This is a genomic window from Mastigocoleus testarum BC008 (genome assembly GCF_001456025.1).
In the GTDB taxonomy this organism is placed as follows: domain Bacteria; phylum Cyanobacteriota; class Cyanobacteriia; order Cyanobacteriales; family Nostocaceae; genus Mastigocoleus; species Mastigocoleus testarum.
The window spans coordinates 115,344-173,014 of sequence record NZ_LMTZ01000001.1; the positions used below are offsets into that span (position 1 = coordinate 115,344).

Here is a 57,671-nt window from a genome sequence, read left to right on the forward strand (position 1 = left end):
ACAAGATCAATTATTCAATCATTTTCGTGCGATCGTTAATGGGATTAAGGAATTAAAGTTGAACAGCACTCGGCGGCAGACTTTTTTTTATGACGACCTAGTCGCAACAGGAGTTAAATATCGGGAGCATATGATATCTGGTGCAACGTATTTTGCGATGGCTTCAAGTTTTGGGCTGCTAACGTTGTTTACAACCATAGGTATACTATTATTCGTTATTCCGAGATTAGTAGAAATAACTCCATCAATCTTATCTGGTTATGCACTAGTTCTTATTTATATAGTTATACCCCTTAATTCAGTCTTAAACTTTTCCCCAGTTTTGAGTAAAGCTAAAATAGCTTTGGATAAAGTAGAATCTCTTGGTCTTGCTTTGGTTCCCCAAGCCAATGAAATGAGTTTTTCAGATTTACGAAATAAACAATTTTCCTCAAATTCAATCAGACTATCTGAAGTTACTCATGATTATGGCTGGGAAAAAGATGGAAGTGGTTTTATGCTCGGACCACTTAGTTTATTTGTCAAGCCAGGAGAATTAATTTTTATTATTGGAGGAAACGGAAGTGGAAAGTCTACACTTGCTAAACTTTTGACTGGTTTATATGAACCTAAATCCGGACAAATTTATTTTGGAACAGAATGTATAAATACTGAGAATAGAGACTCTTATCGTCAATTCTTTTCTACTGTATTCTCAGATTTCTACTTATTTGAGCGTCTGATTGGTTTAGAAGATCCAAATTGCGAGCAGCAAGTTAACGAATATCTAATTCGGCTGCAACTCGATCACAAAGTCAAAATTTGTGATGGTAAACTTTCAACTACCGCATTATCTCAAGGGCAACGTAAAAGGTTAGCATTATTAAATGCTTATCTGGAAGATCGTTCAGTTTACTTATTTGATGAATGGGCTGCCGACCAAGATCCAATTTTTAAAGATGTTTTCTATACCCAGCTTTTGCCAGAACTTCAAGGTAAAGGAAAAACTGTACTTGTTATTAGTCACGACGATCGATATTTTCATATAGCTGATAGAGTAATTAGGTTAGAGGAAGGAAGATTAAAAGAGAATATCAAAGTTTAGATTATTAAGTTTTACACGTTCGTATTCGAACTCTTGGGAAATAACTCCAGAGGATGTTTTAAAAGTTTCACTAGGTACAGTTTTACTATTTTGAATTGGCTTTAATTTAATTAATTAAAAATAAATATTTCAAGCTTGTACTTAAATATCTAACAGTCTTAACAAGACAATTAAAAGACTTTGTTAAAACATCCTCTAAAATTATACGTACGCGTATTATGCTTAAAATTATGTAAGTACAAAGTTTTATAGACTATGATTTTTAACAGAAAAAGCCTACAAAAGTATATACCTCAACATTTAATAAAGGTAATTGCTTTCAAAAAAGAATCGGCAGTTAATATAGTTGCGCCTTTAGCTTTGATACTCTTCTCTTTGCCGTTATATATAATTTTTACAAATATAATTTTTACAGATTCTCAAAAAGCTGTTAAAAATGTTGAAAAAGTTGAAAATAACAAAACTATTTCTCAAACTCCAAGTATTAGTAAATCAAATATTATTAAGACCAAGGTTTCAGCTCTTGGGCGCATACAACCAAAGAATAAGATTATTACAATATCTGGTTCCTCTAATTTTCAATATGCAAGAGTAGGTAAGATCTTTATAAAAGAAGGAGATAAGGTTCGCGTCGGTCAAGCAGTTGCAGTTTTAGATAATTTGAATCAGCTACAAACAACGCTGGAAGGAGCAAGAAAAGATTTGATGGTTTCTCAAGCAGAACTTAGCCAAGTTAAAGCTGGAGAATCAAAAAAAGCAGAAATCAGTGCTCAAAAAGCAGCTATTTCAGATCTCAAAGCTGAATTTCAAGGAGAAACTGCAATTCAAGAAGCAAAAATTGCTCGTTTACGAGCAAATTTAAAAATTAACAGAGCCGAAAGATTACGTTTCCAGCAACTATACCAAAGTGGAGCGATATCAGTTTCCGAACTCGATAGCAAAATTCTTGCAGAAAAAACTGTTCAAGAAGAACTGAATGAGGCTCAAGAAACTCGCAAGAAATTGTTGTCAACTTATCCTAAACGAATTACTCAAGCTCAAGCGAATCTAAATAAGCTTAATGAAGTTCGTCCAGTAGACGTTAAAGTTGCTCAAGCCAAAGTTGAAAAAGCAATGACTCAAGTCAAGATAGCGAAAGCAGATCTTGACTTAGCCTATGTTCGAGCACCTGTAGACGGTAAGATTCTCAAAATTCATACTTTTGCAGGTGAAAATATCACTGATAAAGGAATTATTGATATAGGTGAAACTGGAAATATGTATGTCATTGCAGAAGTTTACCAAACTGATATTAGTAAACTTAAAATCGGTCAGAAAGCTATTATTTCTGGTGACGCTTTAAATCACAAGTTTCAAGGAGTTGTAGAGCATATTAGCTCTGCAATCGGCAAAAAAGAAGTTTTTAATGATGATCCAATATTAGATATAGATTCTCGAGTTTTTGAAGTCAAAATAAAAATCGATCCAAAATATAACCAGGAAGCAGCACAGCTCATAAATCTACAAGTAGATGTCAAAATTTATTGAATTTTATAAAACCTAAACAAACTTATTATGATTTATAAAATTCCTACTCACTGGCTCCAATTAACTTATCGTAAGGCTCGCCTACTGGTTAGTATTTTAGGTGTAGCTTCTGCTGCAATCCTTATGTTTGTGCAACTTGGTTTTCGAGATGGACTTTTTGAAACTTCCATATCGATACATAAGCATTTAAAAGCAGATTTAGTTTTACTACATTCTAAAACTGAGTATTTTGAGGGGATGAAGGAATTTCCTCTTCGTTTCCTATACCTAGTTTCATCAATAGATGGAGTGGAATCTGTTAGTCCATTTTATTATTCTGAAGGAAATTTTAAAAATCCCGAGAATGCTAAAACAAAACCAATCACTGTTTATGCGTTTACACCAGAGAAACCTGTTTTCAATTTACCTGAAGTAAATCAACAATTAAATGTACTTACAAAAGCTAAAACCGTATTGTTTGATCGGCTTTCACGTTCTGAATATGGTCCAATATCCTTAGAGTTTTTAGGTCGGGAATTTTTAACTACTGAATTATCTAATAGAAGAATCAGAATTGGTGGTTTGTTCTCTTTAGGAAGTGGTGTATTAGCTTCTGATGGCACCCTGATTATGAGTGATTTGAACTATTCCAAAATATTAGATAAGCCGTTGGAAAAAGTTCATATGGGTTTACTACAGCTAGAGCCTGGCATAGAGCCAGAAAGTGTCGTTCAAAAACTGTCATTGCAAATACCAGAAAATTTAAAGTTAATGACTTTAGAAAAATTCATGGAGGAAGAAAAAAAATATTGGATAAGGTCAACACCTATTGGATTTATTTTTAATGCTGGAACAGTAATTGGTTGTTTTTTTGGAGGAATAATCGTATATCAAATACTTTATACACAAATATCAGATAATTTATACGTCTATGCAATATTTAAGGCTGTTGGGTATTCAAACCATTATTTAGTAACAACTGTTATGAAACAGTCTTTTCTGATGTGCGTGATGGGTTATATCCCTGGATTTCTTACCTGTTTGTATTTATATAATTTCATTGGAGGTGCAACTCGTATGCCCATAACAATGACTTTGAGTCGTGCCGGATTAGTGTTTTTCCTTACTGCTGCTATGTGTTCTTTTGCTGGCATAATATCTATTAATAAACTTCGTTCCGCAAATCCAGCAGATCTTTTCCGATAAAGATAAAGAATATGCTTATTGACATTTAATTATTTGTATAAATGTTTGTTTATTAATCATAAGTTGTTTTGACTTATAATAGATATGCATAATAAAATTGAGTTAGATATCAAACATTTCCTGTAGATCAAAAATATATTTACTGGTAAGATTTTTTGATTTTAATTAGCACAAGTAGATATATTTAATTATTCAAAAGGTACGAGTATTTTGCTCAACACAGATAAATATATCAAATCAATAAAAGATAATTAAGGATTTATCATAAATACAGCTCAGTATTTAATATAAAAGTAATAGTTTCAGTGCTATTTAGTTTTTTCAGTTTAACAAATCACCACTTTACTCAATAAAATATTGGTTTTTATTGTGAAATGGCAAAATTTTTTAAATTAATACAAATAAATCATTCATGAGATATTTAATAATGAATTATCCGAACGAGTAAATGACACATTTCGTTGAAAGTAAAATCAATAAAGTAATTTTTCTGCATATATTATCGATTTATTTCTAAATAGTTTATTTATTGTTACTTCTTAAATGCAAAGAAGTGTGTTAACTAATTTATATTTGACATTCATGGAGGTCTAATGGTAGCTACAACATCTGTAAATACTCTCTATAATTTTGTTGAACTTGATATCACCGATCTTGGTCTTTATCCAGATGGCATTAAAGATATCTGCGAGCGCAAAATAGATGGCTTGATAATACATAATTTCTTCACTCAAAACGAAGTATCCAGTGTTGTTGACAAACTAACAAGGAAAGGTGCTTTTCCTGATTCACCATTTGGTGACATCCTGATTTATGGTCCAGCATTGTATGTGTCAGATAAAGATATTGCTCAATATTGCGAACAAGCAGCACAATTTCGTGATTTCTGCAGCAAACTCTTCAGTGAAGGAAGAGAATTCGAGACTAATTTACAAGAAACATTAAAAGTGATTTCTGGTGGACGTCCAGTTGAAGTTCCTCATGCTCCCAACGGTTTACCATATACTCCAACAACAATTCGGGTATTAGAAGAAGAACAATTCATGGGCTGGCACTTTGAAAATCAGTTTCTGCATTGCACTCCTGGATACCAGCATCTTTTGACCCAGATTGAGCATGAAGATCATTTAAGCTACTTCGCGATGCTCAGCGCTTCAGAAGTAGGGGGAGATCTTATTCTCTATGATATAGAATGGTCAGACACTGAGTGGCCAGATACTGGAAATAGTGGACGAGAAAGAACAGGCACCGTAGGAGGTAAACCAATCCCATCCGTGATGGAAAACTATGACAAAATGTATCTTAATCCATCTCCTGGGGACTTAGTGATTTTTGATGGTGCTCGAATTTTACACCGTGTTTCTGCTGTAGAAAAAGGTTCCCAGCGCAGAATATCCATAGGCGGATTCTTAGCTTTTTCGAATAATCGTGAAAAACTTTACTACTGGAGTTAATAGCACAATACTTATCTAATCCAAAAAAGCTTAGAGGCGTTCTATTAGAACGTCTCTAACAGAGAAATACATTACCTTTATTTAGCTAGGTCAAGCTATGTTGGAAGAAACTTCTAATTTAGTAGAAATTTTAACTAAACGAGCACTCTATCAACCAGAGCAGAGAGCTTACACCTTTATCCAAAATGGAGAGTTGGAGTCGGGTTCTTTAACTTATCAACAATTGGACAGACAAGCACGGGCAATTGCAGCAAAACTACAAAGCTATGGAGCGGTAGGAAAAAGAGCTCTACTTTTGTATCCACCGGGCTTAGAATTTATATCAGCCTTTTTCGGATGTTTATATGCTGGAGTTGTTGCTATACCAGCTTATCCCCCTCGCCCGAACCAGTCAATCAACAGACTGAAGGCTATAGTTACAGATGCACAATCTAGTTTTGCTTTAACTACTACCAATTCTTTGGCCAATATAGAAGATAAATGCGCCCAATATCCAGAGCTAGCTTTACTAAATTGGGTCAACACCGATAAAATTGACAATAAATTTGCTGCATCATGGCAGGAACCCAAAGTAAATAATAATACTCTCGCCTTTCTTCAGTATACTTCAGGGTCTACTGGAATCCCCAAAGGAGTCATGGTAAGCCATGGTAATTTATTACACAATTGTCGCGATCTTGATTTAGGATGGAAGCATACAGAAAACAGTGTAATCGTTAGCTGGTTACCAACTTTTCATGATATGGGACTCATTTACGGCATTATCGAGCCATTATATAAAGCATGTCCCTGTTATCTAATGTCGCCACTATCTTTTGTGATGAAACCTTTTAGATGGTTGCAGGCGATCTCGCGTTATCAAGGGACTCATAGTGGCGCACCAAATTTTGCCTATGAGCTTTGCGTGCGCAAAATCACACCAGAACAGCGAGCAAGTTTGGACCTCAGTACTTGGTGTATGGCATTAAATGGCTCAGAGCCAGTTAGGGCAGACATTCTTAAGAAGTTTGCAGAAACTTTCAAGCCTTGTGGTTTTAATCAGAATGCTTTCTGTCCTGGTTACGGATTGGCTGAAGCAACCTTGAAGGTAGCTGCCGTGCGACACAATCACGCACCAAATTTATACAGAGTTCGGTCAGATGCACTGCAACAAAATCAAGTTGAAGAAATCACCAGTGAAGATAATAGTCAAATTTTGGTAGGATGTGGATGGAGTGAAATTGATACTAAGATTGTTATAGTAAATCCTGATACTTTATTAAAGTGTGAGTCTGAAGAAATCGGAGAAATTTGGGTGTCAGGTAAGACGGTTGCTCAAGGATACTGGCAGCGACCTGAAGAAACAAAGCATACTTTTCAAGCTTATATTGCAAATACTGGAGAAGGGCCATTTCTACGCACAGGCGATCTAGGTTTTATTAGGAATCTCGATCTAATAGTCACAGGACGTCTCAAGGATGTAATTATTATCGAAGGTCGCAATCACTATCCCCAAGATATTGAATTAACAGTTGAGGCAAGCCATCCTGGATTGCGTTGTAATTCTGGTGCGGCGTTTACTGTTGAAACTAATGGCAAACAACGCCTAGTTGTCGTTCAGGAAGTAGAACGAAGTTATTTGCGAGATATTAATATCAAGCAAGTAATTGCAGATATCTGTCAATCTGTAGCAACAGAACACGATCTTCGGATTCATAGAGTGGTATTAGTCAAAACTGGAAGTATTCCCAAGACTTCTAGTGGCAAAATTCAGCGCAAAGCTTGTCGTGCTAATTTTCTCAACCAAACTTTGGTGCCATTGGGTTAAGTGTAAAAATAACCAGTTATTCAGTTTCAGAGAAACTACAGAGAATTATATAAACATTTTCCAGATAAATATTTTCCAGAACATAAATACTGTAATTACGAATAAGTATACAAAATTCATATAACAGGAGAAATTAATTTATGCTTACTGATGCTCAAATTAAACACTTCCAAGAAAAGGGATGGGTTGGTCCAATAGATATCTTCTCGCCTGGAGAAATTACTAAAGTCAGAGAATGCTTAGAAAATAATCATAAAATGATAGTAGAAGCCAACGGTCAGGAGATTATGGGTTTCTACAATAACGTACTTAATATTGAAACTCCCCGCGACCATCATCTATTTTATGAACCATTAGCAAATATGTTCAGGCATCCCGATCTGATTTCGCGACTAAATCAGATTGCTGGTTTAGATTTATTGCTTTGGTATACCAATGTGTTTTGTAAAATGCCAGGACAAGGTGAAATAAAATGGCATCAAGCAATAGAGTTTTATACTTCCAGTGATATTGACTTTGAAAAGAAAACACTGGTTTATTCTCCAGATGATCGAGATCCCGTAAACTTAACAGTATGGGTCGCTTTAGAAGATTCAGACCGCGAAAATGGCTGCATGCGTTTTGCGAATGGTTCCCATAGGAAAGAATTTGAAATATTACAAGGAAGCATTCCTGCAGAAGAAGGGGTGTTTGCTGGGATTAGTGCCCATAAAACTGTTTGGCAAAGAAAGCAAGAATACTCATTATCATACGATTTTGATGAAAATGACTGGGAAATAGAAGAAGTACCCGTAAAAGCAGGTCAAGTAGTAATTTTTACAGAGAGAGTAATGCATAGTTCTTTGCCAAACCATTCAGATCGACGGCGGATGGCAATTATTGGACGTTATATTCGTCCACATACTAAGGTTTATCCCTATAGACTCAAAGGGGATTTTATTGATGAGAATGGACATAACATCAAAAGACATTTTAATATTTTAGTCTCTGGACGCGATCGCTATGAATACAATGTTGTTAGAGATAAGCATGATTTAGATGAAACAGAAGTTAAATTTCAAGTTACATCTAATTTGATTCGTTTCGGTCGCGTCGAAATTCCAGAAGATAAACGTAAGTTAGAGATTTACGGTCTCGAGAAACAGGCCATTGAAGGTGATTGTCAAGAGCAGGAAATAAATCCCATCTTACATCCCCGCAAGTATATTGAGTGGCAAGCTTGGAATCAATTTAAAGGTATCAGCCGTGAGAAAGCGATGAAAATGTACTGCGAACTTGTAAGTACATTGCCCAGAAAAGATACTCAAGTTTCGACAGCTAATAATATTGACGTAGCAAGAAAAGTACGCAAAGGACAATTAACAGTAGCGAGTATTCAAAATTGGTTAACATCTTATTTGGCTGAGCTATTAGAGATTGACGTTGATGAAATAGAAGAAAATACCCCTTTTGAACGCTATGGTTTATCCTCCTCTGAAGCTATCACTTTGATTAGCGATTTAGGAGATTGGCTTGGGTGCGAGCTTCCTCCGACCTTATTTTATAGCTACTCGACGATTGGAACTGTGGCTGAATATTTATGCCAAGCTTCGCTAGCAAAAGTGTAAGTAAAGAGGAGTATTGTCATGGAATCGATCGCAATTATAGGTTTAGGCTGCCGTTTCCCTGATGCTAATAATCCAGAAGCATTTTGGAACTTGCTGGAGAAGGGAACAGATGCCATATCTGAAGTTCCCCCCGAACGCTTTGACATAGATAGATTTTACGATTTAGAGCAGGGAAAACCGGGAAAAATGAATACCCGTTGGGGGGGTTTTTTACGAGATGTAGATTCTTTTGATGCTGAGTTTTTTAATATTTCTCCCCGGGAAGCAGAGCATATGGATCCCCAGCAACGATTGCTGCAAGAAGTTGCTTGGGGGGCTTTAGAAGATGCTGGGATTGCTCCATACAATTTATCAGGTACCGATACAGGTGTTTTTATTGGCATCGGTAACACAGATTATACAAGGATTCTATGTAAGAATATAGATAATATAGATGCTTATAATGCTACTGGTGGAGCTCTAAGTATTGCCGCGAATCGTCTATCTTATCACTTAAATCTTAAGGGACCCAGTATTGGTCTAGAAACTGCCTGTTCTTCATCTTTAGTCGCAGTTCACCTAGCTTGTCAGAGTTTGCGGAGTGGAGAATCTAATCTAGTTATTGCTGGTGGGGTGAATCTCGTTTTATCCCCAGATATGACCGTCACTTTCTCTCAAGCACGGATGATGTCTCCTGATGGTCGTTGTAAAACTTTTGATGCTAGTGCTAATGGTTATGTGCGCGGAGAGGGCTGTGGTGTAATCATTCTTAAACGCCTATCAGATGCTGTAAAAGATAAAAATCGGATTCTGGCATTGATTAGAGGTTCGGCAATTAATCAAGACGGTTTGAGTAATGGACTTACCGCCCCCAATGCATTAGCTCAACAAGCCGTTATTCGTAAAGCTTTAGAGAATGCCAAAGTTGAACCCGCACAAATTAGTTATATCGAAGCTCATGGTACCGGTACGACTTTGGGAGATCCAATAGAAATTGCTTCCATTAAGGCAGTTTTAATGGAGAATCGTTCCCAGGAGCAACCTTGTGGTATTGGTTCGGTAAAAACTAATATTGGTCATTTAGAAGCCGCTGCCGGAATAGCTGGAATCATCAAAGTGGTGCTATCTTTGCAACATAAAAAAATTCCACCACATCTTCATCTCAAACAACTGAATCCTTACATTTCTTTGGAAGAAACTCCGATGTTTATTCCAAAATTCCAGCAGCCCTGGAGTTGTCAGGGAACTCGCTTCGCGGGAGTAAGTGGTTTTAGTTTTGGTGGTACGAATTGCCATATAATTTTGCAAGAGGCACCCTTAGAAAATCAAATAAGAGCAAGCACTGAGCGTCCTTTAAATGTTTTGGCACTTTCAGCAAAAACGAAAGAAGCACTAAAACAGCTAGCCCAAAAATATGAAAACTTCTTGGCTTCCAATCCAGAAGTATCTCTAGCAGATGTTTGTTTTACTGCCAATGTAGGACGATCGCATTTTACTCATCGTTTGGCGATCGTATCAAAATCAATACCACAATTGGGCCAAAAGTTAAAAGCTTTTACTTCGCAGCAAGAAAATATCGATTCATGCAAGTATAAAACCAATAGTCGAAAGCCACCGAAGATAGCTTTTTTATTTACTGGTCAGGGATCTCAGTATTTGGGAATGGGAAGTCAACTCTATCAAACCCAACCAGTTTTCCGCGAAACCATAGACTATTGTGATCGCATTTTACGTCCTTACCTAAAAATACCTTTGCTGGAAGTTTTATATCCTGAGAAAACAGAAAATTCCAACTTTTCAGCAATCAATGAGACCGTATACACCCAACCAGCTTTATTTGCCTTTGAATACGCACTTTACCAGTTATGGAAATCCTGGGGGATTGAACCAAATGCAGCGATCGGTCACAGTGTTGGTGAATATGTTGCTGCTTGCATTGCAGGAGTATTTAGTTTAGAAGATGGTTTAAAGCTAATTGCTTCTCGGGCTAGTTTAATGCAAGACTTACCCCGAAACGGTCAAATGTTTGCAGTCTTCGCAGATGAGAAAAAAATTCGCACGGTAATTCAAGCTTATTCCCAAAAGGTCTCAATTGCAGCAATTAATGGACCAGATAATATTGTCATTTCTGGTTCTAACCAGGAAATTAAGGCAGTTGTAACAAAATTTGAAGCAGAAGGGATAAAAACAAGAGCTTTAAAAGTCTCTCATGCTTTTCACTCTCCCTTAGTGGAACTGATGTTGGATGCTTTTGAGCACAAAGCCAGTCAGATCGAGTTTAAAACTCCCCATTTACCCTTGGTTTCAAATGTAACGGGTAAATTATTCTCCCCAGAAGAAATTCCCGATGCAAAGTATTGGCGAAACCATACCAGAGAAGCAGTTCGGTTTACGGTAGGGATAAATACTTTAATCGAGCAAGGTTATAAATTATTTGTAGAAATTGGACCAAAGCCCATCTTATGCAATCTGGGCAAACGTTATAATCAGGATATTTCAGCTACTTGGCTTCCTTCTTTAGTTGAAGGTAAAGACAACTGGCAAGTATTACTTGAAAGTTTATCTAATTTATATGTGCGTGGGGTTAATGTAAACTGGCAAGGATTTGAAGAAAATAAATTACGAATTCTATTATCATTACCTACTTATCCTTTCCAAAGAAAACGTTATTGGTTAAAAGAAGCAGATTACCCAATGAATAAAGATATAGTAGAAAGCAAAGCATCTCAACAGAGAGTTAATTCACCGCGCCAAACAACACGAAAAGATAAAATTACATCTAACTTGCTTTCCGAACTGGCAAAATTATTACAGATTTCACCCTCAGAAATTGATATTTACGTACCTTTTTTAGAAATGGGGGCAGATTCGCTAGTTTTAATAGATGTGTTACGGGTAGTTAAAAATACTTATGGGGTTCAGATCGCTACCAGTCAATTATTTGAAGAGTTGCAAACCTTAGATACTCTGGCAAATTACATCAATGAGAATTTACCTCCAGAGGAGGTTGAGGCAGAAAGTATACTCTCGGAATCAATACCCCCAGAACTAGAACAGCAATTACCAGTATCTCTGAATTCTCAGACAGTTTCCCAAAAATCAATTTCATTAGAAACAGAAACAAACAAAACATTATCCGAGCAAACCCTAGAAAAAATTATGGGACAGCAGTTGCAAGTCATGTCTAAACTCATGTCTGAGCAACTAGAAGTATTACGTAAGAGTAATGCGAATGGAGAAAGTACAACTTTTGGGAATGGCTCTTCATCAGCAAAAAAGCAGGGGAATCAAAACCTATCTTCTATTCCCCAGCTTGAACTTCAATCCACACCACTTAAATCATCATCCTTTTCATCCAGTTCCATTGCACAAAAAAAAACTAGAGAACTAAATCCGCAGCAAAAATATCACTTGGAAGCCTTAATTACTCGATATACTCAGCGAACTCAAACATCCAAACAACAGACACAAAATTATCGTTCGTACCTCGCAGATAGCAGAGCAGTTGCAGGCTTCCGACTTAATATTAAGGAAATGTTATATCCCGTCATCGGCAAGCGGGCAAAAGGTTCCAGATTTTGGGATGTGGATAACAATGAATATATTGATATTACTATGGGGTTCGGAGTTCTTTTATTTGGTCACGCACCAACCTTTATCACTCAAGCCCTAGAAAACTATATTCAACAAGGTATTCAAATTGGTCCTCAATCAAGTTTAGCTGGGGAAGTAGCCAAGTTAATCTGCGAACTAACAGGGGTAGAGCGGGTAACTTTCTGTAATACGGGCACAGAAGCAGTGATGACTGCCCTCAGAATAGCTCGCACGGCAACAGGTCGCAGTAAAGTTGCGATGTTTAGTGGTTCATATCACGGGCATTTTGATGGAGTTTTAGCAACAGCATTACCCAATCAAATTAAAGCTGTACCAGCAGCAGAAGGTGTATCTGCACATGCAGTGAAAGATATTTTAATACTTGATTACGGAGATCCCAAATCTCTTGAAATTTTGCGAACTCACAGTCACGAACTAGCCGCTGTATTAGTAGAACCGGTACAAAGTAGACGCCCCGATTTACAACCCAAAGCTTTTGTCAAACAGTTACGCCAATTAACAGCAGAATCTGGAATCGCCCTAATATTTGATGAAGTCCTCACAGGTTTCCGCATTCACCTTGGTGGCGCTCAGAAATGGTTTGACGTGGAAGCAGACTTGGTTACCTATGGAAAACTTATTGGTGGCGGACTGCCAATCGGCGTTGTTGCCGGTAAAATGGCTTACATGAACTGCATCGATGGTGGCATGTGGAAATATGGAGATAGCTCCTATCCCCAGACAGAAAAAACCTTTTTTGCCGGTACCTTTAATAAAAATCATTGGGGAATGGCTGCAGCACTTGCAATTCTGAAGCATTTGAAACAGCAAGGTCCTACCCTTCAAGAGAAATTAAATCAACAGACATCGCAGATAGTAGAAATCCTAAACAATTACTTTGTAAGCAAAGACGTACCCATCAATTTGGTGCATTTTGGTTCATTGTTCCGGTTTAACTCTACGGAAAACCTTGATGTGCTATATTACCACTTACTTGAAAAAGGTATTTATATTTGGGAAGGGCGTAATTGTTTTCTTTCTAGCGCCCATACACAAGAAGATATTAATTATTTAATTCAAGCTGTTAAAGAAAGTGTCGAAGAACTGCGTAAGAACGGCTTTTTAATCAAATCTGCTGCGAATAAACCAGCACAGACTCAAAATAATCAATCGATCCAGAACTTGGGGAATAATCAAAATTTATTGCTCCCACCAAAAATCCCCAATATTGACAATTCTCAATTAAATACAAACTATTCTCCATCTGTAAAAGATGATTTTTTCCCTAAAAATTCCAGACAACTTAACAGGTTAAATGAACTCACAGATAACAATTCTCATTTATTTCCATCACAGATCGGTAATTTTCAGCAGACATTACCCAATTACATTCCCACTCCTGTAGAAGTCAAAAATAATATTGAATCAGATTTGATGAAACTGGCTGTGGAGTTGGATTTGGAAAATTATGAGAAAGGATTAGCTGAATTGGAAGCTTTGAGTGTTACTTACATTTTAAGAGCTTTCCAACAAATGGGATTTGAATTTCAGCTTCATCGTTGTTATTCCAATTCCCTGATTAAGGAACAATTGGGTGCGATCGAGCAACATCAACGTTTACTGGATCGTTTATTGCAGATATTAGAAGAAGAAGGCATTCTTACTCGAGCAAATGAACAGTGGGAAGTTGTTCGAGTTCCAGGAATCTTAGATGTACAAACTCAAGAACAAGAAATTTTAGCCAAATATCCAGCTATAGAGACGGAGTTGACTTTACTCCAACGCTGTGGGAGAGAATTAGCACAGGTACTACAAGGTAGATGCCAACCTTTACAGTTAATATTTCCCAATGGTGATTTAACAATACTGACCAATCTATATCAGCATTCTGCTGTTGCTAAGGTATTAAACACTTCAGCCCAAAAGACAGTTTCGGCTGCTTTAGAACATTTACCAGATGGGACAAAGGCAAGAATTTTAGAAATTGGTGCTGGGACAGGAGGAACTACCGCTTATATCTTGCCCCACTTACCATCCGATAAAGTAGAATATGTCTTTACAGATTTATCTCCTACCTTCGCAGGGAAAGCCCGGAGTAAGTTTAGTGATTATCAGTTTGTAGAATATAAAAGTTTAGATATTGAGCAAGAGCCTGAAAATCAAAAGCTTACTACCGGGAAGTATGACTTAGTTGTTGCAGCCAATGTGCTACACGCCACCCAAGACTTACGTCAAACCTTAAAACACATTTTGCAGTTGTTGTCTCCAGGAGGTTTATTAGTACTGTTGGAAGAAACAGCACCGCGACGGTGGTTAGATTTAATCTTTGGTTTAACTGAAGGTTGGTGGAAATTCTCAGATCGTCAACTACGCCCAGGTTACCCACTCTTATCTACAGTCCAATGGCAAGAATTATTACAAGAAAGCGGATTTAGAGAAACTGCTATCATTCCTCCCAATCAATCCCAAACAAGCAGTACGCTTCCCAAACATGCAGTTATTGTTGCTCAAGCAGCACACAGAATTCCCATCACCGATGCTCAAAAACAACTTTGGGTGCTAGCTCAAATGGGAGATGGAGGATCTGTTAGTTATAACGAATCTATCAAGCTGCAACTAAAAGGTTTACTAAACATAGATGCAATGATACAAGCAGTGCAAAAAGTAGTAGCACGCCATGAAGCACTGCGAACCGTTATTAGTTGTCAAGGGAATTATCAGGAAATATACTCATATGTGAGTATCAAAGTTCCATTAGTAGATTTCTCCAGTTTGGAATTCCAGGAGCGACAATCTCAAATAAACCAGTGGATTTCACAAGAAGCAAGCAAACCTTTTGACCTGACTCAAAAACCTTTGTTACGGGTCTCCATACTCAAATTAGAAGAAAATCTGCATTGGTTAATCTTGACGGCTCACCATATTATTGTTGATGGCTGGTCAATTGATATCATTTTGCAAGAACTAGGCACTATTTATTCTGCAGAATGTCAAAAAAGAACCTGTCAACTAGAACCAGCAAAACAGTTTAGGGATTACGTATTATGGCAAGAATTACAAACTAATAGCCAAAAAATACAGTTAGATGAATTTTACTGGTTAGAACAATTTGCGACTTCGATTCCTATTTTAGATTTACCTACAGATTATCCTCGACCTCCAATACAAACTTATGTAGGGGCAGAAGAAAGTATAATTTTTGATTCTTCGACCTACGAGCAGCTAAGAAGTATGGGCACTCGAAAGGGATGTACCACTTTTATGATTTTGTTGGCTGCATTTAATTTCTTGCTGTATCAATTATCAGGTCAAAAAAATATAGTAATTGGAATTTCTGCTGCTGGACAATCTGCTTTAGGTTGGAAGGATTTAGTTGGTTATTGTGTCAATGTTTTGCCATTAAAATGTCAGATTGAAGGTGAAATATTTACTGAATATTTAGCTAGCATCAAAAATATTTTACTCAATGCCTATGAGCATCAAAACTATCCATTTAGCTTGCTATTAAAGAAACTAGATTTAAAGCGAGATCCCAGTCGTCCTCCTTTGATTTCAGTTCAATTTAATTTAGAAAAATTTGGTCAACAGCTTAATTTTTCCGATTTAGAAACTAAAGCAAGTATAAATTCTTTAGATAGTACTCGAAGAGATTTGACTTGGAATATAGCTGAAACAGAAGGAAAACTTCTATTAACCTGTACTTACAATTCAGATTTATTTCGCCTTCAAACTATTCAAAGCTGGATAAAACAATATGAAATAATTATCCATACAGTTTTGAAAGATTTTGATATTACATTAGAGCAAGTTGGAGAAAAATTAACTGATTTTCAAAATCAAAATTACCTTCAACATGCAGAAAAAATGGAGCACAGCACAGTGAAGAAGCTCAAAAAAATTAAACGTAAAGCTTTGGATGTTATGGATCATGCAACAGATAATTAATATCAATGAACGCCTCAAAAAGTATGGTACTGATAAAATATCTCACAGTAAGAGAACTTTTTACGAACACCTAATTGCAACTGGTGATTTACTTAAAGAATGGGGATGTGATGAGAATGTATGTTTAGCTGGATATTTTCACTCTTTCTACGGAACTGAAGGGGTTGCAAATACCTTATATATTTTTAATTTTGCAGACCGGGAGAAACTCCAATATGAGGTTGGAGAAAAGGCAGAATATCTTGTTTTTCTTTACTGTATTGCCAAAAATAGGAAAGCATACTATGAGAAAATAGAACGCGGAAATGATTTGTACCTCACAAATCGGCTAACTAATGAAAAAATTTTCATTGAAAAACAAGTATTAGTTGATTTAATTTGTTTAGATATTGCTAATTTCATAGAAGAGTTCGAACGACAACCATTAGTAGACCAACCATTAACCAAATGGATCGCCCCTTTTTGGTTCCGCAACTACTATATTAAAAGAAACTATAAGTGGTTGGCTTATGTACCTCATAAAGCACAGGAGATCATAAAAAGTAAGTTTAAAATAGATACATTTTTTTTAATATAAAGTGAATAAAAATGAAAAAAAATTACACAGAAGATTTTAGCCAAAAAAAACTAAAAATTACTCGGCGCAAATCTGTAGATTTATCACAAGAGTATGTTGTTAATATTGGAAATTTACAAAAAAATCAAAACCTACCTTTATTATTAGAACCTAATATAGAAGGTTTAAATTCAATGTCATGGTTCAAGAAAAATAGAGATTTTATTAAAGTTAATTTATTAAAGTATGGAGGTATACTATTTCGTAATTTTAATTTCACATCAGTTGCAGAATTTGAGCAGCTTATGAAGGTAATATCTAATGACATGATGAGATATACTTATCGTTCAACACCTCGCAGTCATGTCAGCGGAAATGTTTATACTTCAACTGAATACCCAGCTTATCAATCAATACCATTACACAATGAAATGTCTTACAGCCATAATTGGCCTCTTATAGTTGGTTTTTTTTGTATTCAACCGTCTGAGCAAGGTGGAGAAACACCAATAGCTGATAGTCGAAGAATTCTCACGAACCTCAACCCTAAAATTGTAGAAAAATTTCGACAAAAGAAAGTCATGTATGTCCGTAATTATCAAGATGGATTAGACTTGAGTTGGGAAAATGTCTTTCAAACAACAGATAAATCTGAAGTAGAGAATTACTGCAAAAGTTTTGGTATTGATTGTGAATGGAAAAGCAGCAATCACCTCAGAACGCGTCAGGTTTGTCAAGCGATCGCAATTCACCCCCAGACAGGTGAAAGTGTGTGGTTCAACCAAGCTCATTTATTTCATGTATCAAGCTTGGAATCGAGCGTACGCGATTTTTTGTTTGCGAATTTTCAGGAAGAAGATTTTCCTCGTAATTCTTACTATGGTGATGGTTCCCCAATTGAGGAATCTGTATTAGAGGAAATACATCAAATTTACCACCAGGAAAAAATTATTTTTCCCTGGTGCAAAGGAGATATTTTAATGTTAGATAATATGTTATTTTCACACGGACGCGAGCCATTTATAGGTTCAAGAAAAGTTGTTGTAGCTATGGCAGAATCTTTTCATCAACTTAAAACTAGCAATATAAACATCAGCTAAATAAATATAAATATGATTACTCAATGTGCTGAAATTTAGTATTTATGTGTGATTTAATTCTTTAAACAAAAAACAATTTGAAAAATCAATATTTTGTTCTCAGCTTGGAGAAGAACATCATGGAAGGATTTCAACTATCACCTCAACAAAAACATTTGTGGTTATTACAAAAAGAAACTCAAATTAGTTGTTCGTATCGCAGTCAGTGTGCAGTATTAATTGAGGGACATATCAATATTGATAATTTAAGACAAGCTTTCAAAACTATTATAGAAAGACACGAAATTCTGCGCACTAACTTATTTTATTCGCCAGAAATAATTTTTCCACTTCAAGTTATAAATAAAACATATTTACCTCCAATTTATCAACACGATCTAACTAGTTTGTCCCCAACAGAACGAGAATTAAAAATCAAAGAAATATTTTGGGAAATTAGTCACTTACCTTTTAACTTAGAACAAGATGAGAATTTGCATATAACTCTAGCAAAGACTTTACCAAAAACCTATGTTTTAATCGTCAGTTTACCAGCATTTTGCGCAGATAGTTTCGCATTAGGGAACTTAGTAACTGAATTAATTACTTTCTATACAAACTTCATAACTGCCGAAATTGACCAAGACCCAATGCAGTATGCAGATTTTTCCGAATGGCAAAATGATTTACTGCAGTCTGAGGAAACAACCCAGGGAAGAGAATATTGGAGTAAAACAAATGTCTCGTCTGCTTATAATTTTAAGCTTCCCTTTGAGTTAAAAAATTCAGACAACCAAGTATTTAAGCCAAAATATATTACCAATTATCTAGAGCAAAATATAGTCTTACAACTCAAGGAAATTGCACAAAAATATCATACATCAATATCTACACTTCTTTTAACTTGTTGGTATATTTTACTTTGGAAACTTACAGGTAACTCAAATATTATTGTAGGTACTTTATATGACGGTCGTCCATACGAAGAACTTAAACAAGGTTTGGGATTATATGCAAAATATTTACCCAATGATTGCTATTTAGAGGCTGAGTTAGAATTTACTGAAATATTAAAACAAATAGATTTATCTGTTGAAGCAAAATATAAACTACAAAATTATTTTAGTTGGGCAGAAGTAGAATTATCTACAGACAATAAAAAAAATATACCTTTCTGTCAATTTTGTTTTAATTTTGAACAGCAACATATTAAAAAAATTACTGAAAAATTTTCATTGTCGGTTTATAAACAAATTAGCTATATTGATAAATTCAAAGTCAAACTATCCTGTATTCAGAAAGATAATATTATTGCCCTGGAACTTCACTATGACTCAAATATTTATCGGGAAGAAAATATTAAATATTGGGTCAAACAGTATCAAACTTTATTGAATGGTGTGATTGAAAATATGTCAGTTTCAATTGGAGAACTGGCAATTCTTGATACTTCTGAACAGCAACAGCTTTTATGGAAATTTAATAACGATACTGGCAATTACTTCAAAAACCAGTGCATTCATCAACTATTTGAGAAACAGGTAAAAAACCAACCAGATAACCTCGCAATTGTATTCGAAGAGCAAACATTGACCTATGCTCAATTAAACGCGAGAGCAAACCAATTAGCACGCCATTTACAAAAACTCGGCGTTGCACCAGAAGTAATTGTTGGAATTTGCATGGAACGTTCGCTGGAAACGATCGTAGGGATATTAGCCATCCTTAAAGCCGGTGGTGCTTACGTTCCTCTCGATCCAGCCTTACCAAAATCACGTCTTGCTTGGATTTTAGAAAATACTCAACCATTAGTAATACTTACTGAGCAACAGTCTTTATTGAGTTTGCCTGAAAGTCAAGCTCGTGTGGTTGATGTCGATCAAGATTGGGATATAGTTGACAGACAAAGTGTTGATAATCTTGGTAGCGAAGTTACACCAGATAATCTAGTTTATGTTATCTATACTTCTGGCTCTACTGGTAAGCCTAAGGGAGTAGCAGTTGAACATCAGCAATTATTAAATTATGTTTATGGAATCGTCGAGCGTTTAGATATTCCCCATAATGCTAAATTTGCTTTAGTTTCTACTTTAGCTGCCGATCTTGGTAATACCGTTATATTCCCCTCATTATGTACGGGTGGGTCTCTTCATATAATTTCCCAAGAACGAGCTACAAATCCAGATGCATTCGCTGACTATTGCTACAGTCATGGTGGTATTGATTATTTGAAAATTGTCCCGACTCACCTCCGCGCTCTACTAAACTCCTGCAAATACCCAGAGCAAATTTTACCCAAAGGTAGATTGATTTTAGGGGGCGAAGTTTCTGACTGGGGATTGATTGACCGAGTACAAACCCTTGCTCCGAATTGTATGATTGTTAATCATTATGGACCAACAGAAGCAACTGTGGGAGTACTCACATACCAGGTAGAACAAGAAAAATCTGCAGAAATTAATTCAGCTACAGTTCCCCTGGGTCATCCCCTACCAAATACCCAAGTCTTCTTACTTGATTCTAATTTACGACCCGTACCAATCGGTGTTGCTGGTGAAATTTACATTGGCGGTGCAAATTTAACCAGAGGATATCTCAATCAACCCAAGTTAACTGCAGCAAGTTTTATTGATAATCCTTTCCACGATCTATTTCCTCATTCGAAAGCATATTTATACAAAACTGGGGATTTAGCTCGCTATTTACCGGATGGTAAAATCGAATTTCTGGGTCGTATCGACCAACAGGTAAAAATTCGCGGTTTCCGCATAGAGTTAGGAGAAATTGAATCAGCACTGCAACAACATCCCAAAGTTGAGGAAGCTGTTGCTAAAGCTTTTGAAAAGACAACAGATGAACAACGCTTGGTAGTATATTTCGTTCCTGATCGCAAATCAACTCCGCCAAAGATTAGCGAACTGCGTAGTTTTTTACAGGAACGACTACCCAACTATATGCTTCCTTCTACTTTTGTGATGCTAAAAGCTTTGCCAATGATGGCAAATGGGAAGCTTGATTGCCAAGCATTACCAAAACCCAACATAACAGATTTAGAAACAGAAGAATCTTTTGTCGCCCCCAAGACTCCAGAACAAAAATTGCTAGCTGATATCTGGTGTGAAGTGCTCGGTCAGAAAAAGATAGGAATACATGATAACTTCTTTGAATTAGGTGGAGATTCCATCCTGAGCATTCAAATTGTATCCAAGGCAAACCAAGCAGGACTAAGCCTCAAGCCCATGCAACTATTTCAGTATAAAACAATTGCTGAGCTAGGAGCAGTAGCAAGCCAAACTTCCTCTGTTTGTGTAGACCAGGGATTGGTAAAAGGCGCAGTAAATTTGACACCTATTCAACGCTGGTTTTTTGAGCAGGATTTTTCTGAGCCTCACCACTGGAATATGTCGATTATGCTGGAAATTTCACAGGTGGTTATGCCAGATTTACTCGAAAAAGCCATAAACTACTTGCTCGAACACCACGATGTCCTTCGCCTCTACTTTAAGTATCAGGAAATGGCTTGGCAGCCAATGACTGCTGGTAACAATCTACAAATTCCCATTGATCGCATCGATTTATCATCGCTTCCACAGACCGAGCAAATAAGTGCAATTGAGATAGAAGCATGGCAAATCCAGGCATCCCTTGATTTATCAACAGCACCATTAATGAAGGTTGCACTGTTCGATCTTGGCTGCGATCAGGAAAAGCGTTTATTGATAGTAATTCATCATTTGCTCGTGGATGGAGTCTCCTGGCGCATCTTACTGGAAGACTTACAGAAAGCTTATCAACAGCTTAGTTGTGGTGAAACAATTCAACTTGCCAAGAAAACTACTTCTTTTAAGTACTGGTCAGAACAATTAAGTAGATATGCCCGATCGCAAAAATTGCAGCAAGAATTGGACTATTGGTTAAATCAAAATAAAACAGCTTTACTGCCAAAAGACTACTTCGATGGACCTAACACTGTTGACTCTGCCCGAGTAGTTTCTGTATCACTGACCGAACAAGATACCCAAACTCTTTTACAGCAAGTTCCAGCAGTTTATCACACTCAAATTAATGATTTACTGTTGACTACTTTAGTTCAAACTTTTAGACAGTGGACTGGAGAAAATACTTTATTCATTGAACTAGAAGGTCACGGAAGAGAACTGCTATTTGATGATGTAGATTTATCGCGTACCATAGGCTGGTTCACTACCCGTTTTCCAGTAGTTCTAAGTTTAAAGGGAATTGAAGTAATTGAAGCTAGTGAAGCAACTGAATTCGCAGTGAAATCAATTAAAGAGCAACTACGCAAAATTCCCAATCGAGGTATTGGTTACGGACTATTGCGTTATATGAGCGAGGATTTAACAAGCATTGAAAAACTCACAGCTATAACTCAACCAGAGATCAGCTTTAACTATTTGGGACAATTCGATCAAGTTTTATCAGAATCAGCAATTTTTCGTTTAGCTAAAAATTCAAACAGCACTGAACGGAGTTTAACAGGAAACAGACCTCATTTAATTGCAATTGATGGCATCGTTCTCGAAGGGAAATTACAACTACATTGGACTTACAGTGAAAATATACATCAAAAGTCTACTATTGAAAATTTAGCTCAGAATTTCATCGCAACACTGAAACAAACAATCCACCACTGTCTCGGCACACATGGTGGTTGTGGTTATACACCCTCTGATTTTCCCTTAATTAAGTTAGAACAACAACAAATCGACCTACTGAGTAATAAATTCAATAATATAGAGGATATCTACAGTCTTTCACCCATGCAGCAGGGTATGCTCTACCATTGTTTATATACCCCCCGTTCAGGAATATATTGCCAGCAAAAGATTTTAACCCTCAAGGGTAATTTTCATTTACCATTCCTGGAAAAAGCATGGCAACAGGTATTAAATCGACATCCCAGCTTAAGAACTATTTTCATTTGGGAGGGATTAGATGAACCGATCCAAATAGTACTGTCCCAGGTAGAAGTAGCTTGGGAAGTAAAAGACTGGTCTGACTTATCTTCCCAAGAGCGAGAAGAAAAATTGCAAGCTTATCTGCAAACAGATTTGCAGCGTGGCTTTTCTTTGGAAAAAGCACCTTTGATGCGAGTCACACTTGTTCGCATAAACGCAGATACTTACGAATTTATCTGGAGCCACCATCACTTGATACTAGATGGTTGGTGTAATTCAATTATTTTCAAAGAATTTCAAGATTTTTACCAAGCATTACATGAAAATCATGATTTACACTTAGAAGATAACGTTCCTTATCGGAATTACATTGGTTGGTTACAAAAACAACACTTGTCCCAATCTGAAACCTTCTGGCGTAAATGCTTGAAGGGGATAAAAACCACAACTAAATTAGGAATAAGTGAAGCATCTCTTACCTCATTTCCAATAGAGCAAGAACACGGTCATGAAGAAATTCAACTGTCAATGGAAACCACTTATGCTCTGCAATCCTTTGCAAAACAGCATCAAATCACTCTCAATACAATTATTCAAGGAGCATGGGCTTTACTTCTCAGTCGATATAGTGGAGAAGAAGATATTCTTTTTGGAACAATTGTTTCCGGACGTACAGCAGCAGTACCAAGGATTGAATCTATTGTTGGACTATTAATAAATATCTTGCCAGTACGAGTACGGGTTAATCCACACATCTCACTAATTAATTGGCTGAATGATTTACAGAAACAGCAGACTGAAATGCTTCAACACGAGTACACTCCACTAGTGATGATTCGGGAATGGAGTGAGATACCTCGCGGAACATCTTTATTTGAGAGTTTTATAACTTTTGAAAATTATCCAGTAGATAATTCTTTGTGGCAAGAAAATAGCATCTGGAAAATTATTAATGTTCGTTCTTGTTCCAGAACTAATTATCCATTAAACCTGAGAGTGGAAATGGGCTCAACATTATCGATGCATATGACATATCATACTAATAAATTTGATGTTCCTACTATTCGCAGAATATTAAATCAACTCCAGATTGTATTGGCCAATATCCCAAAAAACCCAACAAATTCCCTATTAAGTATTTCCTTAAATCCAGAAACGGAAAATCAACAGTTAATCAATAGTTTCAATGTCGACTTAGATATGATTTAAATCAAGATATTTGTCAATATCCATTAAACTTACAATCAATTAATAATGCATTGAAAAAGATTCGTTCATGAATTATGGAGATTATATTAATAGTTTGATCTACCAATTAGCCGCAGAGTTAAACCTTATACATAAGAATATATTAAATACACTGAAAAAATAGATTAATTCGTATCACAAATTGTCCGTTTAGTTTAGCACAATTTATTAAGAGCATATTTGATAAACGGTAATAGATATGATGACAAAAAATGACTCCTCAATATGATTACGAACCTAATATGTTAGGGATTCTAGGTGGCATGGGACCTTTAGCATCATCAGAATTTCTGAAAACAATTTATGAATATAACCTCTCTAGCAAAAAAGAACAGGATTCACCAAAAGTCATTCTTTATTCCGATCCTACATTCCCTGATCGCACAGAAGCATTACTCAAACAGGATTACCAACTGTTACTTACTAAATTAATCAAATCTCTATATTATTTATATGAATTAAAAGTTGCAAAAATAGTAATATGCTGTATTACATCTCATTATCTATTGCCATATATCCCAGATTATTTAAGTTCTAATATTATCTCCCTAGTAGATATAATTCTCAGCAAAGTTATAGAGAAACAAAGTAAATATCTATTAATATGTACGAATGGAACCCGTCAGATGAAAATCTTTCAAAATCATCATCTATGGCCATTTGCCAAAGATTATATTTTATTTCCCGACCTAGATGGTCAAGACATAATTCATCAAATGATATACAACATTAAAATAAAAGGTGATATTTCAAAAACAATATCTCACTTAGAATTATTATTATATCAGTATGAAGTTAATAGTTTAATAGTTGGTTGTACGGAAATTCATCTATTGAACAAATATCTGTACTCATCACATAATAATTGTGATGATAGCCCAATGAAAAATCTAGAAAACATTTTTCTAGATCCCTTAATGATTATTGCAAAAGATTTAGTCAAGTTTTTCTAATTGCTATGAGAACCTCTCCATACATTCAAGTTTTATTCCAACAAACAGCAGAAAAGTTTAGAAGCGAAACAGCTATCATCTTTGGGAATAAACGTCTTACCTACAAAGAAGTTGAAGAAAAATCTAATCAGTTAGCAAATTTTTTACTTGCTAATGGCGCTACAAAGGGTTCGATTGTAGCTATTTTGTCTAAAAATATTCCTGAAGTTATTATTTCTATAATTGGAATTTTAAAGGCTGGTTGTGTCTTCGTCCCACTAGATACCAACTTTCCTGAAAAACGACTAGAGCTAATTATTTCAGAAATTTCTCCCCATTGGTATATTGCAGACTCAAAATTTCTAAGGACAGTTAATAATATTGCCAAAAAAAATCACATATCTAAACCTAAATTTATTTGTTTAGATGATAATTCTGTTCTCGATGAATTTCAACATGATGTTCGCATATTAAAGCATTATGCAAAACACAGCAATTGTGAAGCACCAGATGTCAATTTTGACCCAAATGACACGTGCTACATATTTTTTACTTCTGGCTCTACTGGTAAACCAAAGGGTATTGTAGGAAGATTAAAAGCAATTGCACATTTCATTAATTGGGAAATCAAAACACTTAATGTCACAGAAAAAACTCGGGTTTCTCAATTTGCAACACCTGCTTTTGATGCATTTTTGAAAGATATTTTTGTTCCACTTTGCTCGGGTGGTACAGTCTGTATCCCAGAAGATAGAACAATAATTTTTGACGCGAGAAAACTAGTTGATTGGATAGATAGGCAAAAAATAAATATTATTCACATGGTTCCATCTTTATTCCGCTCAATTCTTAATGAGGATTTGGAACCAAACATATTTGATTCATTGAAGTATGTTGTACTTGCGGGAGAACCTATATTACCCGTAGATGTGATTAAATGGACAGACATTTATGGAGAACGGGTTAAGATAGTAAATCTTTATGGTCCATCTGAAACCACATTAACGAAATTCTTTTATTTAATAAAATCTTCAGATAGGGAGCGGCGCTCTATTCCGATTGGTAAACCGATTGAGGGTTCTGCAGCTTTAGTCTTGGATGAAAACAAGAGAGTTTGTCCTCCCGGTATGGTCGGTGAAATTTATATTCGCACGCCATATCGGGCTCTAGAATATTATCACCAGCCCGAACTTACCGATGCAGTCTTTATCCAAAATCCTTTTAACAACAATCCTCATGATATTGTTTACAAAACCGGGGATCTCGGGCGCATCACAGAAGATGGGAATTTTGAATATTTTGGACGAATAGATCGACAAGTCAAGATTAGGGGGATCAGAATTGAAGTTACGGAAATCGAAAATTACTTGAGATTCCATCAATCTGTAGGGAATGTAGCAGTTGTAGATCGAGAAGACTCAAATGGTAATAAGTACTTGTGTGCTTATGTAGTTTTAAATCAAGAAATAGAACTGGATAGCTTACGAAGCTTTTTATCACAATATCTTCCACAATCTATGATGCCTTCAATGTTTATAGCATTGGAGAGCTTACCTCGAACGATGAGTGGTAAAGTGGATCGCAAAGCACTACCAGCACCAGAAAAAGCTAAGCAAGAATCTACTCGAAATTTTGTTGCTCCTCGAACAGAAAATGAGAAAAAGCTAGCACAAATATGGTTACAAATTCTCAAAATCGAGCAGGTAGGGGTAAATGATAATTTCTTCGATCTGGGCGGACACTCTTTATTAGCCACGAAATTGATTTCTCGTGCCCGAAAAACTTTTGGGGTAGAATTGCCTTTCAATATTATTTTGGATTCGCCCACCTTGGAGAGTATGACCCAAAGCATTGAGACTATTCTTTGGGCAGCAGAAACTTCATCAGGAATGCACAGTTACGCTGGAACTTCATGGGAAAGGGGAGAGTTATGACAATAGTTAAGTTTTTGAGTGACCTGCGTGATCTCGATATAAAGCTTTGGATTGAAGGTGATCGCCTTTGTTATAGCGCCCCAGAAGGTGCAGTAACTTTTGAGATTCGAGGAAAATTATCTCAGCACAAAACAGAAATATTAAAGTTTTTACAGCAGGCGAAATCTGAGATAGATCCCATATGCAAAGATTTTCCCAAGATTTCTCGAAAGGAAAAACTGCCTTTATCCTTTTCCCAACAACGCCTGTGGTTTCTTGACAGGTTAAATCCTGGGAGCCCTGTATACAACATGTCAGGAGCTCTTCAAATTAGAGGAATCCTGGATCTGGGTATATTAGAAAAAAGTTTAAACGAAATTATACGACGTCACGAAATTTGGCGCACTAATTTTAGGTTTTTGCAGGGAGAAGCGACCCAAGTTGTTCGTGCCAACAGAAATTTGAAACTGAAGCTGATAAAATTACAAAAACTTTCTTCAGAAGAACAGCAAGCAGAAGTTATACATCAGGTAAACAGAGAAGCCCAAAAACCCTTTGATTTAGAAAGGGGATCTTTGCTGCGGGCAACTTTGTGGCAATTAGGAGAAGATAATAACGTACTACTTTTAAACATGCATCATATCATCTCCGATCTTTGGTCTATGGGAATCTTAGTTCAGGAACTGACCGTACTCTATGATGCTTTTTCCCAGAAAAAACCCTCTCCTCTTGCTGAATTATCTATTCAGTATGCAGATTACGCCTACTGGCAAAGACAATGGCTTAAAAGCGCAGCTTTTTCCCAAGAATTATCTTACTGGACGAGAAAGTTGAGTGGCAATTTACCTATATTGCAAATACCAACCGCTCGTCCCCATCCACAACTTCCTACATTTCGAGGTGCAAGGCAATCCATCACATTACCCAAAATTCTGACTGAAAAACTCAAAGCTTTGAGCCAGAAGCAAGGGGTTACTTTGTTTATGGTAATGTTAGCAGCCTTTAAGACTTTGCTGTACCGTTACACTCAACAGTCAGATTTACTAGTAGGTACAGCAATTTCTGGGCGTAACCAACCAGAATTTGAAGAAATGATTGGCTGTTTCGTGAATACTCTAGTCATACGTACTAATTTGGCAAATAATTCCACTTTTCTGACCTTTTTACAACAGGTACGTGAGGTGGTATTAGAAGCATATGCCCATCAAAACTTTCCTTTTGAGAAGCTTGTGGAGGAGTTACAACCAGAGCGAGACTTGAGCCAGTCACCACTTTACCAGGTTGGATTTGCTTTTTATAATACCCCCGAGCCAAAATTAAAACTTTCTGACTTAAACTTGCAGCCAATACCGATAGATAATGGTACGGCTAAACTAGATTTAATGTTGTCTTTAAGGGAAGATGAAGGGGAGTTGACTGGTTGGCTGGAATATAAAACAGATTTATTTGATTATGCCACAATTACTAGAATGTTGGGGCATTTTCAAACTTTATTAACTGGAATAGTTGACAATCCAGAACAATCCCTTTCGGAACTACCATTGCTTACAACAGCAGAATACCAACAATTGCTTTGGGATTGGAATAATACTCAAGTAGATTATCCCGATCACGTTTGCGTTCATCAAATATTTGAAGCCCAAGTAGAGCAAACACCTAATGCGATCGCGGTTATTTGCGAAGATAAGCAGCTTACTTATCAAGAACTTAACGCCAAAGCCAATCAACTAGCCCATCACCTGCAAAAACGGGGAGTAACAACCGGAGAAATTGTGGGACTCTGTGTGGAGACATCTTTGGAGGCGATCGTAGGAATTTTGGGAATTATCAAAGCTGGTGGAGCTTATGTACCATTAGATCCGACTTATCCCATAGAACGCTTGGGTTTCATGGTAGAAGATGCCAAAGTTTCAATGCTCCTGACTCAAAAACATCTAGTTTGTAATTTACCAGATTGGATTCGACAAAACCCTTCAATTCCCAATCCGCAAATTATCAATATTGACAGTGAATGGCAAACGATCGCAAAAGAAAGCTCAAATAATTTACCTGTTAGAGTAAAACCTGATGATTTAGTTTATGCCATCTACACATCCGGTTCAACTGGCAAACCTAAAGGTGTCCCAATCCAACATCGCGGTTTGTGCAATCTTGCTAAAGCCCAAATCCAAGCCTTTGGTGTGGATTCCTGCAGTCGAGTCCTCCAATTCGCTTCTCTTAGTTTTGACGCTTCGGTTTCCGAGATTTTTATATCTCTTTTGAAGGGTGCAAGACTTTATCTCACAAAACGCGATCATTTGTTTCCTATTTCTAATTTGATTAAATTTCTTCGGGAAAAAGCTATTAGTATTATTACTTTACCTCCTTCAGTATTAGCAATTCTTCCCGTTGTAGAACTTCCTGAATTACAAACAATCATTGTTGCAGGAGAAGCTTGTTCTTCTAAGATTGCAAAAAAATGGGCGGACGGTCGTAAATTCTTCAATGCTTATGGACCCACTGAAGCTACAGTCTGTGCCACCATCGCTGAATGCAATAAAATTACAGAAAAACTACCCATCGGTCGTCCAATCAATAATACACAAATTTATATTCTTGATCACTATCTTCAACCAGTTCCCATCGGAGTACCAGGAGAACTATACATTGGTGGTGTAGGAATTGCCCAAGGCTACCTTAATCAACCAGAATTAACTCATAATAAATTTATTTCTCATCTATTTGATGGATCGAAGGGAAAACATCTCTCTACTAACAATAAATCTTTCTTGAAATCTTCTCATCTCTACAAAAGTGGAGACTTAGCTCGTTATCTACCCGATGGAAATATTGAATTCCTCGGTCGGATTGATAACCAAGTAAAAATTCGTGGTTTTCGCATCGAAGTTGGGGAAATAGAAGCTGTACTAAATCAACACTCAGAAATTCAAGACAGCATAATCACTGCTTGGGAATATCAAACTGGGGAGAAAATTTTAATCGCTAATATCATACCGAAGAATTTCTCAGAGAACTTAAGCAAGGAACTGAAAAATTATCTAAGAACTTACTTCCCTGACTACATGATTCCCAATCGCTTCGTAATCCTAAAAGCTTTTCCACTGACTGCAAATGGCAAAGTAGATCGTCAAGCTCTTCCCATACCTGAAATAGACATATCCAAACAGTCAAGAGATTTTATTCCTCCCCGGGATACGATAGAAGTAAAACTAAATAAAATTTGGGAAGAAGTTCTCAATCTCAAATCTATTAGCGTTACAGATAACTTCTTCGAACTTGGCGGTCACTCTTTACAAGCTGTACGTTTGATGACTCTAATTGAATCACAGTTTGGTCAAGAACTACCACTGTCAATTCTCTTCGAAGCAGGGACAATAGAGCATTTAGCAACAATTATTCGGTCTAAATCAGGAGTAAATTCTTGGTCTCCTTTAGTTGGGATTAAAACAAGTGGGACTAAGCAACCCTTCTTCTGCGTACATCCTATTGGCGGTAATGTTCTTGGTTATGCAAATTTAGCAAGGTACTTGGCTCCAGAACAAAAATTTTATGCTTTACAAGCACCCGGAATATACGAGAACCAAAAACCTTTTAATTCAATACAAGACTTAGCAGCATACTATATCAAGGCACTGCAACTCGTTCAACCGTCAGGATCTTACTTCATCGGAGGTCATTCCTTTGGTGGATTAGTTGCATTTGAAATGGCACAGCAATTACAAGCACAAGGCGATCAAGTAGGGTTACTTGCCATTATTGATACGCCAGCACCAATTCATGGGGAAACATCTCAACCAATTGATGATGCAGAATGGCTGCTTAAACGAGCCAAGGTGTTAGAACGTTTTTTCAATAAAAACCTATCAGTTGTCTATGAAGAGCTACAAAAGCGAAAACTTGACGAACAACTTGATTACTTTTTAGAGAAATTAAGAGCTGCTAACTTGATCCCTCCAGATACGGGAAGACAGATGATTAGTCGAATTCTTCAAGTGCAAAAAGCCAGTCACCAAGCCCTAGTAAACTACAGGCCGCTGCCGCTACCATACCGCGGGAGAATAACTCTATTACGAGTTTCTGAGGTACTTTGCGAAGATTCTCAAGGAGTTTTTGCCAAAAATTTCCGCAAAGGTGATTTTGCTTGGGGTGAATTAACAACCGAATCACCAGACATATACCAAGTTAGTGGAAATCACATCACGATGCTAGCTGAACCTCACGTCAAAAATTTAGCAAAAAACCTACAATCTTGTATCGATTTAACAGCAAAAACAATGTGATTTTCTAGATTTAGCAATACATATGAAGCTTCCTTGGAGAGGATACAATCTAATTCTCAAAAACAAATCATGAAAGAAAATATACAAAAACTACGCACGTATAGCTATAAAGATATTGATATAATACCTCAACTTAAACAATTTTCTGCGCAAGAAATCTTGGCTATGAAGTCAGTAGCCCAAGTTATTCCCTTTCGCACTAATAATTATGTCGTAGAGCAACTAATTGACTGGGATAATATTCCAGACGATCCAATTTTTCGCCTGACCTTCCCGCAACCAGAGATGCTATCTCGCGAAAATTTTGAACGAATAGCAAAATTGCTTGAAGAAAATACTTCTCAAGCAGTCATGAAACAGGCAGTCGACAAAATTCGTAGCACTCTCAATCCCCATCCAGATGGGCAAAAAAATTATAACGTACCAAAATTTCACTCAGGAACTGTGCGAGGGGTACAACATAAATATCCCGAAACCGTTCTAGTTTTTCCATCTGCAGGTCAAACCTGTCATGCTTACTGTACCTTTTGCTTTCGTTGGCCACAGTTTATCAATTTAGGTGATTTGAAATTTGCAACTCGTGAATCAGGTGATTTTCAAAATTATATACAAGAACATAAAGAAATAACAGATGTTCTTCTTACAGGTGGCGATCCTATGACCATGAAAGCTTGGCAGCTAGCTCTATATCTCGAGCCACTATTGGGTCCAGATTTTGAACATATTCAAAATATTCGTATTGGTACCAAGTCTTTAAGTTATTGGCCTTATAGATATGTTACAGACCCAGATGCCGATGAAATTTTAGCTTTATTTGAGAAGATTGTAAGCGCAGGCAAACATCTAGCAATTATGGCTCATTTCAACCACTGGAAAGAATTAGAAACTCCAGTTGTACAAGAAGCCATCAGACGTATTCGCTCTACAGGTGCGTGCATTCGTACTCAAAGTCCATTGGTCAATCATATTAATAATTTAGAAAAAGTTTGGGTGAAGATGTGGAAGAAACAGGTCAAGCTTGGCTGTATTCCATACTACATGTTTGTAGAACGACAAACAGGAGCTAAAAATTACTTCGAAATTCCCATTTTTCGCGCTTGGGAAATCTTTCAAGGGGCTATTCAGAAAGTATCTGGACTTAGTCGAACTGTTAGAGGACCTGTAATGTCAGCTTTACCAGGAAAAATTATTATTGATGGAATTGCAGAGATTAATAATGAAAAAGTATTTGTGCTTTCATTTTTACAAGCTCGCAATCCTGATTGGTGCAAACGACCTTTTTTCGCAAAATTTGATCCTGAATCGACTTGGCTAACAACATTAAAACCTGCTTTTGGTAAGGAAAAATTCTTTTTTGATAGCGCATTAGAGGAAATGAAAATTAATAAACAACTCCAACTTAGTCAAGCGATCAAGTAAGAAAATTCAAAATAAATAAACTGTGTTTCCTTTGATCATCTCAATTTACTTCAAACAAAAAAATGTCAAATAATAGTGCTACGGTTAATTTAGAAATTTTATCTGCATTTAAATCAGCAAATAAAAATTCTTGGCGATTAGAACAAATATTTCCTTTAGTCGTTAGTTATGATGGGAATGAAATTGATTTAGCTATTTGGGCTAAAAATAATCGAAAATCTATCGAAAAAACATTGCTCAAACACGGCGCGATTCTTTTTAGAGGATTCAATATCTCCTCAGTATCTGATTTTGAGAATGTTGTTGTGTCTATTTGTCCCAATTTATTTAGCGAATATGGAGATTTACCACGAATAGCAGAAAGTCGTAAAATTTACCAATCGACCCCCTATCCTGCAGATCGGGCAATTCTGATTCACAATGAAAGCTCTCACTTGTATTGTTTTCCCCTAAATATCTGGTTTTGTTGTCTACAACCAGCTTCACAAGGAGGAGCTACGCCAATTGTAGATTGCCGAAAAGCCTATAGACTTATTAATAAGAAACTCCAAGCAAGATTAATAGAAAAAAAGATCATGTATGTTCGCAACTTTATTCAGGGTTTAGATGTTAGTTGGCAAACTTTTTTTCAAACTACTGATAAAAGTATGGTTGAAGATTATTGTCGAAGAGCTGATATTGACTTTGAATGGGGCAAACAGAATAATTTAACTACTCGACAAGTACGCCCAGCCATAGCCATTCATCCGATAACAAATGAACCAGTAGTTTTTAATCAAATTCAATTGTACCATATGGCTTATTTAGAATCAGAAATTAAAGAATCATTACTATCTATATTTGGAGAAGATCGGTTTCCCCGTAATGTTTATTATGGTGATGGTACCCCAATAGAAGATTCCGTACTTGAAGAAATTAATCAGGCTTATCGAGAATCTCAAACAAGCTTTCCTTGGGAAAAAGGAGATATTCTGATGCTAGATAATATGCTTGCAGCCCATGGACGCAGTCCCTACGTTGGCAAACGTCAGATTCGTGTAGCGATGGGAGAAATGAGATACAGTAAGGATATTCTTCCTTCTGCCGTGTAAATTGTAATATTTATCGCCATTTAGATCTATAACAACCTACGAGAAAACAATGTTTGTTTCTAACTAATATTCTTGACAAATAACAGAAAGCAACCTCATAAACAACAGTAACTAAAACAATTCAAAATGCAAATATCTGACAATCCTATTATTAATATTAGAAACTTGGATCATTACTTTGGCAAAAAATTGCTACGTAAGCAAGTTTTATTTGATATAAATTTAGCCATTCAACCGGGTGAGATAGTTATTTTAACTGGACCATCAGGTTCTGGAAAAACAACTTTATTAAGCTTAATTGGTGGTTTAAGATCGGCTAAACACGGAAGCGTAAAAGTTTTGGAACATGAACTTGTAAAAATACCGGATAGGAAACTATTAAAAATACGCCGCCAACTTGGCTACATTTTTCAAGGTAATAATCTAGTACCATTTTTCACTGCTCGTCAAAACGTCCAAATGACCCTCGAATTGAAACGTATTTCTTCTGGACGTGAAATTCGTAGAATATCAGAAAATGCTCTTGAATCAGTTGGCTTAAAGAATAGAGTTAATTACTATCCTGACAAACTTTCTGAAGGACAAAAACAGCGAGTAGCAATAGCTCGCGCCTTAGTCACTCAACCTAAGGTAATTCTTGCAGATGAGCCCACTGCATCTCTGGATAAAAATAGTGGTCGTGCTGTTGTTGAAATTTTACAGAAACTTGCCAAAACCCAAGGTTCTTCAATTCTTCTGGTTACTCATGATAATCGTATTCTTGACATTGCCGACCGTATTGTTCACATGGAAGATGGTCGTCTTATCCAACCAAAAAATTTATCTCATATGTACTAATTACTTCTTGAATTTTTATTTATACGAATTTATATACCTCTAAATTATGTATATTTCATAGTGTAGTAGTATGTACGACTTATGAGAATATTTTTTGTTAAGATTTTCTTGTGATTTTTGAGATGATATGCTATCAAAATTTAAATAAGATATGATGTCCTAACTCATATATTTGCTGCTATAATCACTTGAATTAAAATCCTTATTGTGTAATATAGCGTTTCCTAGGAAACTGAGGTATACCTAAATCTTTTGTACCAAAATAAGCAGCTTTAAAAACCTACCTCACTAGGTTAGGAAACGCTATGGCTATGCATGTAAATAGCATGATATATAAACTCATAAATAAGTAGATGAAATATACGGAATACTGATTACACACTCAGTATTTATATTAGAAGTCATATAATTCAACTAATTTCACTTGCTACTCCCGTCCCGCCCAAAGAACACCGATTAAAATAGGTGCAAATCCTTGAAAAACCGTCAAAATAAATAGCTAATCTTACACCGAGAAGGGAGTATCTATTGTAAACAAAAATCAATTTTTGAATATAAAATATTAAAATAAGATGATTATCAGTTATCCCATTACTGGGAATAATAGAATTGAGATAATTCGTTATACATTACTCGAACAAAATTCAAATCAAGGACTGATCTGGATCAATCAAACCCAATACTTTAAAGGGGTACCATTTCAAATTTGGAATTTTTCCTTGGGAGGTTATCGTATCTGTCAAAAATGGCTCAATGAGCGTGTTGGTCATTCTCTTTCTGACCAAGAAATTCAAAATTACCAGAATATTATTGTAATAGTCAAAGAAATTGCTGATATCGTATTAGAAATGAATACAGCTATTCAATATAGCCAATTCAAAAACCAGAAAATTTTTGAAAAAATACGATTTATTATTTCAGAACAATTAGGCATCGAGTACAAACAAATCAGTCTGGCATCAAATTTTACTACTAATTTGGGAGCAGATTCTCTAGATATGTTGGAATTATTTATGGTTCTAGAGAAAGTTTTTGGCATTTCAACTAATGAGAAAGTTATAAATAACATTTCGACAGTACAGCAACTTGTCAAATACATATCTCAAGGGACTTCTCCAAGCTGTGTTGCAAAAATGGGTTGTGTTGCAAAAATGAAAGATGCTGGTTAACTGTAGAGAGTATTAATTATTACGCAAGTTTAGTACCTCGTTCGTGAACTCCAAGCATCCATTTTATATTTTAAATATAAGTCCATCCTGTCACTGCCAATAGCATACTCATATGTTGTTTGGTAATGGGAATACTTCTATTCTTGACGAATTCGCGATAAAAATAGTTTAAAAAGACATTTTATATTAGTATTTTGCGCTTATAGTTTTATTATTTGGCATAAACTTACTGGTGGATTGAGACGATGTTGGGCAAAGAAACCAACCTTTAACGACATTTCCAGATCCGCGCAGCACCACCCCAGGTGAAGCATTGGAAGCATTCTGTACAGGTATTTCCTATCGTTTTATAAAGTGGCTAAACCAAAATTCTGTATTTACCGCTTACAAAGCAAGTTTAGGATTCGTTTGGGCTTAATTTTTGTTTAAGTCCCGCTAACTAATAACTGATTTAAGTACGAGAATACACTGTAATTTGCTATAAAAGCTACATAAAATCCTGAATTTACCACTGAATCATGAAGAGGGAATTATTGGAGTGGTTGGGATACAAAAACTATGCCTTGCGGATAGTTTTTTTTTGACCCCATGACGATGACTTCATTGTCAGAATTTTCCAAGTCAGAATTTTCTAACTGCTCCGAACATCTTTCATTTATGATTCTCAAATGTCTCATCTCATTTACCTTTCTACAAAAAATATAGATTCATTCACATTTATTTTTAGTAGTTTGCACTGATGTTAAAGCTTTATTCAAACGCTAAATTTATCCTGTGCATCACGGCAAGGTAATATTAGTTACGTCTTTTCCAAGAAACAATTATAAAATCTAACGACACTATACTTTTTTAGTATGTGCGTTTATGCGAAGCTAAAGGCTTTAATCTTACAAAAATAATAGTTTTGCAAAAATTCTTGTAAAATTTGCAAAAAATCTCGCAAAAAAAAGCTGCGTTTTTACACGCAGTTGAAAAAGTCATAAATTGCTATTTACTACCGAACATGTCACAAAAAAAGAATTTTGTCAATAAAAAAGCTAAGATCTATCGTTCCTTGATCGCAGCGACACTAGTAGTTAACGGTATTTTTCAATTTGTTGCTCCAGTTTTATCTGAAGGTACGAGGGCAGGAACATCAATTAGTAACACTGCAACTGCAACTTATGAAGACCCCAATAACCCAGGAACAACAATCAACACCACATCAAATACAGTTGTTGTAACAGTTGCTGAAGTTGCAGGTATCACCGTTACAGGTGCTGGTACTACACTACAGACCGATGTTGATGGGGATAGTGCTGCAGATGCTGGCGATATAGTTTACTTCAACTACACCGTTACTAACGTTGGTAATGACCCAACACAATTCAGAATTCCTAACTTAGCAAGTACAACAGGTCCAGCAACAGTTTCTGGGAATTTAGAATATAGTACTGATGGTGGTACGACTTGGACAGAAATCACTACTACTGAAGCCACAGTACCTTCAATCCCAGTTAACGGAACAGTGCAAGTTCGCGTTCCAGTTACAGTAGCAGCTGGCGCTCAAGCAAACGACATAATCACTGTTAAGTTGGGTGATACTCCCGGTGATGACCAAAACCAACTAAGGAGTCCAGATGGTGGTGATGTTTACACTGTAGATAACCCCGATGGTACCACTGACGAAGTAGCTGGCGTACCTGTTAATGGTGTTCGTGAAGCTAGTGCGACTCAACAAGTTACAGTCGATGCATCCTTAAAGACCTATGCATTAGCAAAGGTTCTCAAAGAGCGAAGTGACTACAACAATTCTGGAACCCTGACTGATATTACTGACGATACTCTAACTTACGATCTCAGCTTAGAAGTTGAACAGAATGACCCCACCAATAATGGAATTACTCCTGCACCATTAGTTGGTACAACTATCAATGGTTTGACTGGTCCGCGTATCTTAGTTTCTGATGCAATTCCAGTTGGTACAGACTTAGCAAGTGTCCCTGCTGCACCTCCTGGTTGGGAAGTAGTCTACACGACAGATCCAATTACAACAGATGCAAATGCAGCCACCTGGACTACAAGCGCACCAGCTGACCTAACAACTGTGACCCGCGTCGGTTTTGTTAATGACCCGAATATCGTTACTTCTGTAAACCCCGGTCAAACTGTTCCAGGTTTCCAAATTACACTTCAGGTTGAGTCAACTGCAACTGCACCATTAACGGTAAATAACATCGCTCAGTTATTTGGTAGCACTCCCGATAATGATGCTGACCCAACTAATAATCCCCCAGTGTTTGATGAATCTGGTGACCAAAATCCCAGTAACTTTAACGATGATGGTACGCCGCTTGCAGGGACTGATACTGATGGTGATGGGATTCCTGATATATTACTAAATACATTAATTGATGATGGTTTCATCATTGATGCGACTGATGCGATCGCTATTGGAGTTGACACTGGTAATAATAATAGCGCAACAGGTGACGGTGGTGAAGTCAACCAGTTTGTCATCGATCCTAGCGCAAATGCACTGTTAAATGGTCCTGAAGGAACTCCAAATGCAATTGGTCCTACAGATAACAATGATGACTTCACTAATAAATCTTCCTTAGTACCACCTGGTACTATACCGGATCAAGGTAATACAATCGATCCAGCAGCCGTACCTTTCACTAATACCATTCAAAATGGTGGTGCGACCCCAGCGAGTATTTCACTTCTTCCCACTCCACCTGACAATCCTGCAGATCTACCGGATGGTACTACAGTAACTATCAGTTACCAAGATCAGTCTAAGACTTACACTTGGAATGCTATCATTGGTCAATTTGATAACCTTGTCGACTTTATTACCGTTCCCGATGTAGCATCAGGTGCTGAAGTCAACTACGGTGTTGAAGTTAACCTCCCAAACAATACACCTTTATCTACTGATTTGAATGACCCTGCAGATCCTAATTCTGGCACGATTGGTGGTTTCCCCGTTCCCATTACTGCTTTTGTTGATGATTTAATCCCTGGTTTCCAAGGAACAGAAACAAATAATCGCACCATTGATCGCGTATACACTGGCTTCTTAAGACTACTCAAAGAGTCTAGAGTTTTACAGGGAGATGGAAATGCACCAATAGCTGGTCAAGACCAATTCAGTACAGATCCAAAACAACCTTCTTCAGGAAATATCATTGAATATCGAATTACCTACAACAATATTTCTGACCCTGAAGCTGGTACTGGTAACATTACTTTAAATGCTGACAAGGTAGTAATTGAAGAGGATGGTACCACTGGCGGTAACAACTGGGCGCTTGACAATGATGGCGATAACATAATTGATACCAGTAACATTGTTGGTACTGCCCAAGATTCTGGTAATGCAAATATCTTGTTCTACAGCGGTAATCCATCAACAACAACTGCACAGGATCAAACCGGTACAACAGTTGACACTGATGTCACCAAGTATGTGGATGAAGTGACAGGAGCTATTTTACCAGGTCAATCAGAAAACTTTACCTTCCAACGTAAGGTTAACTAGATAAGTTTTCAACTTTAGGGGTGTTGGTTACCATCCAACATCTCTGAGTAACATCAACATTAGTAATTTTACTTAATTTTTGTTCATTTAAAGAGGTTATCGGTCGTGAAAATCAAACATGGTTCAATTGCAGGTTTAGGTGCTTTAGCTTTAATTGCAAGTATTTCCTTTAGCGGTCAGATTCCAGTTGTTGCAAATTTATTCAGTGGTGAAAGTGCAATCGCGCAAAATTCCATTGAAAAAGGACAAGTACAACTAAATTTGCAAGTTGAAAAGAAAGTTATTAAAACAACAGCAAATGGTGAGCGAAAGGTTTCTTGGGAAACTTTAAAAGGTAAAGCACAAGTACAACCGGGAGATGTACTTCGCTATCGGGTAAATGGTGGAAATAATGGCGATAAAGCAGTGAAGAACTTGGCTATTAATCAACCAATTCCTGAAGGAATGGAATATGTCCTTAAATCTGCCACTGTAGAGCAAAACAAAGGTGCAAAAATTACTTACAGTATTGATGGTGGTAAAACCTTTGTTGAAAATCCCACAGTAAAAGTCAAGCTAGAAAATGGCGAAGTGGAAACTCGTCCCGCACCTGCTGAAGCTTACACTCACGCTCGCTGGAACTTTGGTGAATCAGTTGGAGCAAAATCTTCAGTAGAAGGTAGCGTACAGGTGACAGTGAAGTAACTGAAATATTAGAGCAACAAACTCTGTAGAGACGTTGCAATGCAACGTCTCTCAGATAAAATCTCTCAGATAACAAGGAATATTAGAACTCCAACAAAAGCTCCTTTCAAAACTATATCTTTCCAAAACTACATCTTTCCAAAACTATATTTTTTTAAAGCTATATTTTTCCAATATAACCTATATCAATTATTATTCCCTGTTTCCCAATTCCCGGTCGCCAGTTCCCAGTCCCTTAATATAACTTGATTCTATCAAAGCATTATACCCTTCAAGCCAGATAATTTATAGGAGAAAAGATAAGTGGTGCGCCGTAAAGAAAAACGACGCCAGATGAAATCTGGTATTTTTAACTTTAAAATTCCCTTTAAACATATAACATCTATACTCATTGCCGCTAATATTTTTCAACCATCTATCTCTGCATTTGCCCAAGTCAATAATACATCTACAACCGTACCAATTAGCAATCAAGCTACTTACCAATATAGAGACCCTGCATTAGGTCAAACTTTTAAAGGAATCACCAGTCAGTTAAGCCTTACTTCTCAAGGTTTAGTGGATCCTCTTGGACAGATTTTAGGTTGTGGTGGCAATCTTTTACCCGATTATACTGGCTTTTCTGTTGCTTTGTACGAACCTGACCCCAACGATCCTACTGGAACCGAATTAGGACAACTAGTTACCCTGACTCCAACAGAATTACCTGATATTCCTGGAAATGGTGTTTCCAGAGGTCTAGAACCAAACGAACAAAATGTTAACCCATTTCCTCTCATCAATGCAGACGAAGGTTTTTATAATTTTTTATTCGACCCTAATAGAGGTCAAACCGATCCAGGTAGAACTTACATTTTAGTTGTTAATCCTCCAGCAGATTCGATTTACACCCAACGTCGAATCAGGTTGGAAATTGAAGCAAGTACTGGTGCAATTCAAGATAATATTGTCCGCTATATCGCCACTTCCTTAGATGGTCAGCCAATTAGTACTACAGGTGGAGTACAAGTTTCCGATGAAGTTGTATTTGTACCGAACGCAGAAACAATCGGACTGGATTTATTAGCGTTTCAGTTTGACTTAGGTATGTGTGAAGCCGAACAAATACAGATTATTAAAAGTAGCGATCGCGCAACTGCAGAACCTGGAGATACAGCAATTTATCGACTTTCTCTAAGGAATCAAGGTGATTCTGGCTTGGATAATGTGGTTGTCACCGATACTTTCCCCCGAGGATTCAAATTTTTACCCAGATCTGTGAGAGGAGAAATTGAGGGTCAAGCGGTAAATATAACTTCGGAAAGAAATGGTTCAGTAATAACATTCAGAACTGATGCTGTGATTCCACCCGATCAAGTATTAAATATTGCTTATGGGGCACAACTTTCTCCTGATGCTGTTAGGGGTTCGGGTCGCAATTCGGCAATTGTTAACGCCCAAAGAACTGATAACGATTTTGAAGTAAAAGATGGTCCAGCTACTCATTTACTGCGAGTTAGACCGGGGATTACTTCCGATTGTGGCACCATTATTGGTCGTGTATTTGTAGATAAAAACTTTGATGGCGAGCAGCAAAAAGGCGAACCAGGAGTTCCCAATGCTGTAATTTACTTGGAAAACGGCAACCGTATAACTACTGACGCTAACGGTTTGTATTCTGTGGCAAATGTATTACCTGGGAAACACACAGGTGTTCTCGACCTGAGCAGTTTACCCGGTTATACCCTAGCACCAAATCTCAAGTTTAAAGAACGCAATAGCCAGTCTCGTCTCATCAATTTAGAACCCAGTGGTATGGCGAGGATGAACTTTGCAGTTACCCCTGCTTTTGGGGAGGAGGATAAGAAATGAAGCAAAAACTAAGTTACATAGGCATTTTTTACCTGAAATTGATGGGGTTCATTATCGGTGCTTTTAGCTTGATTGTATATCCAGCGATCGCCGCAACAGTTTCCCATCAACAGGAATACCTCTATTCTTCTGCTTCCAAAGCAACTAAGATTGAGAAATTAAAAAGTAAATTACTTACAAGCTCAAAACGTCAAGTTGTTGCAAGAGGACAATTAACTCAAAGTACGGGTAATAGTAAGTTACCTCGTAGTTTACAAAAATTATTTGAGCAACCTCAGCAAGCAACGGATGAGGTTATTGCTTCCAAAGTAAAACCTTTAAGCACCAGAAAGTTACACAAGAAAACTGCAACACCATTAGCTGGTATCACTGATGAGGAATTATCTCAAATCTGGAATACTTTACCAGTACCCAGCGAGAAAGATTCAGCAGCAAATAAGAAAGGAAGGAATAGGAATTCATTTTTAATTGCTACAAAACCATCGAATAATATCAGTAATGAGGAATTATCTCAAATTTGGGATACTGTAACACCGAAAGATGAAAATTTAGAAACGAAGACTTCAACACCAATAGGAAATGATTCCAAACAGTTAGCAATAGATAAAAGTACAACGGATAGAGATGTAGCAGATAAAAATACAACAGATAAAAATAAAATTCCTGAAAGTATTGCTAAAGGTTTAGAGCAACCATCTTTGATTGCAACTCGACCATCAGTTCCTATTAGTGATGAACAATTATCTCAGATTTGGGATACTATTCCACAACCCGATCAAAATATAACAGATAAAAATGTTTCGAGTACAAGCTCAGAAAAATCATTCTTAATTGCAACTAAACCATCAACTGGTATTACTGACAAGAAGTTAGCTCAAATTTGGGATACAATTCCACAACCTGAAGACAACTTAGAGATTAATGATTCCGCGTCTTTAACAAGTACAAGTTTACAAAAATCATCCCTAGTAGCAGTTCAACCCCAAACAACTACCCTTGAAAATCAACTACCAAAAATTTGGGACAGTTTACCAGTAGATAAAATAACAACAGACAAATCACCAACAACAGATAAAAAATCAACTCCGGTTTCATCCACTTCTAAACCATTAGCGAAGGAAGAAACTACAAAAATCGCAGCATTAAGTCCAAATCAATTAACAGGCAATCAATCATCGACAATTTTAGAAGATTTAGACCTACAAAATTTAGAACAAAAAAACCTAGAACAACAAAATCTAGAACAACAAAATCTAGAAGAACAAAACTTAAAACAACAAACCTTAGAATCGCCAAATTTAGAACCAAAAGATATTCCGAACACAAAAATACCAGATATATCATCCTATGGATTTGCGCCCATAATTGCATTTGGACCATCTCAAGGTACTGATAATAGTAATTCAAATCCTAATGTCATAAATCCTAACTTCATAAATCCTAATTCAGAAACGCTTTCTACAGGAGACAATACGGGAAATTTCTTAGTTAGCTTAAGAGATTCACAATCCAAAGATCCACAATTAAGTACAAATCATGTTTCCCAAGCTTTTCCTAAATCTCCATTTCTTCTGTCTGACTCTAAATTATTAGGTTCCTCCGTAGTTCCTCAATCTTCCACTTATATTTCTCAGTTTCCGGGAGTTAAACCCACAAACGCCAAAGTCAAAATTCTTTCTCCAAATTCCAATACTGTACTTGATGTGGGAGCTAGCACTATCATCGTACAATTTCCAGTAGGTAATGAAGTAGAAGTTCGGGTAAATGGAAAATTATCAGATCGTCGGTTAATTGGACGTACTGAAACCGATCCAGCAAATAAAATCGTTACCCAAACTTGGTACGGTGTTTCTCTCCAAGAAGGTGAGAATATTATCTCCGTTCAAGTTATCGGTTCGAGCGAACCTCCTGTAATTACTAAAGTAAATGTGAGAGGTGCAGCAGAAAGGTTAAAACTAGAGACTGTAGAATCGCGGATTCCTGCTGACGGACGCTCTACTGCGACTATTAAAGGTCAACTACTTGATGAAAACGGTAATATCTCTAACCGCGATGCAGTTGTAACTATTGCATCTACCGGAGGTGAATTCATTGGAAATGACTATAAACCCGACCAACCAGGATTTCAGGTAGAAGCAAAATCGGGACAATTTACAGCTAAATTAAAGTCCGACCTAAAAGCTAAAACCGTACGAATTCAAGCTAAAGCTGCTGGAAAGCTAGAAGGCTTTACCCAAATACAATTTGAAACAGCTTTGCGTCCCAGTCTGGTTACTGGTGTAGTTGATTTACGCTTGGGAGCCAGAGGTACTAATTATTATGGTAAATTACGTGATTTCCTCCCTCTTGATGAAGATAATCGTACCCAATTAGATTTCCGCTCCGCTGTATTTGCAACGGGAGCAATCGGGGAATGGTTATTTACTGGGGCTTTAGATACCCAACGTAGTCTTAACGAAGATTGTAACTGCGAGAATCGCTTATTTGGAACTTACCAATCTAGTGAACATGATTATCCCGTTTATGGAGATGGTTCCAATGTTAATGTTACCACCCCTTCCACTGACAGCTTATATTTACGGTTAGAGCGATCGCCCCGTATACTTGGAGCCGATCCTGACTATTTCATGTGGGGTGACTACAATACTCAAGAGTTTGCTCGTCAATCCCAGCAATTTACTGCTGTCACCCGTAAATTACATGGCTTTAAGGGTAATTATAACCTGGGAGATTTGCAAGTTACGGCTTTCTACGGAAATAATGTCCAAGGTTTTCAACGAGACACTATTGCTCCCGATGGTACTAGCGGTTATTACTTCCTTTCCAAGCGGTTAGTCGTACCCGGTAGTGAAAATATTTTCCTGGAACTAGAAGAACTTAACCGTCCTGGTACAGTACTCAAACGCCAACAACTTAATCGTGGTCCCGACTATGAAATTGATTATGATCGCGGTACCGTACTATTCCGGGAACCAGTTTTCCGCACAGACGTTGGTGAGACTGGTGAAGTCTTAGTCCGACGGATTATTGTTACTTACCAAAACGAAAGTGAAGGTTCGGACAGTGATATTTACGGTGGTCGCTTACAGTATAACTTTTCCCATAAGCCTGGAAAGGAAAGTTGGTTTGCAACAAGTTACATCAAAGAAAACCAAGGAACCCGCAACTTTGAATTATATGGTCTGGATGCAATGTTTTCTTTGGGTGACAAAACCAAAATAATTGCAGAATACGCTCGCTCCAAAAATGACTCTGATGTTATGGGAAGCGTGAGCGGTGATGCATTCCGTGCTGAAGCTCAAACCGAGATTGCTAAAGGTGTCCAAGGACGGGCTTATTATCGAACTGCTGATACGGGTTTTGCTAATAATGCAACTATCAGTTTTGTTCCCGGTCAAACTCGATATGGTGCTGCTGTTAACGGTAGAGTCACCAAGTCAACCAATGTGCGGGTCCAATACGATCGCGAAGAAAATTTTGGAGTTGCACCCCAACCCCTAGATACCTTAGAAGAATTACTCTCACCTACCCAAACCACAACTCCGGGGAACAAGGTTGATAATTCCTTAACCACAATTTCTGCAGGGGTTCAACAACGTATCGGTAAAGCAAATTTTAACGTGGACTGGTTACATCGCGACCGCACAGATCGACTTTCCCCCGACAATTTAACTAGTAGTTCCGACCAACTGCGTTCTCGTCTGCAAGTTCCCATCGCCAAAAAACTTACCTTTGTCGCCCAAAATGAATTAACCTTATCCAAGGAAAGCGATTCTGTTTTCCCCGACCGTACTGTTTTAGGATTGAATTGGGAAGCAATGCCCGGTGTCAACCTAAGTTTAACTCAGCAGTTCTATTCCAGCGGTCAGTTTAAGGGTAATTCTATCACTCGCTTGAACGTCAACGGCGAACATAAATTTGGCGAAGATACCAGCCTTACCGGACGTTTCTCAATCTTAAATGGTACTAATGAACTAACAACCCAAGGTGCTGTTGGTTTAAAACAAGGTTGGACTATCAGCCCTGGTTTACGTTTAAGTCTGGGTTACGAACATGTCTTCGGTAACTTCTTTGGTAACAATGGTACGGGTAGACAATTTGCTCAACCTTTTGCAGTTGGTCAAAGTGCAGCAGCATTGGGCTTTGCTTCCGGTGACACCTACAGCGTGGGACTCGATTATACTGATAACCCCAATTTTAAAGCCAGCGCTCGTTTTGAACATCGTACCTCATCAAGTGGTTCTAATACCGTAATTTCTGCCAATGCTACCGGTAAAATTACTCCAGAATTAACAGGTTTGGTACGTTATCACCAAGCAGGTTCTAGCAATCAAAAATTACAAGGATTGGGAGATACCGCAAATCTGAAAGTTGGTTTAGCATACCGCAACCCCAAAGACGACAAATTCAATGCTTTATTCCGTTACGAATATCGTAAAAATCCAGCGACGGTACCCGAATCAATCCTTTCTGGAAGTGGAAGTGGTTCAGAAGACCATACCTTTGCTTTAGAAGGTATTTACGCGCCGAATTGGCAATGGGAATTTTACGGTAAATATGCTCTACGTAATAGTACATCTTATATTGCCGATGACTTTTCTAGTAGTAGTACCACAAACCTTGGACAGTTACGTGCTACTTACCGTTTGGGATATAGTTGGGATTTAGTCGGAGAGGCTCGCCTTATCAGTCAATCTAACTATACAGAAACTGGTTTAGTTTTAGAAACTGGTTATTATATTACTCCCAATCTCCGTTTATCTGCTGGTTATGCATTGGGTAACGTTGATGACCGTGACTTTTCCGGAACTCGTTCGGCTGGTGGTCCTTATGTAGGTATCACGATGAAACTAAATGAATTATTCGATGGTTTTGGTATGCAAAAAGTTACACCCCGACAACAAAAAGAATCTGAGGTGACGCCGATCGCAAGTAAAGACAAAAATAAAGAGAAAGAAACGACTCAAGTTGCAGCAAATACTTTAACGAATAAACTCAAACAGGCGAAAGATTCTGGTGGAAAATGAAAGAAGGAGACAGGAGTCAGAACAGAACGCGTCTTGACAGACGTTAGCGGAGCGGGGCGTAAGCACAGCAGAAGTCAGAAGTCAGAAGTCAGAAGTCAGAAGTCAGAAGTCAGAAGTCAGAAGTCAGGATTCAATTCTCAAACCCTATCTATTAACATTGTACTTGTTTTATCAACATTATCTACGTAATTAGCTGCGAACAGAATTATTTATATCTAATATTCAAGAGGAATTTAAGCTGATAAGGGAATGAAAAAGTGAATAAGTAAACAAGAAAATAAATATACATTTAATTTAAGTGTTTTCATGTCCCTAGTCAGTCTGTGATTAACAAATAAAAACTATATAGGTAACAGTATAAAAACTTGATTTTTATGAATAGAAATAATATTAAATATATAAAAAACAATAAATCTTCTCCCACCGCTAAGACATTAATGTCTGTCGAGAAAAACAAAAATAGTTTTGTGTTCACCCCACGCACCGCATTTACGATTAAGAACGTCAAGGCTTTATTCCACACAATACCTGCTTGGTTAATACTGGGAATACCAAATATCACTCTCGCTCTAGAGATAAGCCACCCAGAGATAATACATAGAAAAACAAAAAATATAGAGATGTTGCATGCAACGTCTCTACGACAGGGTAAATCTGTGCGTATCGTAGTTAATAGCAACCAAGACGGGGCGATTCAAGCTGATAATACTTTGACTTTGCGAGAAGCAATTAAAATTGTTAATGGAACTTTACCTGTAAATAAACTTAGCAATGCCGAAAAACAACAGGTTAAACCCGTAAATGGTTCGTCACAAATTGAATTTAATTTACCCCAAGAACAAACCACTATTGCATTAAGGTCAATTTTACCTCCACTCAAAGCTCCTGGATTGGTTATTGACGGTACAACTCAACCGGGATACGACTCCAATAAATCTGCAACTGCTGAAATTGCTATTCCTATTCCCGTAGTAGAAATTACCCCTGCTGACAACCAGAAAATATTTCGCGGTTTAACTGTAGTTGCAGATAACATCACAATTCGGGGACTAAGTTTATATGGTTTTACCTCCGAACATGGTCCCACCGAAAGTACACCCCCTGCAGATATTTTTATCTCGAATATCGTTTACCCAGAAAGCTCCTCTTCCAAAATAAGAGAAGTGGAGTTCAAATCTCTAAAGCCACCAAAAAATGTTGTAATTGAGAATAATTGGCTCGGTATTACTACTGAAGGAAAAATGCCTGAAAGCACCTCAGCTTTTGGGGTATCTGTATTTAATGCAGTAGGGACGAAAATTATTCGCAACCGTATTGCTCATCATGATGGAAGTGCAATAATTACTGGTATCCGGGCGGACAAGATGCAAGCCCGAGAAAATATTATTGTTGGTAATGGTATCGCTGGGATGCCTGATGCTATTAGGCTAGACGGTTCAATAGCTCGCTCAGAAATCACTTCTAACTTGATTTGTGCTAATGACGGTAGTGGTATATTTTTATTCAAGCCTGAAGGTTCAGTAAAAATTAAAGATAACCAAATTAAATTTAATGGACGACGTCTGCGACGGGCTGCAGTATACTTGATGGGTAATAATCATCAGGTATTAAATAACCAAATTACCAATCAAGTTGGTTCTGGAGTTACTGTTACTTCCTATCCTAAAAGCCGAGGTAATCTAATTCGTGATAACAGTTTTGCTAATATCGAAGGATTGAGTATTGACCTCAACGCCAGACATAATGCTGGAGTTCGCGATTTTCAGCAAGGTGATGGACCCAATCCATCCCGCGATTCTAACAACCGTCGTTTGGATACGGGAAATGCTGGGATTAATGCTCCCGAGTTTCTCAGCCCGGAGTTTATGATTATTAACGGTAAAGTCTATCTTGATGGTAAAGCTGACCCCGGTACAGAAATTGATATCTATCGTGTCAGTCCTAATAGCAAACAATCTATTGACTCATACCCCGCTTATTCTCCCTTAAGAAAAATTATCGCTAAAGTCAAAACTAATGAAAAAGGTAGATTTGGGGCGATTTTAGATAATCTTCAACCAGGGGATATGGTGAGTGCGATCGCAACCTTACCTAAAGATGGTACCTCCGAACCTGCAGCAAATGCAGTTGTGGTTACACAAATCGGCGAAAAACCTATCAAAATACCACAACCAGGAGAAATTCCCCAATGTACCAGTCGTCCTCAACCTCCGTCACCTCCACCTCCTGAACCAATACCCGAACCAATTCCTGAAGTTAATCCTGAATTACCACCAGCACCGATTCGTTTGCGAGTACCGAGAAATATTCACTTTGGTTTAGATAAGGATTTTATTAGTTCAAAGAGCGCCCAAGTTTTAGATCGAGTTGCTGAAGTTTTAGAACAATATCCTACTATTGTCATTGAGCTTCAAGGTCATACCGACTCCCGCGCTAGCGTTGCTTATAACCAAGATTTAGCAAGACGCAGAGCAAATAACGCCAGAAAATATCTGATTAAAAAAGGTATAGCTCCCGAAAGAATGACTATCCGTTCCTTTGGAGAACGTCAATTACTTACAGACGAAAGCGATCGGGTTGAATATGCTCGTAATCGTCGGGTAGAAATAAGTTTCTTCGATGTTAGGGGGATAGATATCATTTTTGACAGCCAAGAGGAGGATTTGCAAATAGAAAAATAAACCCGGAGATACGCCTTACACCAACAAATAATGTAGAGACGCGCCATGGCGCGCTCTACCCGACGAACCACAATTCAAACGATATGACACAACCAAAATTTAAAAATAAATACCGTGTAGAATCCACCCGTTTACCCAATCGCGATTATGGGGCTAATGGTTGGTATTTTGTGACTATTTGCACCAAGAAATCTATCGATTATTTTGGTTGTGTGGTTTCGGGTCAAATGCAATTATCACCCATTGGGGAGATTGCTAAATAATTCTGGGCAGATATTCCTAATCATTTTCAAAATACCCGTATAAATGCTTACATAATTAGGCATAATCATGTCCACGGCATTGTTGTTATTGATCGTCCCACAGATGTAGAAACGCAAAATACCAATAATCTAGAAACGCGACACACCAATAGCGCAGAGACGTGCCATGGCGCGTCTCTACAAACCACGGGTAAAACGAATAAATTTGGTCAATTAAAACGTGGTTCATTACAGGCAATCATCAATGCGTACAAATCTACGGTTACCCGTTGGTGTCGCAAAAATGGTCATGATAATTTTGCATGGCTACCCCGATACTACGAACATATCATTCGCGCCGATGATTCTTTAGAGCGAATTCGGGAATATATCATTAATAATCCTGCTAAATGGGATAAAGACAAAAATAACCTTGCCGATTTATGGATGTGACACGCAGTATAAAGAGGTAGCGGTGCTACGTCTTTGCAGTAAATGGAAAAAACAGTAATTATACGTATATATAAACATTTTTCTAATGGGAATTATATAAAAGTCAAATCTTCAATAGATTTTTTCCTATTAAACCAAATAAATAAAAAAATACCAAATATCTCCGTATTATTCAGGAATTAAAGAATGAAATCTTTACTTAATTACTTAAGAAACCTTGAAAAAGGCTCCAACCGAAAACTTGCTACAAAATTCTTAGAAAGTCGCAATGATAGAATAGCTCTCCCCAAGACTAAGAAATATAGAAGCTTCAAAAAGTCTAAACAACTTTATTCTTGGGTACCTGTAGTCGGTTGTGCTGTCAGTAGTTTAATGATATTCGCGGGTGAAGCCCATGCCTCAATTTTAATCAACAAGGAGTTTAACCCGATTACAGTTACTGAGTACGAGAAATCGACACTGAGGATCAGATTCTTTAACAATAATTCTGGTGCGGCAACTGGTGTTAATGTTACAGATAACTTACCTGATAACGTTATTATTGCTAACCCTCCTAATATTACGAATAACACTTGTGGTGGAACCGTCACAGCTAATGCTGGTGAGAGTGCGGTTATGATCGCAGGTGGTACCATCCCAGCAGCCTCTGGTGGGGCTGGTGAATGTGAATTTAGTGTGGATGTCGTAGCCACGAAACCTGGTACTTTCGTCAACCAAATTCCGGCAAATACTGCTTCTTCTTCTCAAGGTTCTAATGCCTTGAAAGCAGAGGCTACGATTACGGTTAATCCTGCTGCACCCATAACTGGTAGTAAGTCTTTCTCTCCGGGGGTTCTTCATGGTAATGGTACTCCCACAACCATGACGATTACGATTAATAATCCCAACGCATTTACTACGAATAATCTCAGCTTTACTGACAACTTACCGTCAGAGTTAAAAGTTGCACCAGCACCTAATGCTTCCACTACTTGTGGTGGGACGCTAACTGCTGCTCCTGATAGCACTTCAATTGCTTTGAGCGGCGGAACAATTGGCTTAAATAGTTCTTGTACCGTAACTGTAGATTTAGTAGCAAGCGATCCAAATAATTATTTGGATGAAGATGTTACTAATACAATTCCTAGCAGTGGTGTCACCACTGATGAAGGAGTAACCAACAGTCAACCGATTCAAGGAACCCTCAAGGTACAAACTGGTGCTTTTGTCAGTAAAACTTTTTCTCCCGGCACCATAAAAACTAGAAAGACATCAATATTAACCCTGACTCTGAGCAACTTTAACACTGGTGCGATTTCTGGAGCCGACCTTACCGATATTATCCCTGAAGGTGTTAAGGTAAGCGCACTTCAATCTAACAGTTGTAATGGGAGTGTCAATATTGTTGATAATGGTGGAATTAACGACGAAGTTCAATTGACTGGTGGTACGATTCCTGCTGCACCAGCAGGTGACGGTGCTGGAACTTGTGAAATTAAGGTGACAGTAACTGCTGATGAGGAAGGTAATTACGTTAATGATATCCCTGCAGGTAATTTTAATGGAGTTAATTACCCCGGCGATAGTGACAATTTAAAAGTTATTAGCCCTGTCTCCTTGGGAAAAAATATCTCACCAAGTTCCCTGATTCGAGGTGAAGTAGCTACTGCGACTTTGACACTAAGCAATGATTCTGACACAGCTGCGAACATCACCTCTTTTGTAGATGATTTAACTACAATGGGTACGGGTTATACCGTTGCTGCTAGTCCTACTCCCTCTACAACTTGTCCTGGTGGTACGGTAAATGCTCCTGTTGGTGGTACAACGGTTTCTATGAATACAGGTCAGATTCCAGCTGGTAGTGGTGGTAATCTGGGGACTTGTACTATTACCTTTGGAATTCTTGTCGGCGATAATGCTGTTGGTAGTAATAGAACGAACAGAATTCCTAGAAATGGTTTGAAAACTGATATCGGTAATAATTCCAATACTGCTAAAGCTACATTATTTGTCGAGGGTAAGGCTCAAGTTGACAAAAACTTCTCTCCAGACATTCTCACTCAGACAGAGGAAACAACTCTAACAATCACATTTACCAATACCCAAAATGCTGATGCGACCATCACTTCCTTCACGGATGATTTAAAAACAATGGGTACGGGCTTTGTTGTTTCCGATAGCAGTTCACCTACAACAACTTGTGCTGGTGGTACGGTTAATGTTTCTAGCGATAAAACTGTTATTACAATGAATAGCGGTGTCATTCCTGCTGCTACAGGTTCAGATGCTTCCGGTTTTGGAAGCTGTACCGTCACCGTTCCTGTAAAAGTAGAAATAAATGCTACTACTGGGAAAAGAGAAAATAAAATTGATATCGGTCAATTACAAACCACCCTTGGCGATAATGCACTTGCTGAGACTTCTGACTTAACAGTGAAAAATGCTGTTGTTCTGAGCAAAGCATTCTCTCCCGAGAGTTTGCGAATTGGGAATATCACCCGTTTAACAATTACCGTTACCCGCGACAATGCAATATCTACACTTACGGGTATTAATCTGAGTGATAACCTACCCAGCGGTCATACAATTGCTGCTACTCCTAATGTTGCGAACAGTTGTGGTGGTACCGTCGATGCACCTGCTGGTGGTAACACAATTACTTTAACTGGGGGTCAGTTACCTCCAGCAAGTGCAGAAAACTGTGAAGTTAGCGTGGATGTACTCGGACCTTCCACACCTACAAGTGCTACCAACACAATTCCTGGAAACACCTTAACTACAGATCAGGGTGCAACTTATGAAAAAGATGTCAACGCAAATGTCTCTTGGGTAGATACTTTCCTAACTTTAAACAAAGCTTTTCAGCCCAACAGTATTACTTTAGGACAGGACACTACTGTTAAGATTGTAATTATCAATAAAAATCCTAACACTATCAATTTAACCAACGTCGAACTAAAAGATATATTCCCCTTGGGAATGTCAGTTGCTAGTAATCCTAATCCTAGTTTTTCCGGTTCTGGTTGTAGTGGTGGAACAATTACAGCAAATCCTGGCGACACTGAACTTACACTGACTGGTGGAAGCATAAATGCTGGTAAGCAATGTACCCTATCAGTTAAAGTCACTTCTAATTTTGCCGGAAATTTGACTAACGAATTACCAGAATCATTAGTTGTTTCTGCTGAAGGGGTAACCAATAACAATAAACCATCAGCAACTCTAACTTTACTTGGTGTTGCCGATATTGTTTTAGCGAAAAAAGACGATGGTAGGTCTTCTATTCCTCCCGGTGGAAGCACGACTTATACTATTGAAGTCAGGAATGATGGTCCGAATAATATTGCAGGAATTGGAGTTGAAGATGTTGTTCCTAATGGAATGACTATTAACAGTTGGACTTGTACAGCTACAACTGGTTCTAATTGCAATGAAGCTTCTGGTACGGGGAATCTTAGCACCACTGTTAATTTAGCCAATGGTGGAGTAGCAACTTTTGAAGTAGAAGCTGAAATTGATGAAAATGTTACTGGCAAGATTAAGAATACTGCGAAAGTAACAGTACCCCCTACCGTTAACGATCCCGACCCTGACAACAATGAAGATTCTGATGAAAACTTAATTGGTTTACCAAACGTACTTCTAGTCAAACGGATTACCGCGATTAACGGTGGAACCCAAAGTGTTAATGGTGAAGACTTATCTACATACAATCCTGACAGCAACGACCCTTATGATGATAACGATATTACCGTAGCTGACCCTGTAAATCCTGGCGATCCGAAAAAAGATACCGATAAATGGCCTGATAATGATAATAATGGTCAGCCAGATGAATTTTTAGTTGGGGGTATATATGGGGGTAACGTAAAGCCAGAAGATGAGTTAGAGTATACTATCTACTTCCTCTCATCCGGTGATGATACAGCCAAAAAAGTATTATTCTGCGATCGCGTTCCCACAAGTACTACTTTTCTCCCCACCGCTTTCAATAGTTTTTCACCTCAAGCAACTGGCGGTTTAGCAACTGGAGATAAAGGAATTCTCTGGCAATATAACGATATTACCCAATCTCTAACTAATGCTCAAGATGGCGATGCAGGTCAGTATTTTGCTCCTGGTGTAGATCCGAAAACAGTTTATCCCGATATTGATTGTGGTGGTGACAATACTAATGGTGCGGTGGTTGTGAATTTAGGTAATATACCTAATGCCACTGCTCCTGGGGTTCCGACTAATTCCTATGGTTTTGTCCGCTTCCGGGGACAGGTGAAGTAGAAACCGTTTTTGAAACCACGATTAATTGTAGAGACGCGACATGTTTCCCTGCGGGAACGCTTTGCTAACGCGTCTCTACATTATTTTTTAGGTAACGCTAAATTAATATTCATGCTTATGACATAGCTATCGTTGACAAAACAATGCAGTTGCATTACCTTTGTCCTAGAATTAGTTCTAGAATCTGATTGACAACTCAAAGTTTGTTACTAGAAAAAGCTATGGCTGAAACATTCAATTTTCAAGCAGAATCTACTCTTACTGACCGATATCAGACTACAGTCCCAGAAAGTGTGCGAAAAGCATTGCACTTAAATAAGCGTGATAAAATTCACTACATTATCCAACCAAACGGTCAAGTCATAATGTCCCGCGCTCAACCGGAAGGTGAAGATCCAGTGTTGGGAAAATTTTTAAATTTTCTTGCTCAAGACATGAGCAATAATCCTCAGAATATAAAAGCTATTAATAATGACTTATTTCATCGCACTCAATCCCTAGTTGGTGATGTAGATTTAGATCTTGATGCGCCACTATCTGACGAGGATGAATAAACTTGTCAAACCGCGATCTATCAGATATGGAGCCATTAAAAATTAATGGATGGAGCATCTTTGCACATTCTCTTTTTCTCAACCAACTTGAAGAACTTTTAAACCAAGTCGAGCTGCTACGTCAAAAAGATCCCCAGAATTATCGTAAAAAGAATGCTACAAAACGTTTAGCTGCGATCGCTAAACTCGTGTTTGAAGTGATTCCTCAAGACCCAACACGTAGTGAGTACCGCCAAGGTGCTACCCTAGGAGAAGATTACAAACACTGGTTTAGAGCTAAATTTTTCCAACAGTACCGACTCTTTTTTCGGTATCACCAAATAAGTAAAATTATTGTATTTGCTTGGGTCAATGATGAAAACTCCAAGCGAGCTTATGGAAGTAAAACAGATGCTTATCGAGTTTTTCAGAAAATGCTTGAAAACAATTGTCCCCCAGATGATTGGAATACTCTTTTGAAAGAAGCAAAAGCTGAATGCGATCGCCTCGAAAAAGTTATCGATACAGAAATTTAATCTTTACTTTGTTCTCTAATTCCTTTTATCCGCCGAGAAAACAACTAACCGCGAAAAACTATCTCATTTGCACTTGACAACTCATACTCATTACGAGTACGTTTATAATAATGAAATTCAAATTAATTTAATTACTAAGGAGATAAATTTATGCTTCCTAATAAAGAAGGACAAAGAGTACCTACAGTTACTTTTCGCGTTCGTAAAGACGGTCAATGGACTGACTTAAGTACAGATAGTTTGTTTCTCGGGAAAAAAGTAATTGTTTTCTCTTTACCTGGAGCTTTTACCCCAACTTGTTCGTCAGCGCATCTGCCAGGTTACAACAACTTAGCTGGTGTTTTTAAAGAAAATGGTGTTGACGAAATTGTTTGTATCTCTGTTAACGACACTTTCGTCATGAATGAGTGGGCAAAAGATCAGGAAGCAGATAATGTAACCTTAATTCCCGACGGTAATGGTGAATTTACTGAAGGAATGGGAATGCTGGTTGATAAATCAGATCTGGGCTTTGGTAAGCGCTCTTGGCGTTACTCCATGTTGGTTAACGATGGGGTAGTCGAAAAGATGTTTATTGAACCAGAAGAACCAGGAGATCCATTCAAAGTTTCCGATGCGGAAACCATGCTCAATTACATTAATCCCCAAGCCGTTCAGCCTAAAAATGTTTTCATCTTTTCTAAAGAAGGTTGTCCTTTCTGCGCTCGTGCGAAAGAAATGCTCAAGCAAAATGGCTTGACCTATGAAGAAGTTAACTTGGGTAAAGATTATTCCACTCGTACCCTAAAAGCTGTTGCGAATGCAACCAAAACCCCTCAAGTATTTATCGACGGTAAACTGGTAGGTGGTTCTGAAGAATTAGCAGATTACTTTGGTGTAAACTAATACCAGTAAACGTATTAGCAGCTTGATATATTTTATCTTGACGGTTGACTCAAAAAATATTCTTCGCAGTTCCAGGAAATAATGTAGGGACCTAGCATTGCTAGGTCCCTACATTATTTTAGGTTATGAAGATTTAATTTTTATTTGGGTGCGGCTCTTTTAGGAAGACGATATGAGCCTCAGACAGGTATTGGGAGAGCGGGAGGAGAACTAATAGAGCAGTGAGCTTGAATTAATCTTTTCATCAAAGGAATGTCATCTTTATACAAAGCTAGGTGGTTACGTTTATGCTCTTGTTTTAAGTGAAAACGCCAATATTCATACCAATCACCGCTAATATAAAGGGAGCGAAGACGTAATACAGCTTCGGCACCTTTTAAACTCCATCTAGCTCCAGTAATATCCATCCGGTCTTTGATTAGATGACGGCAAGCGCCTTCAATAATACCAGTGGCAATGGGGAGACCTGCTTTTAGGTAGCAATAAGCCCAAAGGGCATCTGCGAAGCAATCGTATTTGAGGTAAGGGGCATTATTGAGTAAGTATCTGGCACAAGTATCTACTGGCTTGCGTCGTAATGGATTAAATTTGAGCTTTGTAGCGCTACGACGCATGCCGGCAGCAACTAGACTGGATTTACCTTCAAGGATAAGAAGTAAACGTTTACTTACCCAATCCTCTGCTTCTTTACTGGTATCTTCATGGAAAACAAATGCAGCCTTCCACAGGTACTCGATCACATGAATAATATCAAGGACAATGGTTAATTTGAGATTGTGTTTGCGAGCAAATTTCTTTGGACGCGTCCTTGCGGACGAACAACAGGGATAATTGTGTCTTATTACCATCAACCAAAGCACAAAAATGCTTTTGTTGATTTGGGTCACGCTGCAATGCTTCATCAAATGCTTCAGAGATAACTTGCTGTGGCTGTTGAACTAAACTTGCCCAAACACGTTTACCTATTGGTTTAGGACGTTTAATTTTTTGTTCTGATTCTTCTGTATTAACGATCTGTTCAGGTGTGCGAACAAAGGAGTTGATTGTATAAACACAAGCCACTGTCGCCATCCGCTTTGGTCAAAATACTTTGCTTGGAATGTATCGCTGGCTCATTCTTTCTTTAACTGCTTACTTTATTGCTCACTGGACTTATTTATCTACTCACTCGTTGTTACCACCTGATTGTGGTGAAGCCGCACAAATAGCCCTGGAATCTATCTTCCCAAAAATTGTAGTGTCTCTTCTTTTACTTGATATTGAGCGATTAATTTCTCTTGCACGTAGTTCTGGTTTTGACATCCATATTTCCAGGTGCAAGATCTAAGTCAATTGTATTAATTAGCTTATTTAAAGTTATCCGACGTT

29 protein-coding genes and 2 pseudogenes (1 of these 31 only partly in view) are annotated in these 57,671 nt (G+C 37.5%); 30 read left to right on the plus strand and 1 reads right to left on the minus strand.

Annotation, left to right across the window (positions count from 1 at the left end; genetic code table 11):
- The 29 genes and pseudogenes from BC008_RS00440 to BC008_RS00570 form a co-directional block, all read left to right on the plus strand.
- A protein-coding gene (locus BC008_RS00440) for a cyclic peptide export ABC transporter (RefSeq protein ID WP_027840656.1) crosses the window boundary here: on the plus strand, nt 1-1,084 show its 3' portion. It extends 542 nt beyond the left edge of the window; 1,084 of the gene's 1,626 nt are visible here — the last part of the coding sequence; the start codon falls outside the window, past its left edge; it ends in the stop codon at nt 1,082-1,084.
- Between the two features lie 255 nt (nt 1,085-1,339).
- Nucleotides 1,340-2,611 carry an ABC exporter membrane fusion protein gene (locus tag BC008_RS00445; RefSeq protein WP_058182930.1) on the plus strand — a complete coding sequence of 424 codons (1,272 nt, stop codon included), beginning with the start codon at nt 1,340-1,342 and terminating at the stop codon, nt 2,609-2,611.
- Nucleotides 2,612-2,638: 27 nt separating this feature from the next.
- Entirely contained in the window at nt 2,639-3,796 is a 1,158-nt protein-coding gene (devC, locus tag BC008_RS00450) for an ABC transporter permease DevC (RefSeq protein WP_058182931.1), read from the plus strand.
- A 593-nt stretch (nt 3,797-4,389) separates the two neighbouring features.
- The gene (locus BC008_RS00455) at nt 4,390-5,250 is read left to right on the plus strand and encodes a 2OG-Fe(II)-dependent halogenase WelO5 family protein (RefSeq protein WP_027840654.1); all 861 of its coding nucleotides are present in this window, start codon (nt 4,390-4,392) and stop codon (nt 5,248-5,250) included.
- A 97-nt stretch (nt 5,251-5,347) separates the two neighbouring features.
- Complete coding sequence (locus BC008_RS00460) at nt 5,348-7,057, plus strand: fatty acyl-AMP ligase (RefSeq protein WP_027840653.1); 1,710 nt, start codon at nt 5,348-5,350, stop codon at nt 7,055-7,057.
- A gap of 140 nt (nt 7,058-7,197) precedes the next feature.
- A complete protein-coding gene (locus BC008_RS00465; RefSeq protein ID WP_027840652.1) occupies nt 7,198-8,664 on the plus strand; it encodes an acyl-CoA-binding protein in 1,467 nt (488 codons plus the stop codon).
- A gap of 18 nt (nt 8,665-8,682) precedes the next feature.
- On the plus strand, nt 8,683-16,182 hold the full coding sequence (locus tag BC008_RS00470; protein ID WP_058182932.1) for a type I polyketide synthase: 7,500 nt from the start codon (nt 8,683-8,685) through the stop codon (nt 16,180-16,182).
- Nucleotides 16,166-16,759, plus strand: coding sequence for a DUF6817 domain-containing protein (locus BC008_RS00475; protein ID WP_058182933.1), 594 nt, complete (start codon nt 16,166-16,168; stop codon nt 16,757-16,759). The genes BC008_RS00470 and BC008_RS00475 overlap by 17 nt, the downstream gene beginning before the upstream one ends.
- A gap of 11 nt (nt 16,760-16,770) precedes the next feature.
- A complete protein-coding gene (locus BC008_RS00480; RefSeq protein WP_058182934.1) occupies nt 16,771-17,838 on the plus strand; it encodes a TauD/TfdA family dioxygenase in 1,068 nt (355 codons plus the stop codon).
- 119 nt (nt 17,839-17,957) lie between these two features.
- The gene (locus BC008_RS00485; protein ID WP_058182935.1) at nt 17,958-23,945 is read left to right on the plus strand and encodes a non-ribosomal peptide synthetase; all 5,988 of its coding nucleotides are present in this window, start codon (nt 17,958-17,960) and stop codon (nt 23,943-23,945) included.
- Between the two features lie 251 nt (nt 23,946-24,196).
- Nucleotides 24,197-24,937: an aspartate/glutamate racemase family protein gene (locus BC008_RS00490; protein WP_027840650.1), complete on the plus strand. Its 741-nt coding sequence runs from the start codon at nt 24,197-24,199 to the stop codon at nt 24,935-24,937.
- A 5-nt stretch (nt 24,938-24,942) separates the two neighbouring features.
- Nucleotides 24,943-26,850, plus strand: coding sequence for a non-ribosomal peptide synthetase (locus BC008_RS00495; RefSeq protein ID WP_027840649.1), 1,908 nt, complete (start codon nt 24,943-24,945; stop codon nt 26,848-26,850).
- Nucleotides 26,847-31,109: a non-ribosomal peptide synthetase gene (locus BC008_RS00500; protein WP_036264166.1), complete on the plus strand. Its 4,263-nt coding sequence runs from the start codon at nt 26,847-26,849 to the stop codon at nt 31,107-31,109. The genes BC008_RS00495 and BC008_RS00500 overlap by 4 nt, the downstream gene beginning before the upstream one ends.
- A gap of 69 nt (nt 31,110-31,178) precedes the next feature.
- Nucleotides 31,179-32,528 carry a KamA family radical SAM protein gene (locus BC008_RS00505; protein WP_058182936.1) on the plus strand — a complete coding sequence of 450 codons (1,350 nt, stop codon included), beginning with the start codon at nt 31,179-31,181 and terminating at the stop codon, nt 32,526-32,528.
- A gap of 62 nt (nt 32,529-32,590) precedes the next feature.
- Nucleotides 32,591-33,619 carry a TauD/TfdA family dioxygenase gene (locus tag BC008_RS00510; protein WP_063800725.1) on the plus strand — a complete coding sequence of 343 codons (1,029 nt, stop codon included), beginning with the start codon at nt 32,591-32,593 and terminating at the stop codon, nt 33,617-33,619.
- 126 nt (nt 33,620-33,745) lie between these two features.
- Nucleotides 33,746-34,456: an ATP-binding cassette domain-containing protein gene (locus BC008_RS00515; RefSeq protein ID WP_036264158.1), complete on the plus strand. Its 711-nt coding sequence runs from the start codon at nt 33,746-33,748 to the stop codon at nt 34,454-34,456.
- Nucleotides 34,457-35,028: 572 nt separating this feature from the next.
- On the plus strand, nt 35,029-35,625 hold the full coding sequence (gene acpP / locus BC008_RS00520) for an acyl carrier protein (protein WP_027840646.1): 597 nt from the start codon (nt 35,029-35,031) through the stop codon (nt 35,623-35,625).
- A gap of 147 nt (nt 35,626-35,772) precedes the next feature.
- Nucleotides 35,773-36,043 (plus strand): annotated as a pseudogene (locus BC008_RS47335) (hypothetical protein); the annotation flags it as partial.
- Nucleotides 36,044-36,628: 585 nt separating this feature from the next.
- Nucleotides 36,629-39,151, plus strand: a complete 2,523-nt coding sequence (locus BC008_RS00525; protein ID WP_027840645.1) for a DUF7925 domain-containing protein — start codon at nt 36,629-36,631, stop codon at nt 39,149-39,151.
- A 105-nt stretch (nt 39,152-39,256) separates the two neighbouring features.
- Nucleotides 39,257-39,835, plus strand: a complete 579-nt coding sequence (locus BC008_RS00530; protein ID WP_321170062.1) for a hypothetical protein — start codon at nt 39,257-39,259, stop codon at nt 39,833-39,835.
- A gap of 333 nt (nt 39,836-40,168) precedes the next feature.
- A complete protein-coding gene (locus tag BC008_RS00535; protein ID WP_027840643.1) occupies nt 40,169-41,686 on the plus strand; it encodes a DUF11 domain-containing protein in 1,518 nt (505 codons plus the stop codon).
- A 1,625-nt stretch (nt 41,687-43,311) separates the two neighbouring features.
- Nucleotides 43,312-46,713, plus strand: coding sequence for a TonB-dependent receptor (locus BC008_RS00540; protein ID WP_407657009.1), 3,402 nt, complete (start codon nt 43,312-43,314; stop codon nt 46,711-46,713).
- Nucleotides 46,714-46,746: 33 nt separating this feature from the next.
- Nucleotides 46,747-46,902: a hypothetical protein gene (locus tag BC008_RS49195; RefSeq protein ID WP_161938053.1), complete on the plus strand. Its 156-nt coding sequence runs from the start codon at nt 46,747-46,749 to the stop codon at nt 46,900-46,902.
- Between the two features lie 185 nt (nt 46,903-47,087).
- On the plus strand, nt 47,088-49,394 hold the full coding sequence (locus BC008_RS00545) for an OmpA family protein (protein ID WP_235595762.1): 2,307 nt from the start codon (nt 47,088-47,090) through the stop codon (nt 49,392-49,394).
- Nucleotides 49,395-49,477: 83 nt separating this feature from the next.
- Entirely contained in the window at nt 49,478-49,657 is a 180-nt protein-coding gene (locus BC008_RS51075; RefSeq protein ID WP_235595763.1) for a hypothetical protein, read from the plus strand.
- 618 nt (nt 49,658-50,275) lie between these two features.
- Entirely contained in the window at nt 50,276-54,349 is a 4,074-nt protein-coding gene (locus BC008_RS00555; RefSeq protein ID WP_058182938.1) for a DUF11 domain-containing protein, read from the plus strand.
- Between the two features lie 221 nt (nt 54,350-54,570).
- Nucleotides 54,571-54,903, plus strand: a complete 333-nt coding sequence (locus BC008_RS00560) for a type II toxin-antitoxin system PrlF family antitoxin (RefSeq protein ID WP_027845363.1) — start codon at nt 54,571-54,573, stop codon at nt 54,901-54,903.
- A gap of 2 nt (nt 54,904-54,905) precedes the next feature.
- Nucleotides 54,906-55,418 (plus strand): type II toxin-antitoxin system YhaV family toxin, encoded by a 513-nt coding sequence (locus BC008_RS00565; protein WP_235595764.1) that lies wholly within the window; start codon nt 54,906-54,908, stop codon nt 55,416-55,418.
- 150 nt (nt 55,419-55,568) lie between these two features.
- On the plus strand, nt 55,569-56,303 hold the full coding sequence (locus BC008_RS00570; RefSeq protein WP_027845365.1) for a glutathione peroxidase: 735 nt from the start codon (nt 55,569-55,571) through the stop codon (nt 56,301-56,303).
- A 179-nt stretch (nt 56,304-56,482) separates the two neighbouring features.
- On the opposite strand, the pseudogene BC008_RS47340 reads toward BC008_RS00570, so the two are convergent.
- Nucleotides 56,483-57,380 (minus strand): annotated as a pseudogene (locus tag BC008_RS47340) (ISKra4 family transposase); the annotation flags it as partial.
- 22 nt (nt 57,381-57,402) lie between these two features.
- On the opposite strand from BC008_RS47340, the gene BC008_RS49200 reads away from it, so the two are divergent.
- On the plus strand, nt 57,403-57,630 hold the full coding sequence (locus BC008_RS49200; RefSeq protein ID WP_072207668.1) for a hypothetical protein: 228 nt from the start codon (nt 57,403-57,405) through the stop codon (nt 57,628-57,630).
- The last annotated feature ends 41 nt before the right edge of the window (nt 57,631-57,671 follow it).

Coding starts and splice junctions, on each gene's coding strand:
- BC008_RS00535 (WP_027840643.1), top strand. CDS start 40,169: ATGAAATCTGGTATTTTTAACTTTAAAATTCCCTTTAAACATATAACA.
- BC008_RS00515 (WP_036264158.1), top strand. CDS start 33,746: ATGCAAATATCTGACAATCCTATTATTAATATTAGAAACTTGGATCAT.
- BC008_RS00485 (WP_058182935.1), top strand. CDS start 17,958: ATGGAAGGATTTCAACTATCACCTCAACAAAAACATTTGTGGTTATTA.
- BC008_RS00570 (WP_027845365.1), top strand. CDS start 55,569: ATGCTTCCTAATAAAGAAGGACAAAGAGTACCTACAGTTACTTTTCGC.
- BC008_RS00510 (WP_063800725.1), top strand. CDS start 32,591: ATGTCAAATAATAGTGCTACGGTTAATTTAGAAATTTTATCTGCATTT.
- BC008_RS00460 (WP_027840653.1), top strand. CDS start 5,348: ATGTTGGAAGAAACTTCTAATTTAGTAGAAATTTTAACTAAACGAGCA.
- BC008_RS00455 (WP_027840654.1), top strand. CDS start 4,390: ATGGTAGCTACAACATCTGTAAATACTCTCTATAATTTTGTTGAACTT.
- BC008_RS51075 (WP_235595763.1), top strand. CDS start 49,478: ATGACACAACCAAAATTTAAAAATAAATACCGTGTAGAATCCACCCGT.
- BC008_RS00545 (WP_235595762.1), top strand. CDS start 47,088: ATGAATAGAAATAATATTAAATATATAAAAAACAATAAATCTTCTCCC.
- BC008_RS00490 (WP_027840650.1), top strand. CDS start 24,197: ATGACTCCTCAATATGATTACGAACCTAATATGTTAGGGATTCTAGGT.
- devC (WP_058182931.1), top strand. CDS start 2,639: ATGATTTATAAAATTCCTACTCACTGGCTCCAATTAACTTATCGTAAG.
- BC008_RS00495 (WP_027840649.1), top strand. CDS start 24,943: ATGAGAACCTCTCCATACATTCAAGTTTTATTCCAACAAACAGCAGAA.
- BC008_RS00505 (WP_058182936.1), top strand. CDS start 31,179: ATGAAAGAAAATATACAAAAACTACGCACGTATAGCTATAAAGATATT.
- BC008_RS00480 (WP_058182934.1), top strand. CDS start 16,771: ATGAAAAAAAATTACACAGAAGATTTTAGCCAAAAAAAACTAAAAATT.
- acpP (WP_027840646.1), top strand. CDS start 35,029: ATGATTATCAGTTATCCCATTACTGGGAATAATAGAATTGAGATAATT.
- BC008_RS00560 (WP_027845363.1), top strand. CDS start 54,571: ATGGCTGAAACATTCAATTTTCAAGCAGAATCTACTCTTACTGACCGA.
- BC008_RS00465 (WP_027840652.1), top strand. CDS start 7,198: ATGCTTACTGATGCTCAAATTAAACACTTCCAAGAAAAGGGATGGGTT.
- BC008_RS00470 (WP_058182932.1), top strand. CDS start 8,683: ATGGAATCGATCGCAATTATAGGTTTAGGCTGCCGTTTCCCTGATGCT.
- BC008_RS00445 (WP_058182930.1), top strand. CDS start 1,340: ATGATTTTTAACAGAAAAAGCCTACAAAAGTATATACCTCAACATTTA.
- BC008_RS00500 (WP_036264166.1), top strand. CDS start 26,847: ATGACAATAGTTAAGTTTTTGAGTGACCTGCGTGATCTCGATATAAAG.
- BC008_RS00555 (WP_058182938.1), top strand. CDS start 50,276: ATGAAATCTTTACTTAATTACTTAAGAAACCTTGAAAAAGGCTCCAAC.
- BC008_RS00475 (WP_058182933.1), top strand. CDS start 16,166: ATGCAACAGATAATTAATATCAATGAACGCCTCAAAAAGTATGGTACT.
- BC008_RS49200 (WP_072207668.1), top strand. CDS start 57,403: ATGTATCGCTGGCTCATTCTTTCTTTAACTGCTTACTTTATTGCTCAC.
- BC008_RS00525 (WP_027840645.1), top strand. CDS start 36,629: ATGTCACAAAAAAAGAATTTTGTCAATAAAAAAGCTAAGATCTATCGT.